Genomic DNA, 45,995 nt, shown 5'->3' with positions numbered 1-45,995 from the left:
GCTGGTCCAGCGAGCCCGCGTTCACGCCGATACGGATCGGGGTGCCCGCCTCCGAGGCCGCCTTGGCGATCTCCTTGACCTTGTCGTCGAACTGCTTGATGTTGCCCGGGTTCACCCGCACCGCCGCACAGCCCGCGTCGATCGCGGCGAACACGTACTTGGGCTGGAAGTGGATGTCCGCGATCACCGGGATCTGCGACTTCGCCGCGATCACCTTCAGCGCGTCCGCGTCGTCCTGCGTCGGACACGCCACCCGCACGATCTGGCAGCCCGACGCCGTCAGCTCCGCGATCTGCTGCAACGTCGCACCGATGTCGGACGTCCGCGTCGTCGTCATCGACTGGACCGACACCGGAGCGTCACCGCCGACGGCCACGGACCCGACCTGGATCTTGCGGCTGACACGGCGGTCGGCCAGCTTGGTCGGTACGGACGGCATTCCCAGCGAAATCGCAGTCATCTGGTGAGCAACCCCAAGGTCTGATTCAAGGTCCCGAGATCGGCGTGCTCCGGCCTCGGCCTTCGAGATTACGGCACGCGATCCGCCCGGGGCACATCCGCTGCCCGGACGGCGGCCCTCCGGGCGGACCGTCGTGCGGGGCCGGCGTCAGGTGAGCCGGACCGGATTCACCACATCCGCGATCAGCACGAGCAGGGTGAAGCAGACGAAGATCCCGGCGACCACGTACGCGACCGGCATCAGCCGGGCGACGTCGAACGGGCCCGGGTCGGGGCGGCGGAAGACCTTGGCCAGGCCGCGGCGCAGGGACTCCCACAGCGCTCCCGCGATGTGCCCGCCGTCCAGCGGCAGCAGGGGCAGCATGTTGAACAGGAACAGCGAGAGGTTGAAGCCCGCGACCAGGAACAGCATGGTCGCGATCTGCTGCGACGGCGGGATGTCCAGGTTGAAGACCTCGCCGCCGACGCGTGCGGCGCCGACCACGCCCATCGGGGAGTCGGGCTTGCGCTCGGCGCCGTCGAAGGCCGCGTTCCACAGGTCGGGGATCTTGCCGGGCAGGGCCACCAGGGACTCCACGCCGGACTGGACCATGTCGCCCATCCGGTTGACCGACTGTCCGAAGGACTGCTGGACGACGCCGCTGGCGGGCGTGAAGCCGAGGAAGCCCGCCGTGACGTACTGGCCCTGGACGGGGGCGCCCTTGCCGTCGTACTTCTGGACCTGGTTGGAGATCAGGTCCGCACTGAGGGTCCTGCGCTGCCCGTCCCGCTCGACGGTGATCGTGGCGGGGCCGGTGGTCTTGCGGATGTCCTTCTGGAGCGTGGCCCAGTCGTCGATCCTGTGCCCGTTGAAGGCCACGATCTTGTCGCGCGGCTGCAGGCCGGCGGCCTTGGCCGGGGAGTCCTTGGCCCCGGCCGGGCACTTGTCGGTCTTGGCACTGGCCGAGACGACGCAGTCGGAGACGGTGGAGACCGTGGTGGTCTGGGTGTTGACGCCGAACGACATCATCACGCCGAGGAAGATCACGACGGCCAGGACCAGGTTCATGAACGGCCCGGCGAACATCACGATCACGCGCTTCCAGGGCTTGCGCGTGTAGAACAGCCGCGACTCGTCGCCGGGCTGCAGCTCCTCGAAGGCCGCCGAGCGGGCGTCCTCGATCATGCCGCGCCACGGGGAGGTGGAGCGGGCGCTGATCTTGCCGTCCTCCCCGGGCGGGAACATGCCGATCATGCGGATGTAGCCGCCGAGCGGCACGGCCTTCACGCCGTACTCGGTCTCGCCCTTCTTCCGCGAGAAGATCGTCGGCCCGAAGCCCACCATGTACTGCGGCACCCGGATGCCGAACATCTTCGCGGTGGAGAGGTGGCCCAGCTCGTGCCAGGCGATGGAGAAGAGCAGGCCCACCACGAAGACGACTATGCCGAGGACCGTCATCAGTGCCGTCATGCAGGAGCCTCCGAGCTCGCCGTCGCCGTACGTGCCGCGGGGGCCGTACGTGCTGCCAGTTCCCGGGCCCGGGCGCGGGCCCAGGCCTCCGCCTGCAGGACGTCCGGGACCGTCAGGCGGGTTCCCGCGGCCGGAGTGCCGTGTTCCGCCACCACTTCCGCGACCGTGTCCACGATCCCATTGAACGGCAGGTGTCCGCTGAGGAACGCATCCACGCACTCCTCGTTGGCGGCGTTGAACACGGCGGGCGCGGTGCCGCCGAGCGCACCGACGTGCCGGGCCAGGCCCACGGAGGGGAAGGCCTCGGTGTCGAGCGGGAAGAACTCCCACGTGGAGGCCTTCGACCAGTCGAAGGCGGGGGCCGCGTCGGGCACCCGCTCGGGCCAGCCGAGGCCGATGGCGATGGGTCCGCGCATGTCCGGCGGGGTCGCCTGGGCCAGGGTGGAACCGTCCGTGAATTCCACCATCGAGTGGACATAGGACTGCGGGTGGACGACAACCTCGATCCGCTCGAAGGGGATGTCGTAGAGCAGGTGGGCCTCGATGACCTCCAGGCCCTTGTTGACCAGCGTGGCCGAGTTGACCGTGATCACCGGGCCCATGGACCAGGTGGGGTGGGCCAGCGCGTCCTTGGGGGTGACCGCGGCCAGCTCCGCCTTCGTCCGGCCGCGGAAGGGGCCGCCGGAGGCCGTGACGACGAGCTTGCGCACCTCGGCGCGGGTGCCGCCGAGCAGGGCCTGGAAGAGGGCGGCGTGCTCGGAGTCCACCGGGATGATCTGCCCCGGCTTGGCGACGGCCTTGACCAGCGGGCCGCCGACGATCAGCGACTCCTTGTTGGCCAGCGCCAGGGTGCGGCCCGCCTCCAGGGCGGCCAGGGTGGGGGCGAGGCCGATGGAGCCGGTGATGCCGTTGAGGACGGTGTGGCACTCACTGCGGGCCAGCTCGGTGGCCGCGTCGGGCCCGGCCAGGATCTCCGGCAGCGGCTCGCTCCCGTACCGCGCGGCCAGCGCCTCGCGCAGCTCGCCCGCCCTGCCGGCCTGCGCGACCGCGACCGTGCGCACGCGCAGGCGGTGCGCCTGCTCGGCGAGCAGCTCCACCCGGCCGCCGGCCGCGGACAGGGCGGTGACCGTGAAGCGCTCGGGGTTGCGCAGGACCAGATCGATGGCCTGAGTGCCGATCGAGCCCGTCGAACCGAGGATCACGATCTCGCGCGGGCCGCCGGCGGCATCGGCGGGGGCGGAATAGCGCAGGTGCGGGTCAGCGAGGGAGTCCGTCATCCCTCCATTGTTGCCGCACCACCGGGAGCGTCCGACAGCGCATCCCGGTGATGCGGCGATCACCGGTGCGGAGGGCGGGGTTCAGCGGATGGGCCGGTGGACGTTCTCCGCCTTGGAAGGGCCGGGGGTGGCGTCGGCGATCCACGGGCCCTCGCCGCTGGGGTCGACGATGCCTCCCTCGAGCCACTCGTACGAGCCCGCCAGCACCCCGGAGACGACCTTCCGGTCCAGCTCGTCCGTGTTGACCCACAGGCGGTGGAAGAGCTCCTCCACGCGGACCCGGGCCTGTTGGCAGAAGGCGTCGGCCAGCTGATACGCCTCGGGCCCGTGCTCCCCGCGGGAGCGCAGGTGCTCGGCGCGCACGCAGGCCGCGCTCATGGCGAACAGCTCGGCGCCGATGTCGACGACGCGGCCGAGGAAGCCCTGCTTGGTCTCCATCCGGCCCTGCCAGCGCGACATCCCGTAGAACGTGGAGCGGGCGAGCTTGCGCGCGGAGCGCTCGACGTAGCGCAGGTGGCCGGAGAGGTCGCGGTGGCCCGCAGGGTGGAACTCGGCGTAGGTGCGCGGCAGCTGGCCCGGCCCCGCGACCAGCTTGGGCAGCCAGCGCGCGTAGAAGCCGCCGGCCTTGGCGCCCGCCTTCGCCTTGTCGCCGAGGGACTTGTCGGGGTCGATGAGGTCGCCGGCGACCGAGAGGTGGGTGTCGACGGCCTCGCGGGCGATGAGCAGGTGCATGATCTCGGTCGAGCCCTCGAAGATGCGGTTGATGCGTGCGTCGCGCAGCATCTGCTCGGCGGGGACGGCGCGCTCGCCCCGGGCCGCCAGGGAGTCGGCGGTCTCGTAGCCGCGGCCGCCGCGGATCTGGACCAGTTCGTCCGTCATCAGCCAGGACATCTCGCTGGCGTAGAGCTTGGCGAGGGCGGCCTCGATGCGGATGTCGTTGCGGTCCTCGTCGGCCATCTGGCCCGACAGTTCGAGGACGGCCTCCAGGGCGAAGGTGGTCGCGGCGATGAAGGAGATCTTCGCGCCGACGGCTTCGTGCTTGGCGATGGACTTGCCCCACTGCTCGCGGGCCAGGGACCACTCGCGGGCGATCTTCAGCGCCCACTTGCCGCCGGAGACGCACATCGCGGGGATGGACAGGCGGCCGGTGTTGAGCGTGGTCAGCGCGATCTTCAGGCCGGCGCCCTCGGGGCCGATGCGGTGCGCGGCGGGGACCCGGACCTGGTGGAAGCGGGTGACGCCGTTCTCGATGCCGCGCAGGCCCATGAAGGCGTTGCGCCGCTCGACGGTGACGCCCTCGGCGGCCGCCTCGACGACGAAGGCGGTGATGCCGCCCTTGTGGCCCTCGCTCTTCGGGACCCTGGCCATGACGACGAGCAGATCGGCGACGACGCCGTTGGTGGTCCACAGCTTGACGCCGTCGAGGACGTAGTCGTCGCCGTCGGGCACGGCCGCGGTGGCCAGCCGGGCCGGGTCGGAGCCGACGTCCGGCTCGGTGAGCAGGAAGGCCGAGATGTCGGTGCGCGCGCAGCGGGGCAGGAAGGCGTCCTTCTGCTCCTGGGTGCCGAAGAGCTTGAGCGGCTGGGGCACGCCGATGGACTGGTGCGCGGAGAGCAGGGCGCCGACGACGGGGCTGGCCGAGCCCACGAGGGCGAGGGCCTTGTTGTAGTAGACCTGCGTGAGGCCGAGGCCGCCGTACTTGGTGTCGATCTTCATGCCGAAGGCGCCGAGCTCCTTCAGCCCGGCGACCGTCTCGTCGGGGATCTGCGCCTCGCGCTCGATGAGGGCGCCGTCGATGCGGGTCTCGCAGAAGTCGCGCAGCTTGGCCAGGAACTCCTCGCCGCGGCGCACGTCGTCGGGCAGGGGCGTGGGATGCGGGTGGATGAGGTCGAGCCGGAACCGGCCGAGGAAGAGCTCCTTGGCGAAGCTGGGCTTCTTCCAGTCCTGCTCCCGGGCCGCCTCGGCGACCTGGCGCGCCTCTCGCTCGGATACCGGTCGTACGGATGGTGCGGTCATCTGGCACCTCACCGCTGAGTCGGTTGTCCCGGTCGACTACCGACCGGTGCTACTCGTCCGTATGTACCTACCCGATCCGCACCCCCTCTACCAGCCCCCGCGCAAGGTTCCGGTCCACGGACGGTTCAGCCGGGAGAGCCGGGGACGACGAGGCCGCTCTCGTAGGCGGCGACGACGACCTGGGCGCGGCTGCACAGACCCAGTTTGGCCATGGCCCGGTTGAGGTGGGTCTTGACGGTGGCCTCGCTGATGACGAGCTCGTCGGCGATGCTGGCGTTGGACAGGCCGCGTCCGGTGAGCCGCAGGACCTCCCGTTCCCGCCCGGTGAGCGCCTCCAGGGCGCCGGCGGCCGGCTGCGGTCCGGTCCCGGGCGGCCGGCTGCGGGTGAAGGCCTCGATCAGGCGGCGGGTGACGGTCGGGGCGAAGAGGGTGTCACCGCCCGCGACGGCCGTGACGGCGGCGAGCAGCCGCTGCGGGCCGGCGTCCTTGAGGAGGAATCCGGCGGCTCCGGCCCGCAGGGCGGCGTAGACGTACTCGTCGAGGTCGAAGGTGGTCAGGACGAGCACCCGTGGTGCGGGGTCGGGGGCGTCACCCAGGATGCGTTCGGTGGCGGCGATGCCGCTCATGCCGGGCATGCGGATGTCCATCAGGACGACGTCGGGCCGGTGTGCGGCGGCGAGGGCGACGGCCTCCTCGCCGTCGGCGGCCTCGCCGACGACCTCCATGCCAGGGGCAGCGCGCAGCAGGGCGGCGACGCCCGCGCGGATGAGGACCTGGTCGTCCACGACGAGGACGCGTATGCCCTCCTGTTTGCCGGTCATGCCAACTCCCGTGCGGCCGGGGGGAGTCAGAGCGGGAGCGTGAGCAGCACCTCGAACCCGCCCTCGTCGCGCGGCCCGGCGGCCAGGGTCCCCCGGTAGATCCTGGCGCGCTCGCGCATGCCGATCAAGCCGTGTCCGGTGGAGGGTCCCGGGATGGCCGGAACCGTTCCCCTGCCGTCGTCGGTGATGCGGACGGTCAGCCGGTGCGCGCCGTAGTCGACGCGGACGGCGGCGCGGGCGGGGCGGGCGTGCTTGATGACGTTGGTGAGGGCCTCCTGGACGACGCGGTGGGCGCACAGGTCGGGTCCGGGCGCCAGGGGCCGCCGCTCCCCCGTGACCTCGACCGTCACCTCCACGCCGGCGGCCCGCACCCGCTCGGCGGTCTCCTCCAGGCGGTCGAGCCCCGGGGTCGGCTGGTACGCGGCCTCGCCCGCGGTCTCCCCGACGCCCTCGGGGCCGACGCGCAGGACGGACAGCAGCCGGCGGAGCTCTTCGAGGGCCTCGCCACTGGTGGCCGAAATCGTGCCCAGGGCGGCGCGGGCGGTGTCGGCGTCGCTGGTGAAGACGTAGTGGGCGAGCCCGGCCTGAACGGATATCACGGACATGTGGTGGGCGACGACGTCGTGGAGCTCGCGGGCGATGCGGACGCGTTCCTCGGCGACGGCGCGCCGGGCGTTCTCGGCCTGCTCGCGGCGCAGTTGCGCGGTGACGGCCGACAACTGGACGTTGCGCTCGGCCAGTTGCCGGGCCGCGTGACCGAACCACCAGAAGACCAGGGGGACCAGGACGCTCTGCGCGGCGACGGTCCGCATGTCGCTGTGATCGGGGTTGGAGAGGCCTGCCAGCATCCAGACCGCGAAGAGCACCACGGCGCACGCGGCGGCGACCCGTGGCGGGCGGGACGCGGCGACCGTGTAGAAGGCGAGCATGGCGCCCGCGGACTCGACCACCGGCCAGTAGCCGAGGGCGATGTGGAGCAGCCACAGGGCGTGCAGGGCGGCGAAGACGGCCACCGGCGCGCGCCTGCGGAACACGAGTGTCGCGTAGAGCGCGACGGTGAGCGCGTAACCGCCCGGGTCCAGGTGACGCCAGCCCTCGGGGGGCGGCTCGTGCCCCAACAGCAGGGCGACGACTGCGAGTCCGGCCGCCAGCGGCACGTCGAGCGCCGCGACACGTTTCCGCATCACCGGAGCGTAACGGCGTTGCGGACGACCGGACATCGGTCATACGGAGGCAGTGCCGCCTACTGCGGGGGTTGCAGGACTACCGCACAGGTTGACGGAACCCCGCGCCCCCAAGGGGGCGCGGGGCAGTTCTGATATGCGGCTTCGCCGCGTGGGCGCGAGCAACCAAAGCCGACCCGCAGCCGAAGAACTCAGAGATCGAGCCCCGTGAGCACGAGCACCCGCTCGTACGTGTAGTCGTCCATCGCGTACCGCACGCCCTCGCGCCCGACACCCGACTGCTTGGCGCCGCCGTACGGCATCTGGTCGGCCCGGTACGACGGCACGTCGCCGATGATGACGCCGCCGGTCTCCAGCGCGCGGTGCGCGCGGAAGGCGGTCTGCAGGTCGTGCGTGAACACGCCCGCCTGCAGGCCGTACGGGGAGTCGTTGACGGCGGCGAAGGCGGCCTTCTCGCCGTCGACGCGGCTGAGCGTGAGGACCGGCCCGAAGACCTCCTCGCACGCGATGGTGACCCCGGCGGGGACGTCCGCGAGCACGGTCGGGGCGTAGGTGGCGCCGTCCCGCTTGCCGCCCGTGAGCAGCTTCGCGCCCGCCTCGACCGCCTCGTCGACCCAGGCCTCGACGCGCTTGGCCGCGTCCTCGCTGACGAGCGGGCCGACGTCGGTGGCGTCGTCCGACGGGTCGCCGGTGACCTGGGCCTCGACGGCGGCCACGACCTTGGGCACCAGGCGCTCGTAGAGCGAGGCGTCGGCGATGACGCGCTGCACCGAGATGCAGGACTGGCCGCCCTGGTAGTTGGAGAAGGTGGCGATGCGCTGGGCCGCCCGGTCGAGGTCCTGCTCGGAGGACCAGTCGGCCAGGACGACGGCCGCGCCGTTGCCGCCGAGCTCCAGGGTGACGTGCTTGCGCGGGGCGGAGTCGAGGATCGACCAGCCGACGGGGCCGGAGCCGGTGAAGGAGATGACCGGCAGGCGCTCGTCCTGGACGAGCGCGGGCATCCGGTCGTTGGGGACCGGGAGCACGCTCCAGGAGCCGGCGGGCAGGTCCGTCTCGGCCAGGATCTCGCCCAGGACGAGCGAGGAGAGCGGGGTGGCCGGGGCCGGCTTGAGGATGATCGGGGCGCCGACGGCGATGGCCGGGGCGACCTTGTGCGCGCTCAGGTTGAGCGGGAAGTTGAACGGCGCGATGCCGAGGACGGTGCCGCGGGGGAAGCGGCGGGTCAGGGCGAGGCGGCCGGTGCCGCCCGCGTCGGTGTCCAGGCGCTGGGCGTCGCCCGCGTTGAAGCGGCGGGCCTCCTCGGCGGCCCAGCGGAAGACGGAGACGGCGCGGCCGACCTCGCCGCGGGCCCACTTGACGGGCTTGCCGTTCTCGGCGGAGATCAGCAGGGCGATCTCCTCGGCGCGCTCGGTCAGCCGCCGGGCGACGTGGTCGAGGGCCGCGGTGCGTATGTGCGCGGGCGTCGCCGCGAACTCGTCCCGCACGGCGTGCGCGGCGGCGACGGCCTCCTCGACCTGCGCCTCGGTGGGCACGCTCACGGTGCCGACGAGACGGCCGTCCCAGGAGTTCGTGACCTCGAAGGACTCCTCGCCGGTGGCCTCGCGGCCGGCCAGCCAGAATCCGCGCGGGGCAGCGTCAGTCACAGTCCCGGCCCCTTCCCAAGTGGTGGTGTGCGATGTGGTTCCCCCACGGTAGGGGGCCTGCGGGCCGGGCCCGTTTGTCCGCGGTGGAGCGGTGGGGCGGCACGGGGTGCCGCACTGGAAGGTTCGGGGTCCCCGGGTACCGGCCGCCGGGTGGCGGCGGGCCCACGGGGCGGGGCGGACGGGGTACGGACGGTTCGGCACCGCCGGACTCCGCCGTCGTGGTTGCTCACCGTTGCGGCGGGAGCAAGGGGGCGGGCGCCCCCTCGACCCCCACCGGGGTGCGGTCAGGCCTCCCCCGCACCGGATGGCGACCCCGTCGCCTTGAGGGCCAGCCACAGCTCCATCCGCACGTCGGGGTCGTCCAACGACCGGCCGAGGATCTCCTCGACCCTCCGCATGCGGTAGCGCAGCGTATGCCGGTGCACCCCCAGATCCGCGGCAGCGGCGTCCCACTGGCCGTGGCGGGAGAGCCACGCGTGGAGCGAGCGGACCAGGTCGCCGCGCCCGGTCTCGTCGTGCTGCCGCAGGGCCCGCAGCATGCCGTCCGCGAAGGCCCGTACCGCGTCGTCGGCGAGCAGCGGCAGAACGGAGCCGGCGGCGACGTCCTCGTGCTCCACCAGGGCGCGGCCCCGACGCCGGGCCACGGACAGGGCCTGTTCGGCCTGCCGGTGCGCGGCCGCGGCCCCCGCCGGTCCCGCCGGTGCGGAGAGCCCCACCGCGACGCCGGGGATCCCTGCGCACACGGCCACCGCCGCACCCTCGTCGGGCGCGAGGACCACGAGCCGCCCGCCCTCGGGGACGGCGAGTACCGCCTCGGCCCCCCGGCTCGCCGCGGTGTCCACCGCATCCGCCAGCGCCCCGAGCGGATCGGCCGGCGCAACGACGCCCGAGCCCTCCGCAGGAGCCGCGGCCTCGGCGACGAGCACCCGGAAGGGCGCGTCCAGCAGGGTTCCGTACAGTTCCCCCGCGACGGCGCGCGCATGGTCCGGCTCCCCTGCGAGCAGCATGCGCAGCACGGCCGCGCCGAGCCGCTGTTCGGCGTCCTGAAGCGCGCGGGAGCGCTCGGTGGTGAGGGTGAGGAGTGCGATCGCGGACTGCACCGCGTAGCGCTCGGCCGTGCCCAGGGGTGCGCCGGTGCCGACGGCCAGCACGCCCCGGGCGCGCCGCCCGGAGCCGAGGGACTGCAGCTCGACGCGGTCGCCGCCCTCCTCGTCGGCCCCTTCGGTCACGGAGCCGACGACCGCCGTGGCGGGCGCGGGCTTCTCCTTCAGGCGCCCGACGTCCACGCCGAGCCGGGCCGCCCGGCGTGCCGCCCAGTCGGGCGCGGCGGCCACGACGGCGCCGGAGGCGTCGTACAGCGCGGCCCATCCGTCGAGGTGAGCGGCGAGCCGGGCCAGGAGGGCGGCGGGCCCCTCGGGGCCCAGTGCGGCGCGGGTCAGTTCGCGCTGGGCCTCGAAGCCCGCGGTCACCGCCCGGTACTGGTCGGCGGCGATGGCCGCGGAGACGGCCTTGGTGATGGCGATGAACGGGGTGCGGCGGGGCACCTCCAGCAGCGGCAGCCCCTCGGCCTCCGCCGCCTCGACGAGCGCCCCGGGCACCTGCTCGTAGTTGACGCCGACCGCGAAGCCCAGGCCCACGACCCCGGCCCGGGCCAGGCGGTGGACGTAGCCGCGGGCCGCCGCCGGGTCCTCGGCGTCGATCTGCAGGGCGGTGGTCAGCAGCAGTTCGCCGCCGTCCATCCACGGCACGGGGTCGGGCAGCTCGCTCACGTGCGCCCAGCGGACGGGCGTGTCCAGCCGGTCCCGCCCGGCGAGGACGCCGAGCTTGAGCGCGGAGTGGTGGACGAGCGAGGCGAGCGTGGGGGGCATGGCACCTTCGGTGGAGCAACCTGAAAGAACACTGCCGTCCCGTATGAACGGCTGTCACCGATTCTGCCTCAGTGGAGCAATGGGCGACATGTCACCAAGGAGTCACCCCTCCAGGTCCACCAGCACCGGAGGCGCGCTCTCGCCGCGCACGGACGTCACGGACAGCACCGCGTGCCCGGCGGGCACCCCGTGCGCCAGCTCGGACGCGGACCAGCGCTCCCGCTCCACCTTGCGGACGGTCACCGACTGCGCGGTGACGGCCCGGCCGGTGACGATGCGCCGCACGACGTGCGTGGCCCGGGTGAACGGCTCGTGGGCGATGATCTGCCGGTCGGTGACGTCGCGGGCCTCGACCCACTCCTTGCCCCACACCTCGGCGAAGCGCGCACCGTCCCAGGTGGTCACGCCGGAGAAGGCCATCCGGCAGCCGACCGCGCCGAGCAGGGCGCTGCGCAGCGTCTCGGGCACGTCGTCGAGTGTGCGCAGGGTGAGCACGGCGCCCGCGTGGGCGGAGCGCAGCCGCTGCAGCCCGCGGACGGACTCGGGGGTGACGGTGCGGGTGGCGTCGTCGAGGACGAGGCAGGCGAACAGCGAGCGGTCGGCGCGCCCGGCGGCGCACTCGGTGAACTGGGCGAGGACGAGCCGGGCGAGCATCCGGGAGGCCTCGGCGTGCCCGCGTTCGGGGAGGTCGATCCGTACGCGCAGCGGGTGTTCGAGGGCGCGCAGCGAGAAGGTGCGGGCGGGGTCGGAGGTGCCGAAGAAGCCGGCGAAGGCGGGCCGGTCGAGGAGGGCGAGCCGGTCGGCGAGCAGGGATCCGGCGTCGCCGGGGCGCTGTGCCTGCCGTTCGCGCGCGTCGAGTTCGCGGGCGAGCGCGTCGTGCCCGCCCGTCTTGAGCGCGGCGCGCAGCGTGTCGAGGGCCGCGGCGGAGCCGTCGAGCAGTTCGCGCAGTTCGGGGACGGACGGGAAGCGGCCGTGGACGGCCCGGAAGGGGCCGAGGAGCTGGGCCAGGGCGGTGGCGGCGCGCCGGCCGTCCTCGCCGGGGGTGCCGGGGGCGAGGTCGCCGACGAGGCCCTCGGCGAGGACGCCGGCCGCCTCGTCGGGGTCGTCGGTGCCGCCGTACAGGTCGAGGTCGTAGGCGGAGTCGGGGCGTCCGATCTTCACGACGACGTCGAAGGCCTCGTCCGGGGCGAGCGGTGCGCCCGCCGCGCCGACGGCGACGACCGCGGCCCGCCCGGCGAGGGACTGCAGGCACAGGGACTCCAGGACGGGCCGCACCAGGCGGGCGGTCTTGCCGCAGCCGGGCGGGCCGACGGCGAGCAGGGACGTGCCGAGCAGGGCGGGGTCGAGGGCGCAGCCCGCGCCGCGGTGCTCGTAGGGGTTGCGCGGGTCCACGGCAGCGGCGCCCAGCCGTACCTGACGGGTGATCAGGTCGTGCGGGGCGGCGCGTACGGGCAGGTCGCGCGCGCCCGACGGGTGGGCGCAGGCCGCGGCACCGTGCCGCAGCACGGTGTCGGTGAAGGAGGCGAGGCGGCCGGGCCGGCTGCGGACGGACTGCCAGGCGCGCTCGATGCGGGCGTGGTCGACGTCGCTCATCAGCCCGGCCTGCGCGTCCGCCGCCAGCCGGTCGGCGGCGTCGTGCGCCCCGGCGGCGCGCAGCAGCGGCCACTCGGCGGGGTCCTCCTGCGGCGCGGGGGCGACCGGCGGCGGGTTGCCGGAGTCGTCCCACAGCCGGCGCAGGGCGGGCACGGCCCAGCGGCGCCAGACCTGGGGCCAGCGGCCGAGGCGGCCGAAGACGACGACGAGCACGAGCAGGCAGAGGCCGTAGTAGATGTAGACGGTCCAGACGGCGACCATGCCGTGGTGCCAGGAGTCGGGCGTCAGCGCGTACAGCGGCCACACCCAGTAGCTGCCGAGGTAGCCGTTCCACAGCAGGGACCACAGCAGCCAGCCGCAGAGCAGCGAGATCAGCGCGCCGCTGAACAGCTGCCGGCCGGGGATGCGGTCGGGCTCCTCCGGCGGTTTGGGCCGGTGCCCGTAGCGCCAGATGCCGGGTTCGGCGGCCGGGCGCGGGGTGCGCAGCCAGGTGAGGAACGGCGGCGGCACGACGGGGCCGGCGGGCGCCTCGGGCAGGGCGGCGGGGCGCGGTGGCACCGGTGGTGCGGCGGGCGGCTCGGGGGGGCGCGGCACCCGGTCGTGCCGGGTGCCGGGTGCGTCGTGCGTGCCCTCGGTGTCCATCACTGCCCCTCGCCCCCCGCCGGCCCTCTCGCGCCCGCGTGTGTCCGACGTCTCCGACCGGCTCAACCTACCGGCGTTTTCCCCGCCGTGCCGGTCCGCCATATCCGGTACGGACAACGCGACGCGCGTACTTCTCCCGAACGGAACATGCCCGGCTGCGGCCGCCGCCCCTAGCCTGCGGGGGAAAGCCCGTCCATCCACCCCTCGGGAGCCCCTCATGACCGACAAGACCGGAGGCGCGGCCCTCCCCCAGGAGCGCCGCCTCGTGACCGCGATCCCCGGCCCGAAGTCGCTGGAGCTCCAGGCCCGCCGCACCGCCGTGGTGGCCGGCGGCGTGGGCTCGACGCTGCCGGTGTTCACCGTCCGCGCGGGCGGTGGCGTCCTGGAGGACGTGGACGGCAACTCCCTGATCGACTTCGGCTCCGGCATCGCCGTGACCTCGGTCGGCGCCAGCGCGGAGGCCGTGGTGCGCCGCGCGTCCGCACAGCTCGCCGACTTCACCCACACCTGTTTCATGGTGACCCCGTACGAGGGTTACGTGGAGGTCTGCGAGCAGCTCGCCGAGCTGACGCCGGGCGACCACGCCAAGAAGTCGGCGCTGTTCAACTCCGGTGCGGAGGCCGTCGAGAACGCGGTCAAGATCGCCCGTGCGTACACCAAGCGCCAGGCGGTCGTCGTCTTCGACCACGGCTACCACGGCCGGACGAACCTGACGATGGCGCTCACCGCCAAGAACATGCCGTACAAGCACGGCTTCGGCCCGTTCGCGCCCGAGGTCTACCGCGCCCCGCTGGCCTACGGCTACCGCTGGCCGACCGGCCCGGAGAACTGCGGTCCCGAGGCGGCCGCCGCGGCCATCGACATGATCACCAAGCAGGTGGGCGCGGACAACGTCGCCGCGATCATCATCGAGCCGGTGCTCGGCGAGGGCGGCTTCATCGAGCCGGCCAAGGGCTTCCTCCCGGCGATCGCGCAGTTCGCCAAGGACAACGGCATCGTCTTCGTCGCGGACGAGATCCAGTCCGGCTTCTGCCGCACCGGCCAGTGGTTCGCCTGCGAGGACGAGGGCATCGTCCCCGACCTGATCACCACCGCCAAGGGCATCGCGGGCGGTCTGCCGCTGGCGGCCGTCACGGGCCGCGCGGAGATCATGGACGCGGCGCACGCGGGCGGCCTCGGCGGCACCTACGGCGGCAACCCGGTGGCGTGCGCGGCGGCGCTCGGCTCGATCGAGACCATGCGCGAGCTGGACCTCAACGCCAAGGCCAAGCGCATCGAGGAGATCATGAAGGGCCGCCTGGCGGCCATGCAGGAGAAGCACGCCGGCATCGGAGACATCCGCGGCCGCGGCGCCATGATCGCCATCGAGCTGGTGAAGCCCGGCACGAAGGAGCCCGACGCCGCGGCGGCCGGTGCGCTGGCGAAGGCCTGCCACGCGGAGGGCCTGATCGTGCTCACCTGCGGCACCTACGGCAACGTGCTGCGCTTCCTGCCCCCGCTGGTCATCGGCGAGGACCTGCTGAACGAGGGCCTGGACATCATCGAGGCGGCGTTCGCGCGTCTGTGAGCCCCATGTGCGCCCCTTGTGAGTGAGTGAAGAACCTGTGCGGGGCGGGTGGTGGACGGGTGATCCGGCTTCTCCGCCCCCTCTTGCCTGCCGTACGGTTTCTTCAGATGAACGCAACACCCGGCCCGCAGGAGACTGCGGGCGACGCCGAGCCGGTGCCTCCCCAGCGCCGGTCGGTCCGTGCCATCGCGCACACCACCGGGGCCGCAGGCCCCGGGCATCCTCACCGATCGAACGGCCGCTCGTTCCACACCCCCCGGGGCGCGCGGTCCGACGGCCGGAACGGCGACTCCGGAACCATCCCCCCGGTTCCGGGGTCGCCGTCTTCTCGCGTTTTCCCCCTCGCCTGCGTGCTGGTCCTCGCGCTGACGGCCTGGCAGGTCGCCGCGCACGGCCCGCTGCGCACGCTCGACGAGCGCCTGGGCCGGGCCGTCGCCGGCTCCGCCTTTCCGCGGCCCCTCGCCGGCTTCCTCGCCGACCTGGGCAACGCGACGGTGGCGGTGCCGGTCCTCGTCGCTGCCGTGCTCGTGTGGTTCCTGCGCTTCCGGCGCTCCGCGGCCCGGCCGTGGCTGCCGCCGCTCGCCGCCGCACTGGCGATGGCGGCGGTGCCGGCACTGGTCGTCCCGCTCAAGACCTGGATCGCGCGCCCCGGCCCGCCGCCCATGGCCGGCGTCCACGAGGGCTTCTTCCCGTCGGGCCACGCGGCCACGGCGGCGGTGGCGTACGGGGCCGCCGTGCTGCTGCTGTTCCGGGGCTCCCGGTGGGCCGCCGCCGGGTACGCGCTGCTGAACGCCGCCGTCGGCGCGGGCCTGGTCCGCTGCGGCTACCACTGGCCGCTGGACGTGGCGGGGGCGTGGTGCGTGGCGGGGATGGTGCTGTGGGGGCTGGCCCTCAGCTGTCGAAACCGAGCCCCACTTTGTCCATCGCGCGCAGCCACAGGTTCCGCCGGCCGCCGTTGTGGTCGGCGCGCGTCATCGCCCACTGGGTGATGCCGATGCCCATCGACCGCACCGGCTCCGGCGGGAACGGCAGCGGCTTGCTGCGCACCATCTCCAGGCCGGTCCGCTCGGTGCGTTCGCCGGCCAGCAGGTCGAGCATCACCTCCGCGCCGAAGCGCGTCGCGCCGACGCCCAGTCCCGTGTAGCCGAGCGCATAGGCGACCCGGCCGCCGTGCGCGGTGCCGAAGAACGCCGAGAAGCGCGAGCACGTGTCGATCGCTCCGCCCCACGTGTGCGTGAAGCGCACACCGTCCAGCTGCGGGAAGCAGTGGAAGAAGTTCTCGGCCAGGCGCTGGTACGTGGCCGGGTGGTGGTCGTACTCGGCGCGCACGCCGCCGCCGTAGCGGTAGACGATGTCGTAACCGCCCCACAGGATGCGGCCGTCCGCGGTGATGCGGAAGTAGTGGAAGTGGTTGGCGCTGTCGCTCAGGCCCTGGCGGCGCTTCCAGCCCACGGAGGCGAGCTGCTCCGCCGTGAGCGGCTCGGTCATCAGGGCGTAGTCGTAGACCGGTGCGATGTACGGGCGCAGGCGCTTCACCAGGCTGGGAAAGGCGTTGGTCGCGAGGGCGGCGTACCGGGCGAAGACGCGGCCGTAGGGCGTGCCCACGGCCACCCCGGCGCCGCGCGAGGAGAACCGGGTGCCGGGCGTGTGCTCGTAGATCCGCACTCCGGCGCGGAGGCACGCGCGCTTGAGGCCCCAGGCGAGCCGGGCGGGGTGCAGCATGGCCACGCCGGTGCGGTTCCAGAGGCCGCCGAGGAAGGTCGGGGAGTCCACTTCGGCGCGCAGGGCGTCGCGGTCGAGGAATTCGTGGCCGGTCACGCCGAGCGAGGCGGCCTCCTCGGCGGCCTCCTGGAGCTCCAGGACCTGGTGCGGGGCGGTGGCGACGTCTATCTCGCCGGTGCGTTCGAAGTCGCAGTCGATGCCGTGCCGGACGAGGTCGGCTTCGAGGGCGTCGAGGTTGTGATGGCCGAGCTGTTCAAGTTTGACGAGCTCGTCGGGCCAGCGGGCTGCGCCGTTGGCCCAGCCGTGGGTGAGGGAGGCGGAGCAGAAGCCGCCGTTGCGGCCGGAGGCGGCCCAGGCGGTCTCCTGGGCCTCGATGAGGACGACGTCCCGGCCGGGGGCGCGCTCCTTCGCGAGGAGCGCGGTCCACAGTCCGGAGTAGCCGCCGCCGACGACGAGCAGGTCGCAGTGTTCGTCGCCGACGAGCGCGGGGAGTGCGTCCGGCCGGGAGGGGTCGTCGAGCCAGTAGGGCCGCAGTGCGGCATCGGAAAGTGCTTTGGCAGCGGGGGGCCGGGGGTTTCCCCCGGAAGAATGCAGCATGGCACTGGAGGCCATGGTTCTCAGCTCCTTTTTCGGCGTCTCCCGACCAGTTGTCCGGCGAGGACGCACAGCACGGCGATGGCGAACATCGCCGTTCCGATGACATTGATTTGAACGGGGGTGCCCCGTTGTGCGGCTCCCCAGACGTACATGGGGAAGGTCACACTCGAGCCGGCGTTGAAGTTGGTGATGATGAAGTCGTCGAAGGACAGGGCGAAGGAGAGCAGCGCGCCCGCGGCGATGCCGGGGGCGGCGATGGGCAGGGTGACCCGCAGGAAGGTCTGCAGCGGGGAGGCGTAGAGATCCTGCGCGGCCTGCTCCAGGCGCGGGTCCATGCTCATCACGCGGGCCTTGACGGCCGTCACCACGAAGCTGAGGCAGAAGGTGATGTGGGCGATGAGGACGGTCCAGAAGCCGAAGCTGATGCCCATGTTGAGGAAGAGGGTGGCCAGCGAGGCGGCCATGACGACCTCGGGCATGGCCATCGGCAGGAAGATCAGGGTGCTGACGCCCGAGCGGGCGCGGAACCGGTAGCGGGCCAGCGCGAAGGCGATGGCCGTGCCCAGGACGGTCGCGCCGAACGTGGCCCAGACGGCGATGCGCAGGCTGAGCGAGAGCGAGCCGCACAGGTCGGCGACGCCGCAGGGGTGCGTCCAGGCGTCCGTGGAAAAGCGCTGCCACTGGTAGTTGAAGCGGCCGTTGGGCTTGTTGAAGGAGAAGACCGTCACGACGACGTTGGGCAGCAGCAGATAGCCGAGCGTGCCCAGGCCCGCGATCACCACGAGGTGGCGGCGCAGCCAGCGTGCGGGGGTGGCCAGAGGAGCCATCAGACCAGTTCCTCCGTCCCGGACTTGCGGATGTGGAGCGTGACCAGGGCGAGGATCGCGGCCATGAGGATGAAGGACAGGGCAGCTGCGGTCGGGTAGTCCAGGACGCGCAGGAACTGGGACTGGATGACGTTGCCGATCATCTTCTGGTCGGTGGAGCCGAGCAGTTCGGCGTTGATGTAGTCGCCCGCGGCGGGGATGAACGTCAGCAGCGTGCCGGCGACGACGCCCGGCATGGACAGCGGGAAGGTCACCTTGCGGAAGGTGGTCAACGGCCGGGCGTAGAGGTCGCCGGCGGCCTCGTGGAGCCGACTGTCGATGCGTTCCAGCGAGGTGTAGAGCGGCAGGATCATGAACGGCAGGAAGTTGTAGGTCAGTCCGCAGACGACGGCGAGCGGGGTGGCCAGCACCCGGTGGCCCTCGGTGAGGCCGAGCGCGTCGGTCAGGCCGAGGACGTGCAGCGAGTCGAGTGTGGAGACGACCATGCCGCCGTCGGACAGGATCGTCTTCCAGGCGAGGGTGCGGATCAGGAAGCTGGTGAAGAACGGTGCGATGACCAAGATCATCAGCAGGTTGCGCCAGCGGCCCGCGCGGAAGGCGATGAGGTACGCCAGCGGGTAACCGAGCAGCAGGCACAGCGCGGTGGCGGCGGTCGCGTAGCCGACCGAGCGCAGGAACTGCGGGTAGTACTCGCTCAATGCGTCGGCGTAGGTGCCGAAGTGCCAGGTGAGCTTGAAGCCCTCTTCGAGCGATCCGGTCTGCAGGGAGGTGGAGGCCTGGTAGACGAGCGGGGCGGCGAAGAAGACGAGCAGCCAGAGGATGCCGGGGACCAGCAGCCAGTAGGGGACGAGCTTCTTGCGGCGGGCGGTGCCGGCACTGGACGCCGTCTGCTCGCCGGCGGTGGTCGTGAGGGTCATCCTGCGCCCTCCGCTTCCACGTCGGTGCCGGCCTCGATGTTCTGGGCGGCGTCCAGGCCGAAGCTGTGGCCGGGGTTCCAGTGCAGGACGACCTCGGCGCCGGGGACCAGGCGGGAGTCGCGCTCGATGTTCTGCTCGTAGACCGACAGGCCGGAGGCGGCGGGGCTGTCGACGAGGTACTGGGTGGCGACGCCGGTGAAGCTCGACTCGGTGATCCGGCCGGTGATCCGGTTGCGGCCGTCGGGGATGCTGCCCGCGTCGTCGGCGTGGGTGAGCGTGATCTTTTCCGGCCGTATGCCGACCAGGAGCTTCTCGCCCGTGCGGGCGCCGGCTGTACATCGTGTCGCCGGAAGGGCGAGTTTGGTATGGGAGGCCCGCAGAAGGATGTCGTCGCCGGACGTGTCGAGGACGTCGGCGGTGATGAGGTTGGACGTGCCGAGGAAGTTGGCGACGAAGGTGGTGCGCGGGGTCTCGTAGAGGTCCGCGGGGGCGCCGAGCTGCTCGATCCGGCCGGCGTTCATGACCGCCACCGTGTCGGCCATGGTCATGGCCTCCTCCTGGTCGTGGGTGACGTGGATGAACGTGATGCCGACCTCGTGCTGGATGCGCTTGAGCTCCAGCTGCATCTGGCGGCGCAGCTTGAGGTCCAGGGCGCCGAGGGGCTCGTCGAGCAGCAGCACCTGCGGGTGGTTGATCAGGGCGCGGGCGACGGCGACGCGCTGCTGCTGTCCGCCGGAGAGCTGCTGCGGCTTGCGGCGGGCCAGATCGCCGAGCTGGACGAGCTCGAGCATCTCGTCCACCTGTTTCTTCACCGACTTGACGCCCCGGCGGCGCAGGCCGAAGGCGACGTTCTCGTAGATGTCCAGGTGCGGGAAGAGCGCGTAGCTCTGGAAGACGGTGTTGACAGGCCGCTTGTAGGCGGGCAGACCGGTGACGTTCCTGCCGGCCAGCTCCACGGTGCCGGTGCTGGGCTCCTCCAGGCCGGCGATCATGCGGAGCGTGGTGGTCTTGCCGCAGCCGGAGGCACCGAGGAGCGCGAAGAACGAGCCCGCGGGGACGGAGAGGTCCAGGGGGTGCACGGCGGTGAAGGAGCCGTAGGCCTTGCTGATGCCGGTGAGGCGGACATCGGTGCCGCTGGTGCCGGCCGGTGCGGTGGTCGTCATGGGGCTGGGTCCAGGGGGTTCGCGGGGACGGAGAACACGTAACAGTGACATACGCCTGGGTGCACTTTTGTACGGGCGTGCCGCTGCCGGGGACATGTGTGTCTGATACCGGATGAACCGCCCCTGAACCGAGGGCTCAGCGCACCCCGAAGACGGTGCGGTGCCAGTCCTTGCGGGCGATGGCGGTGTTGTCGTACATAACGTGCTTGACCTGCGTGTATTCGTCGAACGAGTAGGCCGACATGTCCTTCCCGAAGCCGGAGGCCCGGAAGCCGCCGTGCGGCATCTCGCTGACGATCGGGATGTGGTCGTTGATCCATACGCAGCCGGCCCGGATCTCCCGGGTGGCCCGGCCCGCGCGGTAGACGTCGCGCGTCCAGGCGGAGGCGGCCAGCCCGTACGGGGTGTCGCCGGCCAGAGCGAGGCCCTCGTCGTCGGTGTCGAAGGGCAGCACGGCCAGCACCGGGCCGAAGACCTCGGCCTGGACGATCTCGCTGTCCTGCGGGGCACCGGTGACCAGGGTGGGCCGGTAGTACGCACCGGCCGCCAGTTCGCCCCCGGGCGCCGTGCCCCCGGTGACCACGGTGGCGTACGTGCGCACCCGGTCGACGAACCCCGCGACGCGGTCCCGCTGGGCGTGCGAGACGAGCGGGCCGAGGTCGGTCGCGGGGTCGAAGGGGTCGCCGAGGCGGACGGAGGCCATCAGGTCGGCGACTCCCGCGACGAACGCCTCGTACAACGGCCGTTGGACGTACGCGCGCGTGGCGGCGGTGCAGTCCTGGCCGGTGTTGATCAGCGAGCCCGCCACGGCGCCGTGGACGGCCGCCTCCAGGTCGGCGTCGTCGAAGACGACGAAGGGGGCCTTGCCGCCGAGTTCGAGGTGGAGGCGTTTGACGGAGGCGGTGGCGAGTTCGGCGACGCGTCTGCCGACGGCGGTGGAGCCGGTGAAGGAGGTCATCGCGACCGCCGGGTGGCGCACGAGGTGTTCGCCCGCGTCCGGTCCGGCGCCCGTGACGACGTTGACCACGCCGTCCGGGATGCCGGCCGCGGTGGCCGCCTGCGCGAACATCAGCGAGGTGAGCGGGGTGAGTTCGGCGGGCTTGAGGACGACGGTGTTGCCCGCCGCGACGGCGGGGAGCACCTTCCAGGCCGCCATCTGCAGCGGGTAGTTCCAGGGGGCGATCGAACCGACGACGCCGACCGGTTCGCGCCGGATGTACGAGGTGTGGTCCGCGCTGTACTCGCCGGCCGCCCTGCCCTCCAGGTGCCGGGCGGCCCCGGCGAAGAAGGCGGTGTTGTCCACCGTGCCCGGGACGTCGAACTCGGCGCTGAGCCGCAGGGGTTTGCCGCACTGGAGCGACTCGGCGTGCGCGAAGTCCCGTGCCTGTGCGGCGAGTTCGGTGGCGAAGCGGTGCAGCGCGTCGGAGCGTTCGCCCGGCGTGGCCCCGGCCCACCCGGGGAAGGCCCGCCCGGCGGCGGCCACGGCCGCGTCCACGTCGGCCGGTCCGGCCAGTTCGCAGCGCAGGACCTCCGCGCCGGTGGCGGGGTCGACGACCGCGTGCGCACGGCCCGAGGTGCCCGGCCGCAGCCGGCCGCCGATGTACTGGACGCCCCCGGTGAAGCGCCCCTCCGCGTCGAACCGTTCCCGCACCACGCACTCTCCTCCGCATCGACCGACCGGAATTGATTGCCGATCCTGACAGAGCAATGCGGTAACAACAAGGGATTCCGTAGCAGTTTCTTAACTCGACGACGGAATCGGTGTGTTGTCAGAGGTCGCTGCAAGAATGGCCGGCATGAACGACACGGGGGAGAATCAACCGCACGCCGCCCGTTCGGCGGCGGAGCTGACGGCAGCCGTCCGGCGGGGCGAGCGCGTGAGGTACGTGCACTTCTGGGGGCACCGCCCGCGCCGCGACGGGAGCGTGGGTCCGGGGTGCTTCAGCCAGTGGTGGCCGTCGCCCTTCACGGTGGACGGCACGGTCTACGCCACGGCCGAGCACTGGATGATGGCGGGCAAGGCGCAGCTCTTCGGCGACGCCGAGGCGGAGGCCGCGGCGCTGGCAGCGGCCCATCCCAAACAGGCCAAGGACGCGGGCCGTTCGGTGCGCGGCTTCGACGAGGAGCAGTGGCGCCGGCACCGCTTCGAGCTGGTCGTGCAGGGCAGCGTCCACAAGTTCGCACAGCACCCGGAGCTGCGCGCCTACTTGCTGGGCACGGGCGACCGGGTGCTGGTGGAGGCCAGCCCGCTGGACCGGGTCTGGGGCATCGGGCTGGCCGCCGACGACGAGCGGGCGCAGGATCCCGCGCAGTGGCGCGGGCTGAATCTGCTGGGCTTCGCCCTGATGGAGGCGCGTCAGCGCCTGACGGGGAGCATCAGCGGTCCGGACGCGGCCGGCCGGTGCATATAGGCGCCGTAGGTGGCGTCGGGGTCCTCGTCGGGGAGGCGGCTGCCGTGGTGGCTCGCGGCCGTGATGTAGAGGGCGAGCATCAGTGCGGTGGCGAGGAGCGCCGCGCCGCCGAGCACCAGCCCGGCCAGCGCCTGCCCGCCGTTGGCGGCCAGGCCGGTCTTCGCCTTGTTGCGGCCGATCGCGCCGAGCACGATGGCCAGCACCCCGAGGATGACGCCGAACACGATCGTCGGCGAGAAGACGATGCCGACGATGCCGAGCACCAGGGCTGCGGTGCCGAGGGCGTTGTCGGGCCTCGGCCCGGGCTGCCAGCCGGGGGCGCCCCACGCGGTGCCGTAGACCGGCTGCCCGTACCCGTACGGCCCGGGGGCGTACGGCCCTTGGGGGTGCTGCGGGTGCGGGCCGGGTATGCCGCCCTGCCAGTAGGGCTGTTGGGGGTGCAGGCCGTACGGCCCGCCCTGGTACGCGCTCGGTGTGCCCGGCCCGGTCGGGGCCTGCGGTATCGGCGGCACGGCCTGCGGACCGGCAGGAACAGGAGGATCGGCAGGACTGGCCTGACCCACGGGACCGGCCTGACCCGCCGGACCGTCGCCGACGGCGGCGGCTGCGGCGGCGTCCTGCACCGGAGCGGCGTCGGAAGCGGCTGCCGGGGCCTCTCCCCCGGCCGGCGCCTGCGGTGGCACCGCCGCGGTGTCCGGTTTGTCCAGCGAGACCCGTTCCCCGGGCGGAGCCCACGGGTTCTGCTCCCGCTGCTCCTGCTGTGCTTCGCTGTTGCCGTCCTTGCCGGACATGGTCCTCCCCACTCGGTACCCCGTCATGCTAAGGCCTGAGGAAGGGCCCCGTGCCCGCCCCGCATACGATGACGGGCAGTCGCACCAGCCGCGCCAACAGCCCTGGAGGCCCGCATGTCCGCACTCGACCCGTTCATCGCAGGACTGCCGAAAGCGGAACTGCATGTGCACCACGTGGGCTCCGCGTCGCCGCGCATCGTCGCCGAACTGGCCGCCCGGCACCCCGACTCCCCGGTGCCGACCGACCCCGAGGCGCTGGCCGACTTCTTCACCTTCCGCGACTTCGCGCACTTCATCGAGGTCTACCTGTCCGTGGTCGACCTGATCCGCGACGCCGAGGACGTGCGCCTGCTGACGTATGAGGTCGCCCGCGACATGGCGCGGCAGAACATCCGCTACGCCGAGCTGACCGTCACCCCCTACAGCTCCACCCGCCGCGGCATCCCCGACGCGGCCTTCGTGGAGGCGATCGAGGACGCCCGCAAGGCGGCGGAGTCCGAGCTGGGCGTGGTGCTGCGCTGGTGCTTCGACATCCCCGGCGAGGCCGGGCTGGAGGCCGCCGAGGAGACGGCCCGGATCGCGTGCGACCTGAAGCCGGACGGCCTGGTCTCGTTCGGGCTCGGCGGCCCCGAGATCGGCGTCCCGCGGCCGCAGTTCAAGCCGTACTTCGACCGCGCCATCGCGGCCGGGCTGCACAGCGTCCCGCACGCCGGCGAGACGACGGGCCCGCAGACGATCTGGGACGCCCTCACCGAGCTGCGCGCCGAGCGCATCGGCCACGGCACCAGCGCCCCGCAGGACCCGAAGCTGCTGGCCCACCTAGCGGAGCACCGCATCCCGCTGGAGGTCTGCCCCACCTCCAACCTCGCCACCCGGGCCGTGCAGGACCTGGAGCAGCACCCGGTCCGGGAGATGGTCTCCGCCGGTGTCCTGGTGACGATCAACAGCGACGACCCGCCCATGTTCGGCACCGACCTCAACACCGAGTACGGCGTGGCCGCCCGCCTCCTGGACCTCGACGCCCCGGGCGTCGCCGCCCTCGCCAAGAACGCCGTCGAGGCCTCGTTCATGGACGCGGCCGGCAGGGCGGCGCTCACCGCGGAGATCGACGCCTACACGGCGGCCTGGCGCGGCTGACGTCCGCCCCGCCGCATCCGCCACAATGAGCACCATGGCCACCGCGTTCACCGCCGTCGCCCACCGCGGCGACCCGTACGTCCACCGCGAGAACACCCTGCCCTCGATCCGTTCCGCGGTGCGGGCGGGTGCCGGGGCGGTGGAGATCGACGTCCGGCTGACCCGCGACGGGGTGCCCGTCCTGCTGCACGACGCGACGCTGCAGCGGCTGTGGGGCGTGGACCGGCCGCTGGGCGCGCTCACCGCCGACGAGGTGCGCGAGCGGACCGGTGGCGGGGTGCCGACGCTGCGGGAGACCCTCGCGGAGGCGGCCGAAGTCGCCGACGGGGCACGGCTGTTCATCGACCTGCCCGACCCGTCGGCCGCCGCCGCTGCCGTCGCCGAGGTGCACGCGTCCGGTGCGGCCGGGCGCGTCTACTACTGCGGCGCCGCACCCTCGATGCTCGCGGTGCGCCGCGCGGACACCGCTGCGGAGATCGTCCTGACCTGGACCACGCTGGCCCCGCCCCGGCCGGACCTCCTCGCGGAGGTGCGGCCGCACTGGCTCAACTACCGCTTCGGGCTGGTGAGTCCGGAGCTGGTGGCCCGCAACCACGCGGACGGCCTGCTGGTCTCGGCGTGGACGGCGGACACGCGGCGCACGATGCGGCGGCTGCTGGCCGCAGGGGTCGACTCGATCACGACGAACCGCATCGGGACCCTGCGCGCGGTGGAGGCCTCCCGGGGGCTTCGCCCCCGGACCCCCTTGTCGCGGCTCCGCCGCTCGTCCTCAATCGCCGGACAGGCTGATTTCAGCCCGTCCGGCGATTGAGGACACCCGCTCACAGCCCCACGATCTCGTTCCACGTCCTCGTGAACTCGGGCCGTTCCCTGGCCGTCATGTCCCGTGCCGTCGCGAGCCGCTTGCGCATCTCCTCCGTCGGGAAGACCAGCGGGTTCTCCGCGAGGGCCGCCTCGTCCTTGTTCCTGGACGCCGCCAGGACCTCGCGTGCCGCGGGCACCGGGCAGACGTAGTTGACGGCGGCCGCCAGCCGGGCCGCCACCTCCGGCTCGTAGTAGTAGTCGATGATCCGCTCGGCATTGCTCTTGTGCGCCGCCAGGTTCGGGATCATCATGCTCTCCGCCCACAGCTCGGCCCCCTCCTCCGGCACCACGAACTCGATGTCGGGGTTGTCGGCCTGCAGCTGGATGATGTCGCCGGAGTAGGCCTGGCAGGCGAGCACGTCGCCGGACGACAGGTCCTTGATGTAGTCGTTGCCGGTGAAGCGGCGGATGTGCTTCGTGCGGACGAGCTCGCGCAGCCGGTCGGCCATGCGGTGGAAGTCGTCGGCGGTCCAGCGGGTGACGTCGGTGCCGTTGCCCTGCATCAGCAGGGAGAAGGCCTCGTCCATCCCGGCCAGCAGGGTGACCCGGCCGCGCAGGTCGTCCTTCCACAGGTCCGAGGTGTGCCGGATCTCGCGGCCGAGCTTCTTGCGGTTGTAGGCGATGCCGGTGATGCCCGACTGCCAGGGGACGGTGTGCCGCCGCCCGGGGTCGAAGGACGGCTTGCGCAGCAGCGGGTCGAGGTTGCGGGCGACATGGGGCTGGCGGTCCCGGTCCATCTCCTGGACCCAGCCGAGCCGGACGTAGCGGGCGCACATCCAGTCGCTGACGACGATGATGTCCCGGCCGGTCCGCTGGTGGTTCATCAGCGCCGGGCTGATCTTGCCGAAGAACTCGTCGTTGTCGTTGATCTCCTCGGTGTACTTCACCGAGATGCCGGTGCGCTTCTCGAAGTCGTCCAGCGTCGGCCGGCGCTGCGGGTCCTTCTCGTCGGTGTCGATGTAGAGCGGCCAGTTGGCGAAGACCAGCCGCCTGTCCGTGGCGGAACGATCCGCCGCGGCCCGGTCGCGCGGGGCGACGTAGGCGGCGGGCACACCGCAACCGGCGAGTGCGGCGGCCCCGGCGCCGGCGCCCAGCGCCCGCAGCAGGGTCCGGCGGGACAGGGGCTTCACGGGCTTCTCTCGCATTCCGGCAGGATGGCTGGTCACGGTGGGGCGGACAAGGGACGTCCTGTCCGGGAGCCGCCCGTCCGGCCCGACACCCTGACGGGGCCCGGTGCGGCGGCGCGGGGGCCGATGATATCCCGCCCGCCGCCGGCACCGGGCACGGCCCGGCAGGGGCCTCGTCCCGGCTCAGCCCAGCGAGGTCATCACGTGCTTGATGCGCGTGTAGTCCTCGAAGCCGTAGGAGGAAAGGTCCTTGCCGTAGCCGGACTTCTTGAAGCCGCCGTGCGGCATCTCGGCGACGAGCGGGATGTGCGTGTTGATCCAGACGCAGCCGAAGTCCAGGGCCTTGGACATCCGCATGGCCCGCGCGTGGTCCTTGGTCCACACCGAGGAGGCCAGCGCGTACTCGACGCCGTTGGCGTACTCGACGGCCTGCTGCTCGTCGGCGAAGGACTGGACGGTGATCACCGGGCCGAACACCTCGCGCTGGACGATCTCGTCGTCCTGCTTGAGGCCGGAGACGACGGTGGGCGCGAAGAAGAAGCCCTTCTCCCCCACCCGGCGGCCACCGGCCTCGACCTTGGCGTGGGCGGGCAGGCGCTCGATGAAGCCGGAGACCTGCTGCAGCTGGTTGGCGTTGTTGAGGGGGCCGTAGAGCACGTCCTCGTCGTCCGCCGGGCCGGTCTTGGTGTCGGCGGCCGCCTTGGCCAGGGCCGTCACGAACTCGTCGTGCACCGACTCGTGCACCAGCACGCGCGTCGCGGCCGTACAGTCCTGGCCGGCGTTGAAGTACCCCGCGACGGAGATCTCCTCGACGGCCTTGGCGATGTCGGCGTCCTCGAAGACGACGACCGGCGCCTTGCCGCCCAGCTCCAGGTGGACGCGCTTGAGGTCGCGGGAGGCGGACTCGGCGACCTGCATGCCGGCCCGCACGGAGCCGGTGATGGAGGCCATCGCGGGCACCGGGTGCTCGACCATCAGCCGGCCCGTCTCGCGGTCGCCGCAGATGACGTTGAACACGCCCTTGGGGTGGCCCAGTTCCTCCAGCACCCCGCCGATGATCTCGGCGAGCAGCACGGTGGAGGCGGGGGTCGTGTCGGAGGGCTTGAGGACGACGGTGTTGCCTGCGGCGAGCGCCGGGGCGAACTTCCACACGGCCATCATCATCGGGTAGTTCCACGGCGCCACCTGGGCGCAGACGCCCACGGGCTCGCGCCGGACGATGGAGGTCATCCCCTCCATGTACTCGCCGGCCGAGCGGCCCTCGAGCATCCGGGCGGCGCCCGCGAAGAAGCGGATCTGGTCCACCATCGGCGGGACCTCCTCGCTGCGGGTGAGCGCGAGGGGCTTGCCGGTGTTCTCGGACTCGGTCGTGATCAGCTCCTCGGCGCGCGCCTCGATCGCGTCGGCGATCTTGAGGAGGACCTTCTGCCGCTCGCCGGGGACCAGGTCGCGCCAGACGGGGAAGGCGGCCTGCGCGGCGGCCATGGCGGCGTCGACGTCGGCGGCGCCGGACAGCGGGGCGGTCGCATAGGCCTCGCCGGTGGCCGGATCCACCACGTCGGTGGTCCGCCCGTCGGCGGCGTCCCTGAACTCCCCGTCGATGTAGTTGCGCAGTCGACGCAGCTCGGTGGTCACAATGCGCCACCCCTTCTGTCCTTGTCCGATTGCTGAGATGCCCAGCCTAGTCAGTCGTGCCGCGCTTTCGACATACCCACACCACTCGAACAACGGAATCAGTGATTTATAAGATCCTAGACAACGAATTTCATCGCTCCGGGCTTGTCACACAGCCGAGTCCTCATGCACAGTGGTGCCCGTGGCCACTCGTAACGCAGACCTCAAGAGCGTGACCGGCACGCAGCCGATCGACGCCGTCTCCCTGGCGATCATCGAGCAGCTCCAGGAGGACGGCCGCCGCCCCTACGCGGCGATCGGCAAAGCGGTCGGACTGTCCGAAGCGGCGGTCCGGCAGCGCGTGCAGAAGCTGCTCGACCAGGGCGCGATGCAGATCGTCGCCGTCACCGACCCGCTCACCGTGGGATTCCGGCGGCAGGCGATGGTCGGCATCAACGTCGAGGGAGACCTCGACCCGGTCGCCGACGCCCTGACGGCGATGGACGAAGTGGAGTACGTCGTGGTGACGGCGGGCTCCTTCGATCTCCTCATCGAGATCGTGGCCGAGGACGACGACCATCTCCTCGAAACGATCAACAAGCGGATCCGCACCCTGCCCGGCGTGCGCTCCACGGAGAGCTTCGTCTACCTCAAGCTCCGCAAGCAGACCTATACCTGGGGAACCCGATAGCCGTGAGCAAGGACCGTTCCACCACCGCTTACGACCACCTGTGGATGCACTTCACCCGCATGTCGTCGTACGAGAAGAGCCCCGTCCCCGTCATCGTGCGCGGCGAGGGCACCTACGTCTACGACGAGCACGGCAAGCGCTACCTCGACGGTCTCGCCGGCCTGTTCGTGGTGCAGGCCGGCCACGGCCGCGCCGAGCTGGCCGAGGCGGCCGCCAAGCAGGCCCAGGAGCTCGCCTTCTTCCCCGTGTGGAGCTACGCGCACCCCAAGGCCGTCGAACTGGCCGAGCGGCTGGCCCACTACGCCCCGGGCGACCTCAACAAGGTCTTCTTCACCACCGGCGGCGGCGAGGCCGTCGAGACCGCGTGGAAGCTGGCGAAGCAGTACCACAAGCTCACCGGCAACCCCATGAAGTACAAGGTCATATCCCGCGCCGTCGCCTACCACGGCACGCCGCAGGGCGCCCTGGCCATCACCGGACTCCCGGCCCTCAAGGCCCCCTTCGAGCCCCTGGTCCCCGGTGCCCACAAGGTGCCCAACACCAACATCTACCGCGCGCCGATCCACGGCGACGACCCCGAGGCCTTCGGCCGCTGGGCCGCCGACCAGATCGAGCAGCAGATCCTCTTCGAGGGCCCCGACACCGTCGCCGCGGTCTTCCTGGAGCCCGTGCAGAACGCGGGCGGCTGCTTCCCGCCGCCTCCCGGCTACTTCCAGCGCGTGCGCGAGATCTGCGACACCTACGACGTGCTGCTCGTCTCCGACGAGGTCATCTGCGCCTTCGGCCGGCTCGGCACCATGTTCGCGTGCGACAAGTTCGGCTACGTGCCGGACATCATCACCTGCGCCAAGGGCATGACCTCCGGCTACTCCCCCATCGGCGCCGCCGTCGTCTCCGACCGCATCGCCGAGCCGTTCTTCAAGGGCAGCAACACCTTCCTGCACGGCTACACCTTCGGCGGCCACCCGGTCTCCGCGGCGGTCGCGCTCGCCAACCTCGACATCTTCGAGCGCGAGGGCCTCAACCAGCACGTCCTCGACAACGAGGCCGCGTTCCACGGCACCCTCTCCAAGCTGCACGACCTGCCGATCGTCGGCGACGTGCGCGGCAACGGCTTCTTCTACGGCATCGAGCTGGTGAAGGACAAGGTCACCAAGGAGTCGTTCACGCCCGAGGAGTGCGAGCGGCTGCTCTACGGCTTCGTCTCCAAGAAGCTCTTCGAGAACGGGCTGTACTGCCGCGCGGACGACCGCGGCGACCCGGTCGTCCAGCTAGCGCCGCCGCTGATCTCCGACCAGTCGACCTTCGACGAGATCGAACAGATCGTCCGCGGCGTCCTGACAGAGGCGTGGGAGAGGATCTGATCGACGTCCGGCGCATGGCCGCCGCAGCACACGGGTAGTCCTCGGGGCGGTTGGGACCGATGGGATGAGTCCGATGGGAGGAAAGTCGGTCTCCTGCGCCGAGCCTGGACGGAGGCTAGGATCCCGGTTCCGTACGGTGCCAGTGACCCAATGGCCTCCGGTTCGTTCACCCGGACAGGGGAACGGACCCTTCATTGACCCGAGGTGTGCTTCACATGGTGGCCCCGCCGGACAACGACGTGCTCTGGGCACGTGGCCTGCACTACTCCTACAGCGGTTCCCCCGCCCTCACGGGCGTCTCGATCGGTGTCCGCGAAGGCGAGGTCCTGGCTGTCACGGGGCCGCGCGGCGCCGGGAAGACCACGCTTCTGAAGTGCCTGTCGGGCCAGTTGCTGGCCGACCCCGGCGAGGTGTGGTTCAACAGCGCACCGGTGCACACGCTCTCCCGCGCCGCCCGCGAGCGGCTGCGCCGCGAGCGCTTCGGGTGGATCGACTCCACCCCGCACCTGGTCCCGGAGCTGTCGGGCTGGGAGAACGCGGCGCTCCCGCTGCTGGTGCGGGGCACGGCCCACCGGGCGGCCAAACAGACGGCCCTGGAGTGGCTGGAGCGGCTCGACGTCGGTGACTGTGCGCGCAAGAAGCCCGGTGCACTGACGCAGGCGCAGCGCCAGCGGATCGCCATCGCCCGCGCGCTGGCCGCCGAGCCGACCGTGGTCTTCGCCGACGAACCGACCGCCCCCCTGCACAGCGCCGACCGCGCCCAGGTGCTGCGCACCCTGACCACGGCCGCCCGCTCGCACCACATCACGGTCGTCCTGGCCACGCTGGACGACGAGAGCAGCGCACTTGCCGACCGCTCGGTCACGCTGGTCGACGGCCGCCGCGGCGGCGGAATCCCGGTGCCGGACGCGACCGAGGGGGAGGGCAGAGCGGCGTGCTCAGTCTCCGCCTAGCACGCGGGGCGCACCCGCTCGTCCTGCTGCGCCGGCTGCTGGTCGCACTGGCCGCGTCGGGGGTCGGTTTCCTGCTGCTGTGCACGCTGGGGTTCGCGGTGGCGCACCCCGGGCAGCCGGAGGAGTCGCTGGTGCGGCTGCTGTGGTGCGTGATCCCGCTGGCCGCCGCGGTGCAGTTCGCGGTCGCCGTGGCCCGTTCGGACCCGGCGACGCGTCCGCGCGACGGGCTGGACGCGGCGGGGTTCGGCCCGGTGCAGCTGTCGCTGCTCGCGGCGGCGTCGACCGCCGCGGCCTGCCTGGCCGGCAGCGGCCTCGCCCTCCTGGTCTACCTGGAACTCCGCGGCGACCTGGGCGGCACCCCGCTCAGCGGTGCGGCGGCGCATCTGCTGGATGCGGACGCCGGGCTCCCGTGGGGCGCGGCCCTCACCCTGCTGGGCCTGCTGCCCGCGCTCGCAGCAGGCGCGTGCGCCGTGCTGCTGCGCCCGCGCAAGGAGCGCACGGGCCGCGCCCCGGAGCCCGCCGGGCCGGGTGCCGCGGAGGGCGCGCGCCGCGAACCCCGGCCGACCTACGCCGGGTTGCCCTGGGGCGTCGCGGTCATTGCGACGGGCCTCGCCCTGGAGGCGTACGTGGGCCACGCCCCGGCGCCCGAGCCGGGCGCCCTGCTGGCGCTGCCGGGCCGGGAGGGATCCGCCTCCCCCGGCCTGCTCGGCGGCTGGCTGCTGGCCTGCGCCGGCCTGGTGCTGGCCGGGCCGGGCCTGACCCACTGGTGCGGGGCGCTGCTGGCCGCCGGACGGCCGGGGGCCGTGCGGCTGCTGGCCGGGCGGATACTGCAGGACGCCGCGACCCGGATCGGCAGGCCGCTCGGCGTGCTGTGCGCGGTCGCCTCCGGCGCCCTGGCCGCGGTCGAGCTCTACGGCGCGGCCTGGGAGAACTCGGGTCCCCGCCCGTTCGGTCCGCTCACCGGCCTGGGGGCCGCCGTGGTGATGGCCTGCGTCACGGCCACCGCGATCACCGCGGCCCTGGAGGCCCGGCAGACCCGCGGCGAGACCACGACGGCCCTGCTGCGCCTGGGGATTCCACTGTCCCTGCTGCGCGGCGCGGCCGCCGTGCGGACGTGCGTGATGCTGGCCGTGCTGACGCCGCTGACCTGGGCGGTCGCGGAGCTGGCCGCGCTCCCGCTCACCCGCTGACTGATCACGACTTTTGACCAGTTCTTGACTTGAAGCAACTCCGGCCCCGAAATCCACGTCTGCTACAGGCACGACGGTGTACTGATTTTCGGGTGAACGGAGCAATTGGTGATCATCGGCCTTGTGACGGCTGTCGCGGCCTCGGTCTGTTACGGCACGGGCTCGGTCCTGCAAGCCGTGGGCTCGCGGAAGTCGGCCCGCAGGGAGGCCGCAGCGGCCTCCGGCACGGGGACCACCCAGCACGGCGGACCGAGCCTCTCCTCGACCGCGAAGGCCGCGGTGACCTGGGAGTTCATGGTCGGCACGGTGCTGGACTTCCTGGGCTTCGGGCTCGGCGCGCTGGCCGCACGGATGCTGCCGCTGTTCCTCTCGCAGACGGTCATCAGCGCCAACCTCATCGTCACCGCCCTGCTGAGCATCAAGCTCCTGGGCATCCGGCTCACCAGGCCGGAGCGGATATCCATCGGCGTCGTCTGCTCGGCCCTGGTGCTGCTGGCCACGGCGGCGGGCCACGAGGGCAGCGGCGACGCCGCGATGTCCACGCACTGGTGGCTGCTGGTCATCTCCGTCGTGCTGATGGGCGGCGGCACCATCGCGGTGCGCCTGATGGGCTCGCGCGCCGCGATCCTCGCCGGCCTGCTGTCCGGCCTCGGCTTCGGCGCGATCGGCGTGGGCGTACGCATCCTGAACGGCATCGACCCCTTCGACCTGCCGACCCTCATCGCCGACCCGGCCCTCTACGCGATCCTCATCTCCGGCACGGTCGGCATGTACCTGCACACGGTCGCCCTGCAGATCGGCTCGGTGAACGGCGCCACGGCGGCCCTGGTCGTGGGCGAAACGGTCCTGCCCGGCATCATCGGCGTCATGTGGCTCGGCGACGCCTCCCGCGAAGGCTTCGCATGGGTGGCGATCCTGGGCTTCCTGCTGGCGGTGGCGGGCGCAGTGGCGGTGGCGTGGTTCGGCGAACCGGAGGGCCACTCGGCCGCGCCGGAACCGGAACGGGAACCCGAACCGGCCAGGTCATAGCGTTCGGGGCAATCGGGGGGCGGGCGAATACCGGGGGCCGGGGGCGGAGCCCCCGGTCACGGCCTCAGCGGAGGACGACCACCTCGGCCACGTCGAACCGCACCCCCACCCGCTCCCCCGGCCCCGGCGCCTCACCGAGCCGGCAAACCGCCTCCAACTCCGGCCCGCACTCGGGCCGCACCCGCACGGCCACCCGGTCCCCGCGGAACGTCCGCGAAACCACCTCGCCCGGCACCCCCTCCGCAACCGCCCCCAGCCGAACCCCGGCCGGCCGCACCAGCACCCGGCACACCCCCTCCGGCGTCCCCGCCGGCACCGGCACCCGGCCCCACACGGTGTCGGCCCGCTCCCCGCTCACCGTCGCCTCGACGATGTTGTCGAAACCGAGGAAGCGCGCCACGAACTCCGACGCCGGCCGCTGCCACACCTCCAGCGGGGTCCCCGACTGCGCGATGCGCCCGTCGCGCATCACCACCACCCGGTCGGCCAGCGCGAACGCCTCGCCCTGGTCGTGCGTGACGGCCAGCACGGTCGTCCCCAACCGCCCGAACAGCTCGCGCAGTTCGGCCACCAGCCGCTCGCGCAGGCCCCTGTCGAGCTGGCCGAGCGGTTCGTCCAGCATCAGCAGCCGCGGCTCCGGGGCGAGGGCCCGCGCCAGGGCGACACGCTGCTGTTCGCCGCCGGACAGCGCCGCGACCGCGCGCCGCTGCGCGCCCGGCAGACCCACGAGGTCGAGCAGCCCGGCGACCCTGCGCTCCGTCTCGGCCCGCCCGGCCCTGCGCATGCGCAGGCCGAAGCCGACGTTGCCCGCGACGTCCCGCTGCGGGAAGAGCTGGTGGTCCTGGAACATCAGGCCCACGCCGCGCTTGTGGACGGGCACACCGCCCTGGTCCTCGCCCCCGAGGAACACCCGCCCGGCGTCGGGGCGTTGCAGCCCGGCGACGACCCGCAGCAGCGTGGACTTGCCGCTGCCGCTCGGCCCGAGCACGCAGACGGTCTCGTGCTCGGCGACGTCGAGGTCCACGGCGTCCAGCACCGCACGCTCACCGAAGCGGACGGTCACGCCGTCGAGTCGCAGCATGGACATCAGAACTCTCCCGTACGGTCGGTGCGCAGGCGTTCCAGCACCAGCAGCGCCGCGGCGCACACCAGCATCAGGATCGTGCTGAGGGCCATCGCCTGCCCGTAGTTGAGCTCCCCGGGGCGGCCGAGCAGCCGGGCCACGGCCACCGGAAGGGTCGGGCTGTCGGGGCGGGCGATGAAGACGGTCGCCCCGAACTCGCCCAGCGAGACGGCGAAGGCGAAGCCCGCCGCGACCGCCAGCGCCCGCCCCACGAGCGGCAGGTCGACCTCGCGCCACGCCCGCAGCGGCGAGGCGCCCAGCACGGCGGCGGCCTCGCGCAGCCGGTGGTCGACCGCGCGCAGGACCGGCAGCATGGTCCGTACGACGAAGGGCACGCCCACCAGGGCCTGGGCCAGCGGCACCAGGATCCAGGACGTCCGCAGGTCCAGCGGGGGTTCGTCGAGGCTGATGAGGAAGCCGAATCCGACGGTGACGGCCGAGGTGCCCAGCGGCAGCATCAGCAGGGCGTCGAAACCGCGGACGAGCCTGCCCTCCCGCCGGGTCAGCGCCGCGGCGGCGAGACCGCCGACGACGACGGCGACGGCGGTGGCGGCCAGCCCGTAGGCCGCGGAGTTGCCGATGGCCTCCAGCGGGGCGACGACGAAGGTGCCGCCGTTGTCGCCGGCCGAGGCGAGGGCGCGGTAGAAGGCGAGCCCGTAGCCGTCGGGCCCGTCGAAGGAGCGCAGGACGAGGACGGCGAGCGGCAGGAGCACCAGCAGGGCGACCGTGCCGAGGACGGAGGCCAGCAGGGCCCACTGGCCCGCCCCCTGCGGGCGGCGCGCGGTCCGTGCCGCGCTCACCAGCCGCAGGGTGGCCTCGCGGCGGCGCACGGTCCGGGCGTGCACCGCGAGCAGCAGGGCCACGGCCAGGAACTGCAGCAGCGTGAGCACCGCGGCCGTGGGCAGGTCCAGCAGTTGTGCGGTCTGCTGGTAGATCTCCACCTCGAGCGTGGCGTAGCGCGGTCCGCCGAGGATCTGGACGACGCCGAAGGAGGTGAAGGTGAACAGGAAGACCATCAGCGCCGCCGCCGCGACGGAGGGCGCGAGCGCGGGCAGCGTCACGCGCCGCCAGGCGGCCAGACGGCCCGCACCGAGCACGCGGGCGGCCTCCTCCTGGCGGGGGTCGAGCTGGGCCCACAGGCCGCCGACGGTCCGTACGACCACGGCGTAGTTGAAGAAGACGTGGGCGACGAGGATCGCCCAGACCGTGGTGTCCAGGCGGATGCCCCACCACTCGTCCAGCAGTCCGCCGTGCCCCAGCAGCGCCAGGAAGGCGGAGCCGGCGACGACGGTCGGCAGCACGAACGGAACGGTGACCACGGCCCGCAGAAGCTGCTTGCCGGGGAAGTCGAAACGCGCGAAGACGTACGCGCCGGGGAGCGCGAGCGCGAGCGCGAGGGCCGTGGAGGCGGCGGCCTGCCACGTGGTGAACCACAGGACGTGGCCCGTCTCCGGATCGGCGAGCACCTCGCCGATCCGGCCGAACTGCCACTGCCCGTCGCTCTGCAGTCCGCGGGAGACGATCGAGGCGACGGGGAAGGCGAAGAAGACTCCGAAGAAAGCGAGCGGCAGGGCCATCAGACCGAGCCGCGTTACCGTCCGCCGGGCGGTCACACGGGGCGCCTTTTCGGCGTCCCGTGCGGTCACTCCGGAACGGTCCGCTTCGGGACGGCCTACTTCAGGACGAGCGAGGACCATGCCTTGACCCACTGGTCACGGTTCTTGGCGATCTTCTGCGGGTCGACGGTGGCCGAACTGTCGATCTGCGCGCCGTACTTGGTGAACACCTCGGGCAGCTTGGCGTCCTGGTTCGCCGGCTTGACGAACATCTGGAGCGGCATGTCCTCCTGGAACGTCTTGCTCAGCAGGAAGTCGATCAGGGCCTTGCCGCCGTCGGGGTTCTTGGCGCCCTTGAGCAGTCCGGCGAACTCGGTCTGCCGGAAGCACGTACCGGTCGCGACGCCGGTGGGGGCGTCCTTGGGGTCCGGCTGCGGCTTCATGTCGAGCACCTCGGCCGGCGGGCTGGAGGCGTAGGAGACGACGAGCGGCTTGTCGCCCTTGGCCTTCTTGCCGGCGGCGGAGCCGGAGAAGCGGCTGTTGTAGGCCTGCTCCCAGCCGTCGACGACCTCGACGTTGTTGTCCTTCAGCTTCTTCCAGTAGTCCTGCCACCCTCCCCCAGAGGCTTCGCCCTGGGAGGTACCCCCATCGCCGAACTTGGCAATGGTGGCGAGCTGGAAGGCGAGGCCCGGGGAGGAGGTGGCGGAGTTCTCCGTGACGAGGAGGTTCTTGTACTCCGGCTTGACCAGGTCGTCGAGCGTCTGCGGCGGGGCCAGCTTGTGGTCGGCGAAGTAGGCGCGGTCGTAGTTGACGCAGATGTCGCCCGTGTCGATGGGCGTCACGCGGTGCTGCGCGGCATCGAGCTGGAGGTCGCCGGGCACCCGGTCCAGGCCCTTGGCCTCGTACGAGGTGAACAGCTCGTTGTCGAGCGCGCGCGACAGCAGCGTGTTGTCGACGCCGAAGAAGACGTCGCCCTGCGGGTGGCTCTTGGAGAGGATGGCCTGGTTGACCGCCTGGCCCGCGTCGCCGCTCTTGAGCACCTTGACGGTGTAGCCGGTCTGCTGCGTGAACTCCTTGAGCACGGAGTCCGAGGCGGCGAAGGAGTCGTGCGAGACGAGCGTGACGGTCTTGTCGCCCTTGCCGCCCGACGACTCGGAGCTCTTCGAGCTGCCGGAGCCGCCGCACGCGGCGAGCGCGGGCAGGCCGAGCACGCCGACGAGGGCGGCCCCGAGGGCACGCCGGAGGGTGGTGTTCATGGTCGAGCTGACTCCCTACGCCGGTACTAACCGGATCAGGTCCGAGGGTCTGCGGGCCGTGCCGCACTCTCAGCGCTGTGTGCGCTCCCCTGTCGGATGTTCATTTGTGCGAATGATGCAGATGGACAGTATCAGCCGGGCAATCGGCCGGGCTCAGCGCTCGGTGGCGGCGAGCTGGCCGCAGGCCCCGTCGATCTCCTGACCGCGGGTGTCCCGGACGGTGACGGGCACGCCGTGCGCGGCGATCGCCGCGACGAAGGCCCGCTCGTCCTCGGGACGGGAGGCCGTCCACTTCGACCCCGGGGTGGGGTTGAGCGGGATCAGGTTGACGTGCACCCGCTTGCCCTTGAGCAGCCGGCCCAGCAGGTCGCCGCGCCACGCCTGGTCGTTGATGTCGCGGATCAGGGCGTACTCGATGGAGATCCGACGGCCGGACCTCTCCGCGTACTCCCAGGCGGCGTCCAGGACCTCGCGGACCTTCCAGCGGGTGTTGACCGGCACCAGGGTGTCGCGCAGCTCGTCGTCGGGCGCGTGCAGCGAGACCGCGAGGCGGCACTTGAAGCCCTCGTCCGCGAACCGGTGCATCGCGGGGACCAGGCCGACCGTGGAGACGGTGATGCCGCGCTGCGACAGCCCGAGGCCGTCCGGCTCGGGGTCGGTGAGCCGACGGATGGCACCGACCACGCGGTTGTAGTTGGCGAGCGGCTCGCCCATCCCCATGAAGACGATGTTGGACAGCCGCGCCGGGCCTCCGGGCACCTCGCCGTCGCGCAGCGCGCGCATGCCGTCCACGATCTGGTGCACGATCTCGGCGGTCGACAGGTTGCGCTCCAGACCGGCCTGACCGGTCGCGCAGAACGGGCAGTTCATGCCGCAGCCCGCCTGGGAGCTGATGCACATGGTGACGCGGTCGGGGTAGCGCATCAGCACCGACTCGACGAGCTTGCCGTCGTGCAGCCGCCAGAGGGTCTTGCGGGTGGTGTCGTTGTCGCACGAGATGTGCCGCACCACGCTCATCAGCTGGGGCAGCAGCTCGCTCGCGAGCTTCTCGCGCGCGGCGGCCGGGATGTCGGTCCATGCCTCCGGGTCGTGCGCGTACCGGGCGAAGTAGTGCTGGGACAGCTGCTTCGCGCGGAACGGCTTCTCGCCGATCGCGGCGACGGCCTCGCGGCGTTCGGCGGGGCTGAGGTCGGCAAGGTGCCGCGGGGGCTTCTTGGCTCCGCGGGGGGCGACGAAAGTGAGTTCTCCGGGCTTAGGCATGGTTCTTCCAGTGTCGCAGACGTACGGAACGGGGCCCGCCGTCCAGCGGACAGCAGGCCCCGTACCAATAAAAGTGCAGCTCAGGAGCCGACGAAGACCACCATCAGCAGCCAGACCACCGGCGCGGTCGGCAGCAGGGAGTCCAGCCGGTCCATGATCCCGCCGTGGCCCGGCAGCAGGGCGCCCATGTCCTTGATGCCCAGGTCCCGCTTGATCATGGACTCGCCCAGGTCGCCCAGGGTGGCGCTGACCGCGACCGCGAGGCCCAGCAGCAGGCCCTGCCACCAGGCGCCGTCGTCGATCAGGAACTGCATGCACAGCGCGCCCGCCACCATCGCGAACGCCACCGCGCCGACCAGGCCCTCACGGGTTTTGCCGGGGCTGATGCGCGGCGCGAGCTTGTGCTTGCCGAACCGCCAGCCCACCGCGTAGGCACCGGTGTCGCTGACCACCGTGAGGATCAGGAAGGTCAGCACCCGCCAGGCGCCGTCCCCCGCGGCCAGCATCAGCGCCACGAAGGTGGCCAGGAACGGCACGTAGAAGGCCGCGAAGAGGCCGGCGGTGACGTCCTTGAGGTAGTCATCCGGCGGCTCCGTCATCCGCCAGACGAGCACCGCGAGCGCGGTGAAGGCCATGGCGACCCAGGCGCCCTCGGAACCGTTGACGTAGCCCGCGACCACCATCGCCGCGCCGCCGATCGCCAGCGGCACCAGGGGAGCCCTGATGCCCTTCCGCTCCGCGAGCCGGGAGGTCAGCTCCCACAGCCCGACCACCACGGCGAGCACGATCACGCCGAGGAAGACGGGCTTGTAGACGAACAGGGAGGCGAGGATGACGGCACCGAGGCCGACCCCGACCCCTATCGCGGCCCGCAGGTCGCGGCCCGCGCTCTTCTTCGACGCCTGGGGGGCGGCGGGCTCCTGCGGCCGGATGTCGGGCTCCTGTTCATCGCGGAACAGGGGGCCGCCGACATGAGCGGCACCCTGCTCACGGTCGTCCTGGTCTCCGCCTGCGTCGGGCACGATGGGCATGGGGCGAGTCTGCGCCGCCAGGCCCGCCTCGTGCAGAGGACCCGCCGGGCCGACGGATCCCCCGTCGGGGGACCACCGGTGTCCCATGTGCGGCGGAGCTCCCCAGGATGCGTCGTTCATCAGACCTCGAGGAGCTCGGATTCCTTGTGCTTGAGCAGCTCGTCCACCTGCGCGACGTACTTCGCGGTGGTGTCGTCGAGCTCCTTCTCGGCGCGGCGCACCTCGTCCTCGCCGGACTCCTTGTCCTTGACCAGCTTGTCCAGGGAGTCCTTGGCCTTGCGGCGGACGGAACGGATGGAGACCTTCGCGTCCTCACCCTTGCCCTTGGCGACCTTGATGAACTCGCGACGGCGCTCCTCGGTGAGCTCGGGGAAGTTCACACGGATGATGTTGCCGTCGTTGCTCGGGTTGACGCCGAGGTCGGAGTCGCGGATGGCCTGCTCGATGTTGCGCAGCGCGCTCTTGTCGAACGGCGTGACGACGGCCATGCGCGGCTCGGGCACCGAGAACGACGCCAGCTGGTTGATCGGCGTCAGTGCACCGTAGTAGTCGGCCACGATCTTGTTGAACATCGCGGGGTGCGCACGCCCGGTGCGGATCGCCGCGAAGTCCTCCTTGGCGACCACAACGGCCTTCTCCATCTTCTCCTCGGCCTCGAGGAGGATCTCTTCGATCACCACTTGCTCCTGGTGTTATCAGTAAGCAGAGCCTCGCCCCTGCGCGCGTCTTCTCCTGCACGGTGTCCGACCGGCAGGCAGTTGTCCATCCCCGTGCCGAGGGTCTTCCCGCGGCGCGGAGTTGCCGCCCCGGGCCCGCCGAGGCCGTCGGCGGGCGGTACGGGCGGCCGTGCGGGCTCTCAGTCCCGCGAGCCCTGGTCGCTCACGAGCGTGCCGATCTTCTCACCCTTGACCGCACGGGCGATGTTGCCCTCGGCGAGCAGCTCGAAGACGAGGATCGGCAGCTTGTTGTCCATGCACAGGCTGATGGCCGTGGCGTCGGCGACCTTGAGGCCGCGGGCGAGCACCTCGCCGTACTCCAGCGCGTCGAACTTGACCGCGTCGGGGTTCTTCTTCGGGTCGTCGTCGTAGACCCCGTCGACGCCGTTCTTGCCCATGAGGATCGCCTCGGCGTGGATCTCCAGGGCGCGCTGGGCAGCGGTGGTGTCCGTGGAGAAGTAGGGCATGCCCATGCCCGCGCCGAAGATCACGACGCGGCCCTTCTCCAGGTGGCGCACGGCGCGCAGCGGGATGAACGGCTCGGCGACCTGGCCCATGGTGATGCCGGTCTGCACCCGCGTCTCGACGCCTTCCTTGACCAGGAAGTCCTGGAGGGCGAGGGAGTTCATCACGGTGCCGAGCATGCCCATGTAGTCCGAGCGGGCCCGGTCCATGCCGCGCTGCTGGAGCTCGGCGCCGCGGAAGAAGTTGCCGCCGCCGATGACGACGGCGATCTCGTAGCCCTCGCGGACCACGGCCGCGATCTCACGGGCGATGGCGTGCACGACATCGGGGTCGACGCCGAGCCCGCCGCCGCCGGCGAAGGCTTCACCTGACAGTTTCAGCAGGAACCGGCGACGTGTGTCCTTGGCGGCGCTGTTGTCGGCGGCCTGCGTGGCGTCCGCACCCTGATTCATTGGAATTCTCCTCGTGCACATACGAAGAAGGCCATTGCCGGACGGGTTCTCTTCGAATCCCTCTGCGGCAATGGCCTCCTCGTCACATCAGCGGCCGGCCGGTGGACGGTCGGCTGCATACGACCCTAGCGGGTCGCAGGTCGTTCGCTGCCCTGCCGGGCGGCTCAGGCGCCGACGCGGATGCGCGCGAAGCGCTTCAGCGTGACACCGGCCTCGTCCAGGATCTTCTGGACGGTCTTCTTGTTGTCCTTGGCGAAGGGCTGGTCCAGCAGGACCTGCTCCTTGAAGAAGCCGGTGACGCGACCCTCGACGATCTTCGGAAGGGCGGCCTCGGGCTTGCCCTCCTCGCGCGCGGTGGCCTCGGCGACGCGGCGCTCGTTCTCCACGACCTCGGCCGGGATGGCGTCGCGGGAGAGGAACTTCGGCGCGAAGGCGGCGATGTGCTGCGCGACGTCCTTGGCGACCTCGGCGTTCTCCTTGTCCAGCTCGACCAGCACGCCGACCTGCGGGGGCAGGTCCGCGGCGGTGCGGTGCATGTACGCGGAGACGTAGCCGTCGGCGAAGGCGGCGAAGCGGTCCACGACGATCTTCTCGCCGAGGGTGGCGTTGGCCTCGTCCACGAACGCCTGGACGGTCTTGCCGGCCTCGATCTCGGAGGCCATCAGGGCCTCGACGTCGGCCGGAGCGACCTTGGCGACGTGGGCGGCCAGGGCCTCCGCGACGGCCACGAACTTCTCGCCCTTGGCGACGAAGTCGGTCTCGCACTTGAGCTCGACGATGACGCCGGAGGTGTTGTCGGCGGCGATGCTCGAGACGACCGCACCGTTCTCGGTGGTGCGGCTCTCGCGCTTGGCCACGCCCTTCAGGCCCTTGACGCGGACGATCTCGACGGCCTTCTCGAGGTTGCCCTCGGCCTCGTCGAGCGCCTTCTTGCAGTCCATCATGCCGGCGCCGGTCTGCTCGCGGAGCTTCTTGACGTCAGCGGCGGTGAAGTTCGCCATCCTTGAATCCTTCTCGTGCACTACGCCTGGTCCCGGGCCCTGGGCTCCGGGCATGGGCTGGTCCGTCTTGAGGTCACCACAACGACCGGGCCCCGTCCAACGGACGGGATCCGGCCGTGGATCCACCGGGACACCGCGGGGGCACCGGCCCCCGCGGTGCGGTGCGGCAGGTCAGGCCTGCTCGGCGTCCGTGGCCGGCTTCTCGGCCTCGGCGGGGGCCTCGGCAGGGGCCTCGGCGGCGGCGGGGGCCTCGGCCTCGTCGGCCTTCTTCTCGCCCTCGAGCAGGTCGCGCTCCCACTCGGCCAGCGGCTCGCCCGCGGCCTTCTCGCCCTTGCCCTCGGTGGCAACACCGGAGCGGGCGATGAGGCCCTCGGCGACGGCGTCGGCGATCACGCGGGTGAGCAGGGTGACGGAGCGGATGGCGTCGTCGTTGCCCGGGATCTTGTAGTCGACCTCGTCGGGGTCGCAGTTGGTGTCGAGGATGGCGACGACCGGGATGCGGAGCTTGCGCGCCTCACCGACGGCGATGTGCTCCTTCTTGGTGTCGACGACCCAGACGGCGCTCGGCACCTTCTGCATCTCGCGGATGCCGCCGAGGGTCTTCTCCAGCTTGGCCTTCTCGCGGGAGAGGACCAGGAGCTCCTTCTTGGTGAGGCCGGAGGCGGCCACGTCCTCGAAGTCGATGAGCTCGAGCTCCTTCAGGCGCTGCAGGCGCTTGTAGACGGTCGAGAAGTTGGTGAGCATGCCGCCCAGCCAGCGCTGGTTGACGTAGGGCATGCCGACGCGGGTCGCCTGCTCGGCGATGGCCTCCTGGGCCTGCTTCTTCGTGCCGACGAACATGATGGAGCCGCCGTGCGCGACGGTCTCCTTGACGAACTCGTAGGCGCGGTCGATGTACGACAGCGACTGGAGCAGGTCGATGATGTAGATGCCGTTGCGCTCCGTGAAGATGAAACGCTTCATCTTCGGGTTCCAACGACGGGTCTGGTGACCGAAGTGGACGCCGCTCTCCAGCAGCTCCCGCATCGTGACGACGGCCATGGCCGCGCTCCTTGAGATACTCGGTTTCCACGGCGGCCGGCCGGCCGCCGCTCCTGACGCCCCGACGCGCCAGCCGTCACACTCCGTGTGCACACAGGAGATGCCGGACCGAGGGACACGTCCACCGGGCAACCGGTGGCGGGGCGTGCGAAGTCGACCCGGTGACCCGGATCGCCATGAGAAGTGTACGGGACCGGAGAAGGCCCGGGTGACGGCGTTGTGCACAACCCGCGAGTAGTCCACAGATCCCGGTCAAGATCCCCGCAATCCGCCGCGATCCGTCACCGTGAGCACATGCGACGGCACCACGTGCAACAGCACGCATCCGGTCTCTTCCGCCTCTTCGGTCTCTTCTGTCTGGCGGTGGCGCTCTGTATCTGCGCCCCGCCCGCCGGTGCGGCACTGCTGTCGGCGGCCCCGGCCGGCCGCGGTGCGGACCGGGCCTGGCCCGTGGCGGGGGCGCGGGGCGGGCGGCCGCCGGTGGTGCGGGGCTGGGAGCCGCCGCCGGTGCGCTGGGCGGCCGGGCACCGCGGCGTGGATCTCGGCGCCCGCGCGGGCGCCCCGGTGCGGGCGGCCGCGCCGGGCATGGTGTCCTTCGCGGGGACGGTCGCGGGCCGCGGCGTGCTGTCGGTGGAGCTGGACGGGACCGGCAGCCCGCCCCTGCGCACGACGTACGAACCGGTGCGGGCGACGGTGCACGAGGGCGACTACGTGGCGGCGGGCCAGGTGGTGGGCCTCCTCGACGCGGGCCTCTCCCACTGCCCGGGAAGCTGCCTGCACTGGGGGCTGCTGCGCGGGGACGTCTATCTCGATCCGCTGAGCCTGCTGCCGCCGTGGATGCTGCGGCGCCCGCCGTCGCGGCTGCTGCCGCTGACCGGGCGTCTGGGGAGCACGGCCGCGGCCTCAGCCGCGGACGCCCCGCAGGGCCATGGAGACGGCGGCCTCGGTGATGTGCCCCGGGTCCTCGGCCGCACCGAGCTCGATGCGGCGCACCGCGGCGTCGACGACGCCCTGGAGCAGCATCGCGGCCAGCCGGGGCTGGTCGTGGCCCAGATCCTGGAGGGCCTCCACGACCATGGCGATCAGCCCGCCGTGCGCGGCGCGGATCTTCTCGCGGGCACCGGCGTCCAGCTCGCCCGCGGAGATGGCGACCACGGCCCGGTGCCGGCGGTCGCCGACGAGCGCCAGCTGCCGGCGCACATAGGCCTCGATCTTGTCCTCGGGGGTGGCGGCGCGCTCCATCGCGGCCTCGACCTCGGCGGCCCAGACGGGGAAGTCGACGGCGCACAGCTCCTCGACCACAGCCGCGCGCGAGCGGAAGTACTCGTAGACGGAGGACCGCGCGAGTCCGGTGCGCTCGGCGAGGGCGGGGAAGGTCAGCGCCTCCGTACCGCCTTCGGACAGCAGGGAGCGGGCGGCGTCGAGCAGGGCGCCGCGCTGCATGGTCCGGTGCTCGGCCACTGAGGCCGCTCGAATCCTGGGCACGGTCCCACTTTACGGATCTGCCCTGTGGAGGACGACGGTGGAGGGGATGTTTTGGAGGGACGATTCAGCGTCCGACGTCCGCCAGCTTGGCCCTCAGCTGGAGCACGGACTTGGTGTGGATCTGGCTGACCCTGCTCTCCGTGACGCCGAGCACGTGGCCGATCTCGGCGAGGGTGAGGCCCTCGTAGTAGTAGAGGGTCACCACCGTCTTCTCCCGGTCGGGAAGGGTGTTGATGGCGCGGGCCAGCAGGCGGCGCAGCTCGTGGTCCTCGGCGACCTCGACGGGGTCGTCGGCGGTGGTGTCCTCCAGCGTGTCCATCAGGCTCAGCCGGTCGCCGGCCTCGCCGCCCGCGTGCAGCAGCTCCTCCAGGGCCACCACGTTGGCCAGCGACAACTGACTGAAGACGGAGTGCAGTTCGTCGAGCGGAATGCCCATCTCCGCCGCCACCTCGGCCTCGGTGGGCGTGCGGTGCAGGGCGGCCTCCAGGGTGGCGTACGCACGCTCGACGGCCCGTGCCTTCTGCCGGACCGAGCGCGGGATCCAGTCCAGCGCCCGCAGTTCGTCGATCATGGCACCGCGGATCCGGGTGATCGCATAGGTCTCGAACTTGATCGACCGCGCGGGGTCGAACTTCTCGATGGCGTCGATGAGTCCGAAGACCCCGGACGAGACGAAGTCCGCCTGCTCGACGTTGGGCGGCAGGCCCACGCTGACGCGCCCCGCCACGTACTTCACCAGCGGCGAGTAGTGGAGGATCAGTTGCTCCCGCAGCCGGTCGTCGCCCGAGGTCTTGTACGCCTGCCACAGCTCTTCGAGCGTGGCGGGCGCGGGCGGGCGCACGGCGCCGCGGGCCGCGGGAGGGGCCGCCGCGCGGTCGGAACCCGAGGTGTGCCGGTGCATGCGTCGTCTTGAGCCGTTCTGCTGTGACGTGGATCGGGTGGTGCGGATGGCTGGAATCCCGTGAGCGTAGCGTGACTGGAGCACTGCGGTGCGCGAGGAGACCCCTTCGGTGTGCGCAGATACGTTCCGCGGACCGCACGTCACGGCGACGGCCGCGGGGCGCCCGCGACGGCAGGGGGCCCGTCACGGGGCCGCAGCGGTCGTCCTCTTCACCCTTTCACCCGATCACCCCAGGTCAAGCACCGCCTCGCCGCACACCGGCTTGCCGTCCGGGGGGCTTGGGGGTGCCGGATGTTGACGCCGTGGCAGCCAACTGCCAGAGGTCACCCTGTCGTTCCACGAAGCCCAGGGCCTGGAGCTCGTAGAGCCGGGCCAGGGCCCGCTCCCGTCCCATCCCGGCCTCGCGGGCGATCGCGCGGGCCTGTGCGCCCCCGCGCGCGGGCACCGCCTCCAGCGCCCTGGCCGCCTCGGGGTCGAGCAGGTCCCGGGCCACCACCGGCCCCCGGCGCAGCGGCGCCAGCTCCCCCATCACGCCGACGAGCTCGGCGACATCGTCGGCGTCGGACACCAGGCACGCGCCCTCGCGCAGCAGTTCGTGCACCCCGGCCGAGAGCCCCGAAGTGACGGGCCCGGGCACACCCATGGTGTACCGCCCCAGCTCCCGCGCCCGCCGCGCCGTGACGAGCGATCCGCTGCGGTACTCGGCCTCGACGACCACGGTGCCGCGCGTGAGGGCCGCGATGACCCGGTTCCGGAGCACGAACCTTCTCTGCACTTCACTCCAAGGTGGT

Annotated in this window: 39 protein-coding genes, 1 pseudogene and 1 riboswitch; of the genes and pseudogenes, 11 read left to right on the top strand and 29 right to left on the bottom strand. The window is 72.1% G+C overall.

The features are described from left to right. From ACLHRZ_RS32260 to ACLHRZ_RS32220, 9 genes are all read right to left on the bottom strand, one after another. The coding region (locus tag ACLHRZ_RS32260; RefSeq protein WP_490422140.1) for a flavodoxin-dependent (E)-4-hydroxy-3-methylbut-2-enyl-diphosphate synthase at positions 1–460 on the bottom strand (460 nt) is incomplete at its 3' end. Positions 461–607: 147 nt separating this feature from the next. After that, positions 608–1,909: a M50 family metallopeptidase gene (locus ACLHRZ_RS32255; RefSeq protein ID WP_490422139.1), complete on the bottom strand. Its 1,302-nt coding sequence runs from the start codon at positions 1,907–1,909 to the stop codon at positions 608–610. After that, positions 1,906–3,186 carry a 1-deoxy-D-xylulose-5-phosphate reductoisomerase gene (dxr, locus tag ACLHRZ_RS32250; protein WP_490422138.1) on the bottom strand — a complete coding sequence of 427 codons (1,281 nt, stop codon included), beginning with the start codon at positions 3,184–3,186 and terminating at the stop codon, positions 1,906–1,908. The genes ACLHRZ_RS32255 and dxr overlap by 4 nt, the downstream gene beginning before the upstream one ends. A gap of 81 nt (positions 3,187–3,267) precedes the next feature. Next, positions 3,268–5,202, bottom strand: a complete 1,935-nt coding sequence (locus ACLHRZ_RS32245) for an acyl-CoA dehydrogenase family protein (RefSeq protein ID WP_490422137.1) — start codon at positions 5,200–5,202, stop codon at positions 3,268–3,270. Between the two features lie 125 nt (positions 5,203–5,327). Then, entirely contained in the window at positions 5,328–6,023 is a 696-nt protein-coding gene (locus ACLHRZ_RS32240) for a response regulator (protein ID WP_490422136.1), read from the bottom strand. Between the two features lie 26 nt (positions 6,024–6,049). Continuing rightward, positions 6,050–7,207 carry a sensor histidine kinase gene (locus ACLHRZ_RS32235; RefSeq protein WP_490422135.1) on the bottom strand — a complete coding sequence of 386 codons (1,158 nt, stop codon included), beginning with the start codon at positions 7,205–7,207 and terminating at the stop codon, positions 6,050–6,052. A 191-nt stretch (positions 7,208–7,398) separates the two neighbouring features. After that, complete coding sequence (locus ACLHRZ_RS32230) at positions 7,399–8,850, bottom strand: aldehyde dehydrogenase family protein (RefSeq protein ID WP_490422134.1); 1,452 nt, start codon at positions 8,848–8,850, stop codon at positions 7,399–7,401. A gap of 284 nt (positions 8,851–9,134) precedes the next feature. Next, on the bottom strand, positions 9,135–10,718 hold the full coding sequence (locus tag ACLHRZ_RS32225; protein ID WP_490422133.1) for a PucR family transcriptional regulator: 1,584 nt from the start codon (positions 10,716–10,718) through the stop codon (positions 9,135–9,137). Positions 10,719–10,820: 102 nt separating this feature from the next. Next, positions 10,821–12,953, bottom strand: a complete 2,133-nt coding sequence (locus ACLHRZ_RS32220) for an ATP-binding protein (protein WP_490422132.1) — start codon at positions 12,951–12,953, stop codon at positions 10,821–10,823. Between the two features lie 217 nt (positions 12,954–13,170). Here ACLHRZ_RS32220 and gabT point away from each other — a divergent pair, with 217 nt between their 5' ends. Beyond that, positions 13,171–14,520: a 4-aminobutyrate--2-oxoglutarate transaminase gene (gene gabT, locus ACLHRZ_RS32215; protein WP_490422131.1), complete on the top strand. Its 1,350-nt coding sequence runs from the start codon at positions 13,171–13,173 to the stop codon at positions 14,518–14,520. Between the two features lie 107 nt (positions 14,521–14,627). Beyond that, positions 14,628–15,509, top strand: coding sequence for a phosphatase PAP2 family protein (locus ACLHRZ_RS32210; RefSeq protein ID WP_490422130.1), 882 nt, complete (start codon positions 14,628–14,630; stop codon positions 15,507–15,509). On the opposite strand, the gene ACLHRZ_RS32205 is transcribed toward ACLHRZ_RS32210, so the two are convergent. From ACLHRZ_RS32205 to ACLHRZ_RS32185, 5 genes are all read right to left on the bottom strand, one after another. Further along, positions 15,412–16,854 (bottom strand): NAD(P)/FAD-dependent oxidoreductase, encoded by a 1,443-nt coding sequence (locus ACLHRZ_RS32205; RefSeq protein ID WP_490422129.1) that lies wholly within the window; start codon positions 16,852–16,854, stop codon positions 15,412–15,414. The two genes, ACLHRZ_RS32210 and ACLHRZ_RS32205, sit on opposite strands and share 98 nt — an antisense overlap. Before the next feature lie 5 nt (positions 16,855–16,859). Continuing rightward, on the bottom strand, positions 16,860–17,666 hold the full coding sequence (locus ACLHRZ_RS32200) for an ABC transporter permease (RefSeq protein WP_490422128.1): 807 nt from the start codon (positions 17,664–17,666) through the stop codon (positions 16,860–16,862). Next, positions 17,666–18,583, bottom strand: a complete 918-nt coding sequence (locus tag ACLHRZ_RS32195; RefSeq protein WP_490422127.1) for an ABC transporter permease — start codon at positions 18,581–18,583, stop codon at positions 17,666–17,668. The genes ACLHRZ_RS32200 and ACLHRZ_RS32195 overlap by 1 nt, the downstream gene beginning before the upstream one ends. Continuing rightward, a complete protein-coding gene (locus ACLHRZ_RS32190; RefSeq protein ID WP_490422126.1) occupies positions 18,580–19,746 on the bottom strand; it encodes an ABC transporter ATP-binding protein in 1,167 nt (388 codons plus the stop codon). The genes ACLHRZ_RS32195 and ACLHRZ_RS32190 overlap by 4 nt, the downstream gene beginning before the upstream one ends. A gap of 136 nt (positions 19,747–19,882) precedes the next feature. Beyond that, complete coding sequence (locus ACLHRZ_RS32185) at positions 19,883–21,397, bottom strand: gamma-aminobutyraldehyde dehydrogenase (protein ID WP_490422144.1); 1,515 nt, start codon at positions 21,395–21,397, stop codon at positions 19,883–19,885. Positions 21,398–21,542: 145 nt separating this feature from the next. Here ACLHRZ_RS32185 and ybiA point away from each other — a divergent pair, with 145 nt between their 5' ends. Further along, positions 21,543–22,157, top strand: coding sequence for a riboflavin biosynthesis intermediates N-glycosidase (gene ybiA / locus ACLHRZ_RS32180; protein ID WP_490422125.1), 615 nt, complete (start codon positions 21,543–21,545; stop codon positions 22,155–22,157). Here ybiA and ACLHRZ_RS32175 read toward each other — a convergent pair. Continuing rightward, the gene (locus ACLHRZ_RS32175; protein ID WP_490422124.1) at positions 22,103–22,948 is read right to left on the bottom strand and encodes a DUF4190 domain-containing protein; all 846 of its coding nucleotides are present in this window, start codon (positions 22,946–22,948) and stop codon (positions 22,103–22,105) included. The two genes, ybiA and ACLHRZ_RS32175, sit on opposite strands and share 55 nt — an antisense overlap. A 114-nt stretch (positions 22,949–23,062) precedes the next feature. Between ACLHRZ_RS32175 and ACLHRZ_RS32170 the strand changes: the two genes are divergently transcribed. Continuing rightward, positions 23,063–24,085 (top strand): adenosine deaminase, encoded by a 1,023-nt coding sequence (locus ACLHRZ_RS32170; protein ID WP_490422123.1) that lies wholly within the window; start codon positions 23,063–23,065, stop codon positions 24,083–24,085. A 25-nt stretch (positions 24,086–24,110) separates the two neighbouring features. Next, positions 24,111–24,896: a glycerophosphodiester phosphodiesterase gene (locus ACLHRZ_RS32165; protein ID WP_490422122.1), complete on the top strand. Its 786-nt coding sequence runs from the start codon at positions 24,111–24,113 to the stop codon at positions 24,894–24,896. 10 nt (positions 24,897–24,906) lie between these two features. Here the strand turns inward: ACLHRZ_RS32165 and ACLHRZ_RS32160 are convergent, their stop codons facing one another. Both ACLHRZ_RS32160 and ACLHRZ_RS32155 read right to left on the bottom strand, forming a co-directional pair. Next, complete coding sequence (locus ACLHRZ_RS32160; protein ID WP_490422121.1) at positions 24,907–26,094, bottom strand: polyamine ABC transporter substrate-binding protein; 1,188 nt, start codon at positions 26,092–26,094, stop codon at positions 24,907–24,909. A 165-nt stretch (positions 26,095–26,259) separates the two neighbouring features. Next, entirely contained in the window at positions 26,260–27,711 is a 1,452-nt protein-coding gene (locus tag ACLHRZ_RS32155; protein ID WP_490422120.1) for a gamma-aminobutyraldehyde dehydrogenase, read from the bottom strand. A 175-nt stretch (positions 27,712–27,886) separates the two neighbouring features. On the opposite strand from ACLHRZ_RS32155, the gene ACLHRZ_RS32150 reads away from it, so the two are divergent. The 5 genes from ACLHRZ_RS32150 to ACLHRZ_RS32130 all read left to right on the top strand — a co-directional run bounded on the left by ACLHRZ_RS32150 (position 27,887) and on the right by ACLHRZ_RS32130 (position 32,917). Next, complete coding sequence (locus ACLHRZ_RS32150; RefSeq protein ID WP_390776752.1) at positions 27,887–28,381, top strand: Lrp/AsnC family transcriptional regulator; 495 nt, start codon at positions 27,887–27,889, stop codon at positions 28,379–28,381. Then, positions 28,366–29,745 (top strand): aspartate aminotransferase family protein, encoded by a 1,380-nt coding sequence (locus tag ACLHRZ_RS32145; protein WP_490422143.1) that lies wholly within the window; start codon positions 28,366–28,368, stop codon positions 29,743–29,745. The genes ACLHRZ_RS32150 and ACLHRZ_RS32145 overlap by 16 nt, the downstream gene beginning before the upstream one ends. Before the next feature lie 215 nt (positions 29,746–29,960). Further along, positions 29,961–30,698, top strand: coding sequence for an ABC transporter ATP-binding protein (locus ACLHRZ_RS32140; RefSeq protein ID WP_490422119.1), 738 nt, complete (start codon positions 29,961–29,963; stop codon positions 30,696–30,698). Further along, positions 30,680–31,888 (top strand): hypothetical protein, encoded by a 1,209-nt coding sequence (locus ACLHRZ_RS32135; RefSeq protein WP_490422118.1) that lies wholly within the window; start codon positions 30,680–30,682, stop codon positions 31,886–31,888. The genes ACLHRZ_RS32140 and ACLHRZ_RS32135 overlap by 19 nt, the downstream gene beginning before the upstream one ends. 108 nt (positions 31,889–31,996) lie before the next feature. Beyond that, entirely contained in the window at positions 31,997–32,917 is a 921-nt protein-coding gene (locus ACLHRZ_RS32130; protein WP_490422117.1) for a hypothetical protein, read from the top strand. Positions 32,918–32,981: 64 nt separating this feature from the next. On the opposite strand, the gene ACLHRZ_RS32125 is transcribed toward ACLHRZ_RS32130, so the two are convergent. The 9 genes from ACLHRZ_RS32125 to rpsB all read right to left on the bottom strand — a co-directional run bounded on the left by ACLHRZ_RS32125 (position 32,982) and on the right by rpsB (position 42,818). Then, a complete protein-coding gene (locus ACLHRZ_RS32125; protein WP_490422116.1) occupies positions 32,982–34,004 on the bottom strand; it encodes an ABC transporter ATP-binding protein in 1,023 nt (340 codons plus the stop codon). Next, entirely contained in the window at positions 34,004–35,617 is a 1,614-nt protein-coding gene (locus ACLHRZ_RS32120; protein WP_490422142.1) for an ABC transporter permease, read from the bottom strand. Before ACLHRZ_RS32120 ends, ACLHRZ_RS32125 begins: the two co-directional genes overlap by 1 nt. A gap of 95 nt (positions 35,618–35,712) precedes the next feature. Then, a complete protein-coding gene (locus tag ACLHRZ_RS32115; RefSeq protein ID WP_490422115.1) occupies positions 35,713–36,852 on the bottom strand; it encodes a thiamine ABC transporter substrate-binding protein in 1,140 nt (379 codons plus the stop codon). Continuing rightward, positions 36,848–36,953: riboswitch (TPP riboswitch) on the bottom strand. Its footprint overlaps the gene before it by 5 nt. 52 nt (positions 36,954–37,005) lie before the next feature. Then, positions 37,006–38,112 carry a dual-specificity RNA methyltransferase RlmN gene (gene rlmN / locus ACLHRZ_RS32110; protein ID WP_336415629.1) on the bottom strand — a complete coding sequence of 369 codons (1,107 nt, stop codon included), beginning with the start codon at positions 38,110–38,112 and terminating at the stop codon, positions 37,006–37,008. 80 nt (positions 38,113–38,192) lie between these two features. Next, a complete protein-coding gene (locus tag ACLHRZ_RS32105) occupies positions 38,193–39,263 on the bottom strand; it encodes a phosphatidate cytidylyltransferase (RefSeq protein WP_490422114.1) in 1,071 nt (356 codons plus the stop codon). After that, positions 39,263–39,820, bottom strand: a complete 558-nt coding sequence (gene frr, locus ACLHRZ_RS32100; RefSeq protein WP_490422113.1) for a ribosome recycling factor — start codon at positions 39,818–39,820, stop codon at positions 39,263–39,265. Before frr ends, ACLHRZ_RS32105 begins: the two co-directional genes overlap by 1 nt. Before the next feature lie 179 nt (positions 39,821–39,999). Next, the gene (gene pyrH, locus ACLHRZ_RS32095) at positions 40,000–40,776 is read right to left on the bottom strand and encodes a UMP kinase (RefSeq protein ID WP_490422112.1); all 777 of its coding nucleotides are present in this window, start codon (positions 40,774–40,776) and stop codon (positions 40,000–40,002) included. A 164-nt stretch (positions 40,777–40,940) separates the two neighbouring features. Next, complete coding sequence (gene tsf, locus ACLHRZ_RS32090) at positions 40,941–41,777, bottom strand: translation elongation factor Ts (protein ID WP_490422111.1); 837 nt, start codon at positions 41,775–41,777, stop codon at positions 40,941–40,943. A gap of 171 nt (positions 41,778–41,948) precedes the next feature. Beyond that, positions 41,949–42,818 carry a 30S ribosomal protein S2 gene (rpsB, locus tag ACLHRZ_RS32085; protein WP_490422110.1) on the bottom strand — a complete coding sequence of 290 codons (870 nt, stop codon included), beginning with the start codon at positions 42,816–42,818 and terminating at the stop codon, positions 41,949–41,951. Positions 42,819–43,112: 294 nt separating this feature from the next. Here rpsB and ACLHRZ_RS32080 point away from each other — a divergent pair. Then, a pseudogene (locus ACLHRZ_RS32080) lies at positions 43,113–43,574 on the top strand (peptidoglycan DD-metalloendopeptidase family protein); the annotation flags it as partial. A gap of 147 nt (positions 43,575–43,721) precedes the next feature. On the opposite strand, the gene ACLHRZ_RS32075 reads toward ACLHRZ_RS32080, so the two are convergent. The 3 genes from ACLHRZ_RS32075 to ACLHRZ_RS32065 form a co-directional block, all read right to left on the bottom strand. Further along, complete coding sequence (locus ACLHRZ_RS32075) at positions 43,722–44,279, bottom strand: TetR/AcrR family transcriptional regulator (RefSeq protein WP_490422141.1); 558 nt, start codon at positions 44,277–44,279, stop codon at positions 43,722–43,724. An 88-nt stretch (positions 44,280–44,367) separates the two neighbouring features. Beyond that, positions 44,368–45,204: an RNA polymerase sigma factor WhiG gene (gene whiG / locus ACLHRZ_RS32070; protein WP_490422109.1), complete on the bottom strand. Its 837-nt coding sequence runs from the start codon at positions 45,202–45,204 to the stop codon at positions 44,368–44,370. A 235-nt stretch (positions 45,205–45,439) separates the two neighbouring features. Then, positions 45,440–45,995 (bottom strand): DNA-processing protein DprA (locus tag ACLHRZ_RS32065; protein ID WP_490422108.1); only part of this gene is annotated, 556 nt, incomplete at its 5' end.

The organism is Streptomyces sp. AM25, assembly GCF_058146165.1.
Note: the sequence above shows the minus strand (reverse complement) of the source record. Positions and strands in the feature narration are given on the sequence as shown.

What these genes read in the sequence shown, in the direction of transcription:
- ACLHRZ_RS32255 (WP_490422139.1), bottom strand. Translation starts at nt 1,909, where the DNA reads ATGACGGCACTGATGACGGTCCTCGGCATAGTCGTCTTCGTGGTGGGC.
- dxr (WP_490422138.1), bottom strand. Translation starts at nt 3,186, where the DNA reads ATGACGGACTCCCTCGCTGACCCGCACCTGCGCTATTCCGCCCCCGCC.
- ACLHRZ_RS32245 (WP_490422137.1), bottom strand. Translation starts at nt 5,202, where the DNA reads ATGACCGCACCATCCGTACGACCGGTATCCGAGCGAGAGGCGCGCCAG.
- ACLHRZ_RS32240 (WP_490422136.1), bottom strand. Translation starts at nt 6,023, where the DNA reads ATGACCGGCAAACAGGAGGGCATACGCGTCCTCGTCGTGGACGACCAG.
- ACLHRZ_RS32235 (WP_490422135.1), bottom strand. Translation starts at nt 7,207, where the DNA reads ATGCGGAAACGTGTCGCGGCGCTCGACGTGCCGCTGGCGGCCGGACTC.
- ACLHRZ_RS32225 (WP_490422133.1), bottom strand. Translation starts at nt 10,718, where the DNA reads ATGCCCCCCACGCTCGCCTCGCTCGTCCACCACTCCGCGCTCAAGCTC.
- ACLHRZ_RS32220 (WP_490422132.1), bottom strand. Translation starts at nt 12,953, where the DNA reads ATGGACACCGAGGGCACGCACGACGCACCCGGCACCCGGCACGACCGG.
- gabT (WP_490422131.1), top strand. Translation starts at nt 13,171, where the DNA reads ATGACCGACAAGACCGGAGGCGCGGCCCTCCCCCAGGAGCGCCGCCTC.
- ACLHRZ_RS32210 (WP_490422130.1), top strand. Translation starts at nt 14,628, where the DNA reads ATGAACGCAACACCCGGCCCGCAGGAGACTGCGGGCGACGCCGAGCCG.
- ACLHRZ_RS32205 (WP_490422129.1), bottom strand. Translation starts at nt 16,854, where the DNA reads ATGGCCTCCAGTGCCATGCTGCATTCTTCCGGGGGAAACCCCCGGCCC.
- ACLHRZ_RS32200 (WP_490422128.1), bottom strand. Translation starts at nt 17,666, where the DNA reads ATGGCTCCTCTGGCCACCCCCGCACGCTGGCTGCGCCGCCACCTCGTG.
- ACLHRZ_RS32195 (WP_490422127.1), bottom strand. Translation starts at nt 18,583, where the DNA reads ATGACCCTCACGACCACCGCCGGCGAGCAGACGGCGTCCAGTGCCGGC.
- ACLHRZ_RS32190 (WP_490422126.1), bottom strand. Translation starts at nt 19,746, where the DNA reads ATGACGACCACCGCACCGGCCGGCACCAGCGGCACCGATGTCCGCCTC.
- ybiA (WP_490422125.1), top strand. Translation starts at nt 21,543, where the DNA reads ATGAACGACACGGGGGAGAATCAACCGCACGCCGCCCGTTCGGCGGCG.
- ACLHRZ_RS32175 (WP_490422124.1), bottom strand. Translation starts at nt 22,948, where the DNA reads ATGTCCGGCAAGGACGGCAACAGCGAAGCACAGCAGGAGCAGCGGGAG.
- ACLHRZ_RS32170 (WP_490422123.1), top strand. Translation starts at nt 23,063, where the DNA reads ATGTCCGCACTCGACCCGTTCATCGCAGGACTGCCGAAAGCGGAACTG.
- ACLHRZ_RS32165 (WP_490422122.1), top strand. Translation starts at nt 24,111, where the DNA reads ATGAGCACCATGGCCACCGCGTTCACCGCCGTCGCCCACCGCGGCGAC.
- ACLHRZ_RS32160 (WP_490422121.1), bottom strand. Translation starts at nt 26,094, where the DNA reads ATGCGAGAGAAGCCCGTGAAGCCCCTGTCCCGCCGGACCCTGCTGCGG.
- ACLHRZ_RS32140 (WP_490422119.1), top strand. Translation starts at nt 29,961, where the DNA reads ATGGTGGCCCCGCCGGACAACGACGTGCTCTGGGCACGTGGCCTGCAC.
- ACLHRZ_RS32125 (WP_490422116.1), bottom strand. Translation starts at nt 34,004, where the DNA reads ATGTCCATGCTGCGACTCGACGGCGTGACCGTCCGCTTCGGTGAGCGT.
- ACLHRZ_RS32120 (WP_490422142.1), bottom strand. Translation starts at nt 35,617, where the DNA reads ATGGCCCTGCCGCTCGCTTTCTTCGGAGTCTTCTTCGCCTTCCCCGTC.
- ACLHRZ_RS32115 (WP_490422115.1), bottom strand. Translation starts at nt 36,852, where the DNA reads ATGAACACCACCCTCCGGCGTGCCCTCGGGGCCGCCCTCGTCGGCGTG.
- rlmN (WP_336415629.1), bottom strand. Translation starts at nt 38,112, where the DNA reads ATGCCTAAGCCCGGAGAACTCACTTTCGTCGCCCCCCGCGGAGCCAAG.
- ACLHRZ_RS32105 (WP_490422114.1), bottom strand. Translation starts at nt 39,263, where the DNA reads ATGAACGACGCATCCTGGGGAGCTCCGCCGCACATGGGACACCGGTGG.
- pyrH (WP_490422112.1), bottom strand. Translation starts at nt 40,776, where the DNA reads ATGAATCAGGGTGCGGACGCCACGCAGGCCGCCGACAACAGCGCCGCC.
- tsf (WP_490422111.1), bottom strand. Translation starts at nt 41,777, where the DNA reads ATGGCGAACTTCACCGCCGCTGACGTCAAGAAGCTCCGCGAGCAGACC.
- rpsB (WP_490422110.1), bottom strand. Translation starts at nt 42,818, where the DNA reads ATGGCCGTCGTCACGATGCGGGAGCTGCTGGAGAGCGGCGTCCACTTC.
- whiG (WP_490422109.1), bottom strand. Translation starts at nt 45,204, where the DNA reads ATGCACCGGCACACCTCGGGTTCCGACCGCGCGGCGGCCCCTCCCGCG.